The organism is Cellvibrio mixtus subsp. mixtus J3-8 (genome assembly GCF_000766945.1).
Lineage (GTDB): Bacteria > Pseudomonadota > Gammaproteobacteria > Pseudomonadales > Cellvibrionaceae > Cellvibrio > Cellvibrio mixtus_A.
In genome coordinates this window covers 36,604-94,274 of sequence record NZ_KN266208.1, presented here as the reverse complement: position 1 = coordinate 94,274, position 57,671 = coordinate 36,604, and the positions used below count along the sequence as shown (strand labels likewise).

Sequence of the window (57,671 nt, the reverse complement as noted above, 5' to 3'; positions counted from 1 at the left end):
CAGTTTTGATCCCGCTGTCGAAAGCTTCCGCAAATACTCAATCGCTGATGGCGCCGAAGGTTCCTGGGTTTGGACGCTGGTAAAAGACCAGCAGGGCCTGCTCTGGCTCGGACACCAGAATCTGGGCGTTACCCGTTTTAATCCGGCCACCGGTGAAATGCGTACCTATGGTAAAGCCCAGGGCCTGGGTTTTATGGATATCCGCGAACTCTATGTGGATTCGGCCAATAATCTCTGGGCCGGTAGTTACGGTGCGGGCCTGTTTATGCTGGATAACCAGCGTGAGCAATTCATATCGGTCAAACACGATAACCAGGAAAAAAGTGCGATTGTTTGGTCCGTGTTGGAGGATCGCGAAAATAACCTCTGGATTGGCGATGGTAGTGCGGTTTATGTACGCGCCCCCGGCAGCACACGATTTGTACGTTTTACTTACGATGAAACCGAACCCGCATCGCCGGGCAATTACGTGGTTAATGAATTATTTGAAGATGCGGCAGGCGATATCTGGTTGGGATATTTCCCATCCGGTGTGGATGTTGTGGATCGCCAGGCATCGATATTTAATAATTACCGCTACAGCGCCAGCAACCCTAATTCTGTTACCGAAGGTGGGGTGTTATCTGCAGCGAAAGATAAAGCTGGCAAACTCTGGATCGGCGCTGGATATGGCTTAAATTATTTTGATCCGGTACGACAAAAATTCACCCGTTACAAACATGATCCCACTAATCCAAACAGCTTGAGTGGCAACACAGTACTCTCGCTGTCCTTGAATGAACCTGCGCAGGAATTATGGCTAGGCATTTGGGCGGGCGGATTAAATCGGCTGGATTTGAGCAGCGGCCAATTTAAACACTACCTTCCTGATGCCAATAATCCCACAGCTATTCGTGGCCGCGAGCCCTGGTCGGTGGTACGTGATTCCCGCGGTTATTTGTGGATTGCTACAGAAGAAGGATTAAACCGTTACGATCCAGCCACTGATTCATTTCGTTATTTTATTCCAGCACCAGAACAACTCGATGGCGATAAAGTGCTTTATGCACGTGTTGTGTATGTCGATAAGGAAAATCGCATTTGGGTCGGCTCTATTCGCGGCTTGTATTTATTTGACCCGGCGAGTGAAACCTTTACGCGTTATCAACATACAGATGGTGATGCAAGCACACTTGCCGCTGATTTTGTATTCGCACTTTATGAAGACAGCCGCGGAAACTTTTGGGTAGGCACTGATGGTGGTGGTTTGAATTTAATGGATCGCACGACCGGAAAATTCACAGCGTACAGCAGTCGCGATGGTTTGGCTGATGATGTTGTAGCTGGAATTATTGAAGACGATCAAGGCTACCTTTGGCTGGGAACCCAAAAAGGGATAGCGCGGTTTGATACTGGCAAAAAAGAATTCAGAAATTTTGACAAGCGCTATGGCCTGAATGACAATTTATTTAATCGCAATACCCCGGTTAAATTAGCGTCCGGTGAGTTATTTTTTGGAAACAGTAAAGGTTTTGTATTGTTTAACCCAACGGCAATTACCACCAACCCACATCGCCCGCCAGTGGTATTAACCAATTTGTCCATTCTCAATAAACCGGCTGTTATCGGTGGTGAAAAATCTCCGCTTAGCCGCGCTATTAATCACACGGATGCCATTACGCTCACCGATAAGGATTCGGTATTTACGTTGGAGTTTGCTGCACTTAATTATCAAATGAGTGAAGAAAACCAATATGCCTATCGGTTATTGGGTTTTGATAATGACTGGATTTATGCCGACAATAAACGCGCAGCCACTTACACCAACCTCGATGCAGGAAATTATATTTTTGAAGTAAAGGCAAGCAATAATGATGGCATTTGGAGTGATCAGGTGACGCGCCTGGGTATTACTATTTTGCCACCCTTTTGGCGCACCTGGTGGGCGTACATTATTTATATCGCTATGGTTGCCGCACTTGTGGTTTGGTTTTTACGAATCCAATTAACCCGCTTGCAGTACGAGCAACAACAAGTAGAACAGGAACGTTCGCTGGTGCGGCGCTTGCAACAAGTGGATAAATTAAAGGATGAATTCCTGGCTAATACCTCCCATGAATTGCGCACGCCGTTGAATGGCATCATCGGGTTGGCCGAATCGCTGTTGGATGGTATTGGTGGAAAGTTGCCGGCGCAGGCGCAATACAGTTTGCGTTTGATTGCGGCGAGTGGCCAACGCCTTTCCGCATTGGTAAATGACATTCTCGATTTTTCCAAATTAAAAAACCAAAGCATTGCCTTACATAAAAAAGCGCTGGATTTACGGGTGTTGGTGGATATCGTTATCACACTTTCTCGCCCTTTAATTGGCGATAAAAAGTTGCAGCTATACAACCGGGTTCCCGCTGAGCTTCCGGCGATTTATGCCGATGAAGATCGCCTGTTACAAATACTGCACAATTTAATCGGCAATGCGGTGAAATTCACCCATGAGGGCAGCGTGAATGTGTATGCCGAGGTAAAAGATGATCAAATCCTGGTGCAAATTGCGGATACCGGAATAGGTATTCCCGCGGAGCAATTAACAGATATCTTCCAGGCATTTTATCAAGCCGATGGCCGCACCGAGCGCGCGTATGGCGGTACCGGACTGGGGCTCTCCATCACTAAGCAATTAGTAGAATTGCATGGAGGCAATATCACTGTTGAGTCCACACCAAACCACGGCTCCGTGTTTAGCGTGCATTTGCCTTTGTCTCTGGAGTTACCTGTTATCGCAGAAGATAATTATCTACCAATTGCCGACGTTGCGGAGCGAATAGCACTCGCGCCCGTACATAATAAACCTGCAACGGAAAACCAGGCCCATCAGGGCCACATTCTGGTAGTGGATGATGATTCGGTTAATCGCCTGGTATTAGTGAATCACCTGGCGCTGCGCAATTATCGCGTGACTGAAGCCTCCAGCGGCGAAGAAGCAATTGCAGTTATTGCGCAGCAGGGTGACGTGGACCTGGTATTGCTGGATATTATGATGCCGAAAATGTCCGGCTACGAAACCTGCAAGCGTTTGCGCGAAACCTATCGCGCTTATGAATTACCGATTATTTTCCTCACGGCGCGCAACCAGACCAACGATCTGGTAATGGGATTTGAAGTAGGCGCGAATGATTACTTAACCAAACCTATTTCCAAAGAAGAATTATTGGTGCGGGTAGATACCCATTTGCAACTTTACAGCGCGACCCAGTACCTGGATAAAAAAGTTGCCGAGCGCACGGAAGAGTTGCGCAAAAAAAATGAAGGCTTGCGTCAGGCACAACAAGAACTGCAAATCGCTTATCGAAAACTGGAGGAGGCAAGTTTGTCTGATCCACTCACCGGTTTGCATAATCGTCGCTTCCTCAGTAAATCAATCGGTGCCGATTTGTCGTTAGTCGATCGCGAATATAAAAACTGGTTGGATTCCAATAACGGGCGCACAGAGGATTCAATTTTCTGGCCGCCACCAAAAGATAGCGATTTAATTTTTTTGTTATTGGATGTCGATCATTTTAAAGCGGTTAATGACACTTATGGCCATAATGCGGGCGACAAGGTATTGGAGCAATTGAGTCGTTTGCTGGAAGAGGCGTTGCGCGATTCGGATTATCTGGTGCGCTGGGGCGGCGAAGAATTTTTAATTGTTGCACGATTTTGTTCGCGCGATGAGGCCGCTGAAATGGCCGAGCGTATTCGCCTGGCCGTTGCTAATTATTCCTTTGATGTGGGCGACGGAATGCATTTGCATAAAACTGCTTCCATTGGTTTCGCGAGCTATCCATTTTACCAACAGCATCCCGATGTATTGAGTTGGGAGCAGGTAGTGAATATTGCTGATCGCGCACTCTACGCGGCCAAAAAAGCCGGGCGCGATTGCTGGGTGGGTATTAACAGTGAATTGGGATGCTCCTTCCACGCCAATCCACTGCAAGATGACAAACTCATTGGTTCGCTTGAGCGCGGTGAGTTGCGCATCCAGGCATCGCGTCCGGTTGCGCCGGATAATTTATAACGCCTGTTTACTCTGTCTTGTCGCCCATCACTTTTTGAAACGTTTCCAGTTGCACGTTGCTCGCTTCTTTTTGGTATTGCGTTTTCCAATCCGAATAGGGAATGCCATACACGCGAGTGCGTGCGTCTTCATAATCCAGTGCGATATTCGCCTCTTCCGCCGCTGCCACATACCATTTGCTCAAACAGTTGCGGCAAAAGCCGGCGAGGTTCATCAGGTCGATATTTTGTACATCCTTACGGCTATCCAGATGAGCGAGCAAACGCCGGAATACGGCCGCTTCCAATGCTTGTTGATCGGCGGGTGAAAGTTCTTCAATTTTCATAATCTGGCTCCAAAACCACGCAGTAGTGCGAAGGGAAATTTAACGCCAGTAGTGTCGGTCATCCCTCGCTGCGGGTCAAATTTGTGAAATTCCCGATGGTTAAATTCCCCGTCACCTTGAACCTGTTTTCATCCTGCCTATACTCAAGTCGTGCCAGTTTAGCGGTACTTATTCCATTGTTTGATATTTAGACATTTTTGCCGCTTTTCGAAGCGTTTTCTGCGCCGGGGGTTTGCGTGAATATTATTTTGGGGATCATCGTCCTCTTCGCTTGTATGCTCGGCGGATACGTGCTGCACGGCGGTAACCTGCTGGCAATTTGGCAGCCGACCGAGATTCTGATTATTTGCGGTGCATCGCTAGGGGGAATGATTGTTGCCAACCCGCTTTCTGTGAGTATCGGGGTGGTGAAGTCGGCCGGTGCATTAATGACTCCGTCCAAATTTAACAAGTCCTTTTATCTGGAGATGCTGACGCTGCTGTATGACATCCTCAACAAAACCCGTCGCGAAGGATTGATGGCGATTGAAGGTGATATTGAAGAGCCTGATTCCAGCCCGATTTTCGCCAATTATCCTGACATCCTCAAAGATCATCATATTGTTGAATTTATCTGCGATTACCTGCGCATTATGGTGGCTGGCAATATGGCGCCGCACGAATTGGAATCCCTGATGGAACAAGAGCTGGATGGCCACCACCAGGAAGCATCGCTGGTTCCCGGCGCGATTCAAAACGCTGCTGATGGTTTGCCTGGTTTCGGTATCGTTGCTGCGGTACTCGGGGTGGTAATTACCATGGGCAAGATCGGTGGACCGCCGGCTGAACTGGGTCACTCGGTGGCTGCGGCATTGGTAGGTACACTTATGGGGATTTTATTTGCGTACGGCCTCATCGGCCCCTTTGCCAGTTACCTGAATCACAAATTGCGCGATGAGTCGCGCGCTTACGAATGCATTAAAGCTGTTTTAGTGGCGTCCATGAACGGCGTGCCGCCGCAAGTTGCGGTTGAGTTTGGCCGTAAAGTCTTGTTCCACAGTGTTCGCCCCAGCTTCAAAGAGTTGGAAGAACAATATCGCGCAAGCAAAAAATAAGGGCTTGAGTGATGGAAAAAGGCGCAACGCAACAACCCATTATCATCAAGAAAAAGAAGGGCCACGGCCATGGGCACCATGGTGGTTCCTGGAAGGTCGCACTCGCGGACTTTATGACGGCCATGATGGCTTTCTTTCTGTTGATGTGGTTATTGGGGAGTACTTCAACTGAAGAACAAAAAGCCATTGCCGGTTATTTCCAGGATCCGGGCAGCGAGTATGTGGTCGGTGAGGGCGGTGCGGATTTGGGGTTGATTAACCAGGATCAACCACTCAAGCAATCGCAATCCGACCAACCCGATAATGATATGGCGAGCGATAAGGAAGCGAATAAAGATCACGACCAGCAGATGACTGAAGATCAAGTTAAAAAAGAAATGGAAAAAATTGAAACCCAGCAATTGGAAGAATTAAAAAAACAACTGGAAACGGAAATCAATTCCCTCGATTCGGTATTTCAAAAAATCAAAGACCAGATCCTTATCGATTTCACCGCACTGGGTTTGCGCATCCAGATTGTAGATAAAGACCAGCGTCCGATGTTTGATGTGGGGAGCGCGAATTTGCAACCCTGGTCATCAGAGGTATTACATGCGTTGGGTCCGATTTTGAATAAAGTGCAAAACAAAATCAGCATCACTGGCCACACTGATTCCACACCTTACGGTGCGGGTGCAACCTACACAAACTGGGAGCTGTCTGCTGACCGGGCCAACGCCGCGCGTCGTGCATTATTAGAAGGCTCTTATCCGGAACCTAAAGTCGCGACAGTGCAAGGGATGGGATCTGCGGCGCCCTTGCTGGTTGATAAGCCCAATGAACCAATCAATCGCCGTATCGCTATTATTGTGTTGAAAAAAGCGGTGGCGGATGCTTTGGGTAGCGGTGCTGGCATTGATAGCAATAGCTTGATTAAAGGCAGTGGTGATCCGTTTAGCCCATCCGGCCCCGCCCCCAAAATACTGTCACCCTCGGAAGTCAATGATGCGATAGACGCGGAGAGTGCTCGCTAGCGTTGGAAAGGTTGCCGGGTTAGGAAGCATATTGAAATGAAAAGGGGCTGAATATTCAGCCCCTTTCTTTTTGCATCGAACGATTATTTCTAATGCGAATGGGCGTGTTGAGAATGCGTTGTGTGCGAATCGAGTTTACCCATACGCAACAACACATGATCAGCCATACCTGCGGCGAGTTCGCGCTCGCTTAAGAATATCTTGCCGATATTTTCCTTAACCCATAATTCCGCTTCATCTTCATTGTGAGTGCGAATCACTATTTCAATTTTGGGGTTAAGCAAGCGGGCGGTCTCAACCATTTTCCGTACATGGAATGTATTGGCGGTGGCGGCGACCAACATTCCTGCTTGCGCAATATGAGCCTGGATTAATACATTCGGATCTGCCGCATCGCCACACACAGCCGGGATATTTTTTGCACGTAGTTGCTCCACAAGTTCACGATTTGTATCGGCAACTACGTAAGGGATGTTATTGGAATTCAGAATCTTTGCGATGCGTCCGCCTACGCGGCCATAGCCAACCAATACCACTTGCCCGGCCAGATAAGATTCATGTGTGCTCATGGGTAATGTGGCTAATGGATCGACACTGGCTTCCAATTTACGCGCAAAGGAGGAGTGGGTGCGCGCCCAGCGTTGTAATGGCTCAAGGCCGCCAAACATTAATGAGTTCAGGGCGATGGAAATTAATGCTCCCGCCAGAATCAGGTTCTGGCCGGTGCTATCCATCAGCCCCAGGGTGATACAAAGTCCCGCGAGGATAAAGGAAAACTCCCCGATTTGCGCAAGGCTTACGCCAACGGTCAATGCCGTATTCAACGGGTAGCGGAACATCAACACCAACGCGACGGCCACAATGGTTTTGCCAAACATAATGATGGCCACCACGGTCAGCACTTTTAATGGCTCGTTTACGATGATATGGAAATCAAACAACATGCCAACGGACACAAAAAACAGTACCGCGAAAGCATCGCGCAATGGTAATGATTCATCGGCAGCGCGATGGCTGAATTCGGATTCGCGCAGCATCATGCCCGCAAAAAAGGCGCCCAACGCGAAGGAAACATCAAACAGGGCGGCTGATCCGTAAGCCACGCCAACGGCGGTGGCGATAACGCAGAGGCTGAATAATTCGCGTGAGCCTGTCCCGGCTACCCACCATAAAAATTTTGGCAACAAGCGTTTGCCCACAATCAGCATAAAGGCAATGAACGCGATTACTTTGCCAATAGTGATGGCAATCGTCAGCGGGATATTGCCACTGGCGGGTTCATGGCCGCCAGCCGTGTGGCCGCCTAATAAAACTGCAAAGGCCGGTAAAAGCACCAGCACCAGTACCATCACCAGATCTTCAACGACTAACCAGCCTACCGCGATTTTGCCGTTAATACTGTCGATAACCCCGCGTGCCTCCAGTGCTTTTAACAGCACCACTGTACTGGCGACGGAGAGCGCAAGGCCAAACACAACGGATTCACCCAGGTTCCAACCCCACCACAAGCCAGCGCCAGCGCCAAGGGCTGTGGCAACGGCGATTTGTACAATCGCGCCGGGAATGGCGATGCGTTTGACTGACATCAGATCGCCAATAGAGAAATGCAACCCCACGCCAAACATCAACAGCATCACGCCGATTTCTGCCAGTTGGGCAGTCAGTTCCAAATCGGCGACAAAACCGGGGGTATAAGGACCAATGATTACGCCTGCGATCAAATAGCCAACCAGGGGTGGCATACGCAGGCGTGTGACAAGGAAACCAAGCACCATGGCCAATCCGAGGCCGGCGGCAATAGTGGTTATCAAACTAATATTATGCGGCATAGCATCTTCTTTTTTCGTGAATGAGGGTCGACTATAAATGCTCAAAAGAAATTCGCGCAACCCGCAGTTTTTTTCAGGTGCCATTGAATAGCGCTACTCCTAGCCCCAAATCGCTTCAACCTTGGATAAATCGGGCGTTTTTCACTGTATGTTCACGAGCAATCGCTCTATGTAAATTTGCGTTAAGTTCTGGAGGCCTAACCATGTTTTACGATCTCACCGTTGTGCAATTCAGCAAAATCCTCAACAACCTCAATAACTTCCTGGATAAGGCCGCAGCCCATGCCGAAGCCAAAAAATATGATGTCTCGGTGTTGCTCAACTCGCGCCTGGCACCGGACCAGTTCAATTTGATTCGCCAGGTACAGATTGCTTGTGATACCGCCAAGCTGGGCGTGGCGCGCCTGACTGGAAAGGTAGAATTGGCACCGGTTCATGCAGATACCGAAACAACCTTGCCGGAATTAAAAGCGCGTATCCAGGCAGTACTTGATTACCTCGCTACCTTCACCCCGGCTGATTTTGCGGAGACCGCCGAGCGCCACATCAGCCAGCCGCGCTGGGAGGGTAAATACCTCACCGGTTATGAGTTTGCGATCCAACATGCGATACCGAATATTTATTTCCACGTCACCACTGCCTACGCAATTTTGCGTCATAACGGCGTGGATCTTGGCAAGAAAGATTATCTTGGAAGCCTGCCTTACAAAAGCTAATATGGCGCATTAACCAACACACAGTGCTGCCTTGGAAACCGGGCAGCACTGTCTGCAAAAAATGATAATAAGGATGCGCGCGATGTCAGATATCAAATGGGATGTTTATATATTGGGCGAGTCCCAATTGGGAGTAGAGCGGTCAACCCTGGTAAGCAACCTTGCTGCCACCTTCAAGAAAGATATTCCTGTCATTGAAAAAATGTTGCGCAAATCGCGCAGCTTGCTCAAGGCTAATGTGGATTTGGCCACGGCAAAAAAATACAAAATGGCGATTGATAAAGCCGGTGGCTTGTGCGAGTTAATTGAACACGCCGAACAATTATTTCCCAACGATGCACTAAGTCCGGCTGTAGCACGCCCGCTGCCGGCGGTAACGCCGCTTGGTGTTGTGCCTGTGGAAGCTGCTCCTACTGCGTCGGCTTCTGTTCATGCATCTACTTATACCGATCACTTTTCAATTACTTACTCATCGCCTTATGAATCACCCCGGGCCGAGGTTGAACAGCCAAGCCATTTTTGTTTCAAATGCGGCGCTGCGTTGCATGCAGGTATGATCCATTGCCCGAAATGCCGCACGGAACAGCCGCAATTCAACAGCAAAAATAAAGTGGCTGCGGGCGCACTCGCATTTTTTGTTGGCGGGTTTGGTGTGCACCGTTTTTATTTGGGGCAATGGTGGGGCGTGTTTTATTTGCTGTTCTGGGGCACATTAATTCCCAGCATTATTTCGCTGCTTGAGGCATTTGTTTTCTGGCTCACTCCGAAGGAGCGCTGGCAGCGCAAGTATGGGCAAGTTCCTTCACCCGGTCCCGGTATGATTGTTGCGATTATTATTGGGGCAATATTGTTTATAGCGATTATCGGCATCCTCGCTGCTATCGCGCTGCCGGCCTATCAGGATTACTCGATTCGTTCAAAAGTCCGTGCCTCTGCTGCGCTCGTTGATGAAACCCGTGCAAAAGTTGAAAAAGTTATCTTGGAAAAGAATTTTTTCCCCAGCGAAAATGTTCTGGCAGGGTTACCGGAAAATATCAGCACCCAACATGTGCGTTCTATCCGTCTGGATCAGGGGGCGAAATTGGTGGTGACCTATAACGCTGGAAATGCCCCAACGATTATTTGGACCCCCAAAAAATCCGGCACACAAATAGTGTGGGATTGCAAAGGTGGCACCATGCAAGACAAACAGCGCGACCCGGAATGTCGCGGTGGTGTAACGACACAACGTCCTGAATCAGGAAAGTCTGCGTCCGATATACGGATGTACAGCGATGATAAAAAAATATCGTTAGTGGTGCCGCGTAATTGGAGCGGTAATCGTCAGTTAAACGAGCATGCCCTGTTGGGGGTGGCGAATCTGGCGACTGAAAATTATGCGATTGTCATGGCAGAAGCAAAGCAGGATTTTAACCCACCTATTGATGCTGCTGCGTATCTCGGGTTTGTAGTGAAGACATTGGCATCATCCGGCAGCGGGCTGCGTGAACTGGAGCCGGTAAAATCGGTACAAATAAATGGTCGCCGTGCGCAACAACAAGAAATTGCTGTGGTATTGGATGGAGTAAAAATTGTTTACGTGCTGACGGTCACTGAAACGGATTCAGATTTTTACATCACTTACGCCTGGACCCTTGAATCCCTTTATGAGAAAAACCGAAAATTATTAAGGACCGTCAGCGAAAGTTTCACAATTCATAACAGCACCACGTCCCTACATAAATAACGTTCTGGTGTGATGGAAAAAGGCCCGGATAATTCCGGGCCTTCCTGTTTCGGGCCTTCCTGTTTCGGGCCTTTCTATTCCGGGCTTTTCTATTTAGCGCCTTTCTATTGCGGTGTTTATTGCTATTCCGGTGCTTATATAGTTACAGCGGCTTGGCAATTTTTGCCTTGCGCACCAGCTGGATAAATTCGGTGCGATAACCGTATTCATCCTTGCCTTTATTGGCTTGTGCTAATTCGATTACCTGGTCGTAATTAAAATCACCGGTGTAGTTACTGCCGCGTAACAGCTGCGCGAAACCGGCAACAGCAATTGAAAAATTAACCTCTTGTTGATAGTTGGCACTAGCATCGCGTGTATTTTTCGTAATGGGTGTTTCTATTAACATTGATTGGTTTTGTGTTGGTAATTTATAACGCAACCGCAAGAATGCCAGCTCACTGGATTTGCTATTCATCGTTGCTTGTTGTTGGTAGCGGCCAGGCTCCAACAATTTGCTGTCGGAATTTACGGGAGTGATTTCATAGATTGCAGTGACTTTATGGCCCGAGCCAATTTCGCCGGCATCCACTTTATCGTTATTGAAATCCTCGCGGTTAAGCGCGCGGGTTTCATAACCAATCAAACGATATTCCGCCACTGTCGCCGGGTTAAATTCCACCTGGATTTTCACATCTTTGGCAATGGGAAATAATGTCGACTTAGCTTCGTTCACCAGGACTTTTTGCGCTTCACTTAATGTATCGATATACGCTGCAGTACCGTTGCCGTTTTGCGCCAGGGTTTGCATCATTGCATCCTGATAGTTGCCTTGGCCAAAACCTAATACCGATAAATAAATACCTTTATCGCGTTTACGTTCAATCAAATCCTGCAATGCATCATCACTGGTTTGGCCTACATTAAAGTCACCATCGGTGGCGAGAATAATCCGGTTAACACCGTTGGAATTAAAATTCGCTTCCGCCAACTGGTAGGCGAGTGCGATACCTTCGGCGCCGGCGGTGCTGCCACCGGCTTGCAAATTATTTAATGCAGCAAGGATTTTGGTTTTTTCTTTGACTTTTGTCGGTTCCAAAACCGTCCCAGTAGCGCCAGCGTAAACAGCAATGGCGATGGTGTCGTCAGGTTTTAATGTATCCAGCAATAAACTCATGGATTGTTTTACCAGCGGCAATTTGCCGGGATCATCCATGGAGCCGGAAACATCTAACAAAAAAACCAGATTGGATTGTGGAATTTTAGCCATTGGCAATTGATAGCCCTGAATGCCGATATGGATTAACTGGTTGCCTTTTTTCCACGGTGAATCCATCACACTAACGTGTGTTGCAAACGGTGTTTTTTCATCGCGCGGCGCAGGGTAGGTGTAATCAAAATAATTGATCATCTCTTCAATGCGCACTGCATTTTTTGCGGGCAGTTGGCCATTATTTAATTGGCGGCGTACAAAACTGTACGAAGCCGTATCCACATCGATTGAAAATGTAGAGACGGGATTTTCACTCACAGCGGTTACTGCATTTTCTGTAAAGCCTTCAAAGCGGTCGCGATATTCTTGTGGTGGTGCCGTTGGTATATCGATTGCGCCGTTTGCACGTTTTAATTCCGGAGCGCTAACGATGTTTTCTCTCATCCCGGCAACCTGAGCCTCTTTAATCAAATCGGCCTGCCGCATAATTGGTTTGGCTAACGCAGGTACAGCGGCGGTAGTGCGGCTGGCAACTGGTGCTGGTGGAGGTGCGGCAACAGAGTATTCAGGTACTCGTTGCAACGCATCAGCAACACTGGCATCCGGTAATTGTCCGGTATCCCCAGCGCTAATAACGTTTCTTTCCTGCGGTATTTCTGCACGTACACCGGTCACTACAGCCTCTTCAACAACATCAGTGGCAATTTTCTTTTCTAGCAATCCATCATTGGCTCGTTCCGATTGTTTGCGCTGTTCATTGGCTTCAGCTGTTTGCTTTGCCAGTGTTGCTGACAGTTCATCATTCACCGGGTTGATTGCCAGATGTTGCATAAATGTGATTCCCGCCAGCACCGCCAGGCTGGATGCTGCAATGCTGGAAATAAGCGCCGGTTTTTGCCAAAGAGGACGGTTATCAAACGTTGGATTGTTCATTGAATCACTCCCGTGATGATTGGTGTCACGGGTAGGACGCAGGCGTTGTAAAAATCCTTGGAGCACATTGGATTTTTTTTGCGGACTATTTTGTTCCTCGTTAATGGACCGGCTTTCTTCATTTGCCGTTACTGTATGCTGTGCAGAAAACGCAGCCATAGCAGCGGCGATATGGCGCGCTTTGGCGTCGGCAGCAGGAGCGGGTGTGGGTTGCTGTAATTGCTGTTGCAGGTCATGTTCATTCATAGGGATACCTCCCAACTTCCGTCGCCCTGTTGCAGGGACTGGAGTTGTTTGCGAATTTCGTGGAGTCGCCAGGACACAGTGGATTCCTTTACTTGCAGGATGATGGCGGCCTCTGCATGGGTTAGCCCCTCGGCGTGGACCAACAGTGCGGTTTCTTTAAAGCCTTCGGCGAGCGAATCCAGTAGCTGCAATATTTGTTGCAGGTAGATGCCGTTTTCCGCGCGATCATCACGATGGATTTCACTTGCCAGTTGTTCCAGGTCACCATGCTGATGGCGTTGCTGGCTGCGATGCCAATCTTTTGCGCAGTTAATTACCAGCCGATACAACCAGCTGCTGAACGCTGCCTCAAACCGAAATTGGCCGATGCTTTGCGCCAGCTTGATACAGGTGAGTTGGGTGACATCCTCCGCATCAGCGTGATTACCGCACCAGCGGTATGCAAAACGATAAATCCGGTCATAGCTATCTATGAGTAGCTGTTCAAAGGCCGCGGCATTACCGGCCTGTGCAGTGCGGATTAACTGGTTCTCATCAATGGGCCGCATTGGTCTGCCCCATCTTCTATCCCTCTTGATCTGTCGACATTAATCAGACGCATCGAATAACCAAATCCTTGGTTGGTGGCTGCTTTCCGTCGGTTTTATTTACAAATCATGTTTTATTTTGTGATGTGGTTATCACTACATCGTTGTTTTACCTATGGATTTTTAATATGGCGCGTAAATTGCTGATTTTGACGACAATGGTGTCGGGATTTTGTCTCTCGACGCAGCTGATAATTCATAGCATTTTTTCAGGCGGTACCAGTATGGGCGTTAAATCTGTTTATACCCGCGTGTTGGGTGGCTTGGCTGTATTGATGTTAGCGTTGAATGCCCAGGCCAATCTTATTGTGAATGGCGGCTTTGAAGATAACGCTGTTGCATCAGGCAATTGGGCGTATTTCCCTTCATCCAGTGTTAATGGTTGGAAGGGCGATAACATCGAGATTTGGAACAACTTTGGCGGCGTGGTTGCACCGGAAGGCAAGCAACATGCGGAGCTGAATGCGCACCCTTTTGATGGCACTGTGTTTTCCATCTATCAAAATTTTGCCACGGTTGTTGGCCAGATTTACGACGTTTCGTTTTATTACAGTGCACGTGAGAGCAATAACGAACAATTTTCTTTTAGCGCAGGTGCTCTTTCGGCGTTGCTAAATGATCATGTGGTCGGTAGCTGGAAGCAATACACCGGTAGTTTTGTGGCAACCAGCACTCTTAGTACAATTACGTTTACCAGCTACGACAACTCTACTGTTGGTAATTTTCTGGATGACGTTGTGGTGACTACCCGCGCGCAGGTAATTGAATCAAGCCCGCTGATGATGTTTGCAATCGGTCTGATTGGTTTGTTTTACAGCAGAAAAAAATTAGCGAAATAATTCATTCTGCTGCACGCAGAAAATTCATTTCAATGATTAAAAAGCTCGTGTAAACGGGCTTTTTTTGTTTTCTATACGTTCCATTTTGATTACAAATAAACACAAAAAATGCACTGTTTTTTTAGAAAATAAGAGTGGTTTTTGGTGACGATTTTATTAAACTGCGCGCACCAGATTTTTTGGTGTTTCAGGAGTAACTGTGTGAATAAAAATGCGGTTGCTGATGTTAAAAATATTTAATTGACGGAATTTCTATGTATTTTCAATGGTTGAAAAAAATTGTTGCTGCCGCTGCGTTTTTAATGGTTGCAAATGCTCAAGCCGGTTTGATTACCGATGTTGAAACAGTAAATAAAACGGTGGGTTTCGGCGCTTCCAAAAGCTGGACCCACAATATTCTGGATCAAGGTTTTATATTGGGTAGTGCGCAAACTGCGACACTGACCATCGAATTCCGCGATGATAAAGACCCATGGTATGCTCCGTTCGAAACTGCGCTGGTGCAAATTGGCCTGTTTGATTTGCAAGACGGCGGTTTGGTATTGAACCCAACCGTAGACTGGACTGGCGGTTTGGGTTTGAGCTCATTGGTAAAGCTGAATGCTGATGGCACTTTGTTTGTGCAAGTGACCAGCGTGCTGGGCGATTTCATTATTGGCAAATCTACCTTGTCCGTAGTAACCAAAGATGCTCAAGTTCCCGAGCCGGGTACCATGATGTTGTTTGGTCTGGGCCTGTTAGGCCTGGCTGCCGCAAGAAGAAAAACAGCTGTTTAATTCTTGAATGTGTCAAAAAAGCCGTCGTATCTGAACTGCACCCTGAAAGTTAGCATTCTGTCTAACCAGGCAAGGCGCAGTTCATATCGGCGGTTTTTTTATTTGGGATGCTGGCACATTTTTATTTCGGGACGTACTGCTTTTTTATTTGGGGAATTGTTTTATTGCTTGCTCCAGGCGCTCTATCTGAATAGCCTGATTTTGATAGGCAATCTGCACAAAAAGCTGATGGATATTTTGCAGCGTTGCTCGATATTGCGGAGCACTTACTAAAATGCGCTGGAAGAAATCACCCAGCGTTTCGCCTTGCGCACGCCGATAGCCACATTGTTCTAATTTTTGTTCCAGCTTTTTAATTGCTTTAACTTCACGGCGTATTGCCAGCGATGGCCGGCGGCGCACGAGCATCCACGCAAAAATTCCTGCGCCGAGCAACCCCAATCCAATTAACCACAATGTTAATCGCCAGCTTTCCGTTCCACCGAGCAAGCGCGTTAACAATCCTTCCTGTGTTTTGGTGTCGTAATTAAGCACCCAGACTTGCCATACATAATTGGCCGCGTCCCAACGAATCTGTAATTGCTGCAAAATGGATGAGCTTTGCCAAGCGCTATTAACCAGCTCCAGGTCTGACGCATTGAGTGCCTCGCTCATTCCCTGCTCGATCCGATTGGGTGCTACGGCGGCGGTGGGGTCAATCATTTGCCAGCCTTTGCCTTCTATCCAGACTTCAGTCCAGGCATGGGCATCGGATTGCCGAACCAGTAAATAATTTTCTACCGGGTTCCAGGTCCCTCCCTGGTAGCCCACCACTACGCGCGCAGGAATACCCGCCGCGCGCAACAGGAAACTGAAACTGCTCGCGAAATGCTCGCAAAATCCCCGCTTGCTTTGGAACAGGAACTCATCCACGGAGTGAACACCTAGCAGGGGTGGTTGGAGAGTGTAAGTAAATTCGCGATTGAACAGTGCCAACGCCTTATCAATGATTTGTTGGTCACTCAATTGTTGCGCGCGCCAGGACTCACCTAACGCGCGAGTTTGCGGATTACTTGTCAGGGGCAGGCGCGTGTAACCATCCCGTTGTAATGGTTGAAGTTGGGGCGATTCTGGCCATTCCTGTTTCAATGCAGACGTCACTTCATAGCGGATGCGTTGGGCAACGGGAATACGATTCATCAACAGTGAGTCGGCAGTAATACGGATGCTGTCGGTTGCGCTTTTGGTTTCAATCGGGGTCATCAAACTAAACAGCCAGGGCTGGCCATGCGGCTCAAGGATAACGCTATAGTCGATCAATTCTTGTTTGATACTGGAGCCATTTTCCGATGCTCTGCCCCAGCTATCGCGCATTTTCCAGGCGCGGCCATCAAAGCCGTCCAGCACTATTCCACGCCAGTAAAGCTGGTTAGCAGGCGGTGGTGTCTGGTTAGTAAACGAAACTCGAAACGCGGGTGCTGGATTTAGCGCAAGGTTGCCCAAGTCGCCCGGCGACAGGCTATCGCTAAAACCGGTTTTGGCTGCCTGCTGATTGGGAATCGCCCACAGTGGTCCCAAGCGGGGCACCACCAGAAATAACACCAGCATCACTGGTAAGGCGTGCAAGATGATGGCGCCGCCGCGTTTCAGACGCAGCGTCGGTGATTGTTCATGGGTAAGGTGTAGTGATCGCCAACAGCTTAATAACAACAACATACTGAATAAGCAAAAGGCTGCTGCTTGCGGTGTTTGGCTAAAAAGTAATTGCGAGGCGGTGATGATGAAGCCGATAAAAATCAAAAATTGCGCGTCGCGTGTGGAGTTAACCTCAAGCAGTTTGAGTGAGAAAGTACAAACCAGTAATCCGACCATTGCCTCAGTACTGGTGTTACCGGAGTAGCTCGCGAACATGCCGGCCACACAAATTGCCGTGAGTAAACTCTTGGCCACTTTACCCGGGGCGCTCCAGCGGCCACGAAACATTTGGATTCTCCATGATGCAGAGATCGCCCAGGCTAGCCCTAACCAAGCTGGCAGGTTAAATAGCAACGGCAGTATCAATACTGTTTGCATTATCAATAGCCAGGCCAGTTTGTCGCGCACCAGATATTCTTCACGTACAGCGGGAGTGACTTTGGTGGTGCGTTGCCAGAAAGGTTTAATCATTGCGTCGCCACCTTTGGCAATACCGGTGCTGGCAAGTTGAACTGCGCCATTGCTGTAAGTACGGCCTGCAGGTGCGCCTCACCCAGGGCGGGTTCCAGGGTGATACCCGGCAAACGCAAGCCATAGGGAATTTGCCGCTGCTCGTATTCCAGTGCCCAGTAGCAGAAACCCGATAGACGCGCTTCTTGTGGCAGTGTCAGGCTATTCCAATCCAGCCATTTTTCGGCCGAATTAAAGGCTTCATATTCCTTGGTAAATAAGCCTTTCTCTTGTGCAAATTGCTTCCAGGCGATGTGTTTGATGGGATCGCCGGGCTGGTAATCGCGCAAGCCGGAAAAATCATCACCGCCGCGTTGGCGGCTGCCACCTTCTTGCTTGCCGTCGCTGGCCTGGTGTTTTGGCTCCTCACTGGCAATTGGCGCCGGGTAGATGAGCGCCTGCGCATCCAGGTTAAGCCAGGTCCAGCAGCGAATAATCCCGAGCGGGAAATGACTTTGCAGCAGTAATCGTCCCGGACGCAAATAGCCGCGCTCCTTGCTCTGTGCGTGCAGATTTATACGCACAGGCTCGTTGGCATTGAGCGTGACCAGTTGGGTATCGCCGCCCGGCCAGCGCAATTCCAGGTGATCACAGCCAAATTTGTGGATTGCTGTCAGTTCAAGCGTAAACGCCGCCGGTTCGCCGGCAAACGCTGGCTTTGCTCCTGCAAATGTCACCGTAATGCCTGCCATATTGGTAAAAGCGTGCAGTATGGCGACGATGAAAATACTGATCATCAAATACGCCAGTGCCAGAATCAGGTTGTTCTGGTAATTGGTGCCGAGCATCCAGATAACCACTATGATCACCAGATACATCAATCCGCTAACGTTGGGAAAGGTATAAAGGTTTTTACGATTCAGGGTGATGCTATGGGTATTTGGGCTGCGTTGGTCCAGCCAGCGATAAAACCGGTTTTCCCAGGCGATGCGCCAATTACTTAAAGGGTTGCCCATGGGTTAGCCCAAAACATTCACGCTATCGCGCAGGTGTTTGACTAATGGTTCAGTATCCTGGGTGTGGCCGCGACCACGCACGCGGTGACCAACAACCGCAAGCAACACGGCTTGTATATCCTCGGGGACCAAATACTCCCGATTATGGATCAGTGCCCAGGCTTTTGCGCCGCGCAATAACGCCAATGCTCCACGCGGTGAAAGGCCATAGGTGAATTGCACATCGCTACGGGTAAAAGCCACTAATCGTTGTACGTAATCCAGTAGTGAATCGCTTGCTTTCACGTTATGGACAGATTCCTGAATTGCTGCCAATTGCTCGGACGTAACTAACGGTTCCATTTGGCGAATACGTGCGCGCGGGTCTGCACCCTCAAATAGCATACGTTCAGAGGCGGGGCTTGGGTAACCCAATGAAATACGCATCAGGAACCGGTCAAGTTGGGATTCGGGCAGCGGGAAAGTACCGCTTTGGGATAAGGGATTTTGCGTCGCGATTACAAAAAACGGGGAGGGTAATAACCGGCTTTTGCCTTCGATTGTCACCTGGCCTTCTTCCATCGCTTCCAGCAACGCGCTCTGGGTTTTGGGCGAGCTGCGGTTGATTTCATCGGCCAATAACACCTGGGTGAATACCGGACCGGGATGAAATTTGAATACGCCTTGCTCGCGCTCAAAAATTGCCACGCCAAGGATATCGGCGGGCAGCAAATCGCTAGTGAATTGCACGCGCTCGAACTTCAGGCCCAATACTTTGGCAAGGCAGTGGGCGAGGGTGGTTTTGCCCATTCCGGGCAGGTCTTCAATTAACAAATGGCCTTCGGCGAATAAGCAAGCCAGCGCCAGCCGCACTTGCTGGTCTTTGCCTAATAACACTTGATCGACTTGCCCAATAATGCTGGATATCAGTGACTGCATGGGAATCCTTCAAACAATGTTGATAAGTGCGAGCATAGCGCAGGGGCATAACAGGCGGGAATAAAGAATCGCAAAGCTGGCGGCTGGTTCACGCCAGCCGCTGCTTCTTTCTGGTGGTGGCGTTAAAGGGGCGCCGCCGCAGCCACTACACAATTGCGGCCCTGTTGCTTGGCTTGGTAGACCGCTTTGTCGGCTCGATTAAACCAATCTTCCAGTTTCTCGCCGGGTTGCAGTTGCGCGAGTCCGAAAGAGGCTGTCAATGTGCCTTCGGGATCACGTAGTTCCAGTTCAATTTGCATACGCAGTTGCTCGGCAATAACCACTGCATCTTCCAGCCCGGTATTGCGTGCCAGCACCACAAATTCCTCGCCGCCGAAACGAAAAACCCGATCCGTTTTGCGCACGCGTTTGTTTAACAATCCGGCCAGGTCAACCAACACTTCATCGCCAACGCTGTGGCCATATTTATCGTTGACCATTTTGAAAAAATCCAGGTCAAGCACGATCAGGGTGACGGGAGATTCAGTGCGTGCAAAATCATCAATACTCATCCGCATTTCTTCATTCATCGCACGGCGGTTACCCAATTGGGTCAATGCATCCTGTACCGCATAACCCTGTAAGGATTCCTGTTGGCGTGTAGTCAGCAATGCAAACGAATAAGCCATGCTTCCGCAAATCAGCAGCGACGAAATCATGGCAAACATGTGGGTTGATGTTTCCAGTTTGGCGGCGATGGGTAATATCGCCAGAATTGCCAGGACATTTGCTATCAAACCCGCATTGGGTTTAAGCAAAAAGAAATTGGCGAGCAACGCCGGGAATAACCAAAACACAAAAATGGGCTCGTTCAAATGGGCAACGGCCACAGCCCCGGCTGAATAAAGCGCAGCGGTAATATTGGAAACCGTTTGGGTTGCCAGCCCGCGCCACCAGGTATAACCGGCACTCCCCAGGGCCACAGTTACTATCGCCAGGTCCACCATCGCGTTCACAACCTGGCCATTCAAATAACGAATCACCACAAACGGCGCAATCCCGAGGCTGGCCAGGATCGCAAATAAATAAACCAGCCCCCGTTGGAACTTGTTCGTTGAGTCGGTGAGTATGGGCACCGGCGATGTCTCCCGTTAAGTAGCAGTGATTTTTATATCCTGACAGGACAGGATTTTTATAGTTCACAGCATAGCTGGTGATGGGGAAATTGCCGCATTCGTTGGGTGGCAGTTGCACTGCAGTGAATGCAAAAGTTATTAGGTTACTACCCGAAATTTCGGTACATTACGCGGCGCAACCAGTTCGGTTGTGTTTAGCAAAATACAAAAGGAAAAAATATGATTAAAAAGTTGTTTTCTGGCTTGGTTTTTTTAGGGGTTTCACTGACTGCTAACGCAGGGATAGTCACCATTGAATATTCCGGTACTGTTTCCAGTCATTATAACGGTGGATGGGGTCCTGACATTGGAAGTAAAGTGGATGGTGCTTTTACAATCGACTTATCCAAATCATCAGGTAAGGTGTGGGAAAACGCTAATTCAGTTGGGCACTATGCGTTTTCTGCAAGTGGAATGGTAAGTAGTGACTACAACAGCGGGCTCGTAACGACCGGCACTGATTTTGTAGATGTTTACGATAATTCCTACGCAGATACCAACCAGGATTATCTATGGCTGAATGAAAATACCGCTTATGACAGTGCCTGGAGTTCGTCGGGCTATTCATGGAAATATACCGGTATTCAGCTGGGTATTTTATTTCGAGGTGTGAATTGGATTACTAATTTGTCGCTCGATAATTTAGATATCAATACTTCAGACTCCGCTATTTTGGGCAGCTCTTTTGGTGCATTCACCTATGGTTCCCATCGAACTGACGTGGATGGAAATGTGGTTTTTTCAGATACCCGTGCAACTTTTTTCAAATTTGATTCTTTGAAAATTATATCACCCTCTGTGAACGTTCCTGAGCCGGGTTCAATTGCATTGTTGTTGCTAGGGCTGTTTGGTTTGGTGTTGCGCCGCAGGTTAGTGTAACGCTCATTAACGGAAATAACTTGCTTGCGTCAGTGCGCAAGTTATTTCCGCTAAATCATTCAGGAAGTGGTGATACTTCCAGCCATTCCTCAATCTTCCTTTCCATATAACTATAAAACGGATTTGCATTCAGCCGTTGATTAGTGTCAGCCGCAATTGCCAGGGTATTTCTTTCGCCGCGAAAATTCAGGTTGCCTAAACGTATCCCGTAGAATTCGTTATCGTCCGGTTCGAGCCCATAAGTGGGATCGTTGACGGGGAAGGGAATGGCGATGTGCGAGAGGGAGAAAATTCCGTGTGGAAATTCCAACGGTAATAGGGTTTCTTGTTCTTGTGTGGTGCCCGCCGGGCGGCGCCATTCGCTGACGTAATGGGTGCTGGTATTGCTGTTGCCGATTCTGGTCAGATTGTAAGGTGCCGGGCCAGCGTTAAAAAGTGTGGCAAATAATTCAATGCTTGCCGTGCGTGTGATGGGAAAATAATTGTGGTTGCGGTTGATATCAAAAACCACCAGTTCATTGTTGTGCGAAGGTAATTCCTGTGCAAAAAAATGTTCAACGGCAGGTGTACTCACTGATGAATCCATGATCGATTGGAAGCCTAACATCGGTGGCAATGATTGCAGGCCATTTTTCCTTTTGGTGGAGGCTATTTTTTGGTGAAGGTGCATCGTCAGGCTGCGCGCTTGCCAGCCGGCATTTACTGTAAATGAATTATATTTAAAGGGATTATATTCATGTTGTTTGCTCAGCCAACGCTCGGAGCTTAACAAGGGAATATGGCCGATTAAATCCACACCTTTGCTCAGCACTGCAAATTTGCTTACACCAAACATAGGTGAAAGCAGAACCAGTTTTTTAGGGCGTGGTAATTTTTTATCGAGCTGCGCGCTCAACGTGTAATCCACAGCCAGTGCGGCACCGGTTGAATAACCAATAAAATAAATATTATCGTTGCCTGCCAGTTGCTTTTGTAACTCGCGCATTGCCAATTCGGTAACAGCAGCCCAATCTTCCCATTGCACATTCAATAAACCGCTGGGCAGTGTGCCGTGTCCGGGCAAGCGCGCGGCAATAACGTAAAATCCTTGCTGCTGGAAATGCAGTGCAAGGCTGCGCACTGAGTAAGGTGAATCGCTCAGTCCGTGCAGCATTACTATGCCACCGCGTATTTTTTTTGGTTTTAATACAAAACTGCGATTCCAGTTTTTAACCGTGTTTGCGTTGCCGGCGTTGAGTGCTTGATTATTCTGAATATGGTTGAGCGAGTTAAGCGGTGAATTTAATTGATAGCGATATGCATCTTCGCGCGGGTTTTCGGCAATCACGGTTTTCAATTGCGCAAATAATCGATCCTCTTGCGCGAGATAATCTGCCCAGGTGTAACCCGGTTTTAAATCAGCACGGGAAAATTCCTCATCGAGAATAATGCGATGCCATGGCTTTGCGCTTTTTAATGTGCTGCAACCAGCCAATACCAGGCAACAACTGGTTATTAATAAAATGCGTTGAATATATAAAGCAACCACTCCATCGCGCATAAGGAATTTCCATCAATTTATTTTGCTGTTAGTTTTTTTGCGGGGATTTTCTCACCCTGCTGTTCTTCACGAATATCTTCATCGTGAAGAAAATGGCCCTGCTGTAAATAATGCAAGCTTTGGCGAATGCTGGTTTTGTCTTTCATGATAAAAGGATGGGATATCGGCAGCGCGATAAAATCGTGCATGCCTTCCACCTTGGTATTTTCCACTGAAACTTTTCCATCATCCGGATTGGGCAAATACAGGGAAAGTATCCAATTAATACTGCGGGTACCGGCAATAATCCCCAGGTCAAACGTTACCGGTCCAAGTTGCAGGGGAACGCTTTGCAGATTGGTTCCCAGTTCTTGTCCGGCAGGGCCATTCATCCACATAAAACCGGGAACATTTTTTAATTTATCAACTACCTGGCTGCCTTTGTTGGGCGGAGCGAACATAACGACACGCCCTAACTCCGGAATGGTGTTTATGCTCAAATAATGCCGCAATAAAATACCCCCCAGTGAATGGGTAATAAAATGAATAGGCGCTAGTGATTGTTGCCTGCAAATACTGAGTGCTTGTGGAATTGCCAGCATAGCTAATTCGGCGATCGGAAATTTTCGGGAAGGGTAGTCCTGGTTTACAACAATGTAATTGGCAGATGTCAGCGCATCAGCGAGCGGCTGCATGGATTTACTGGTACGTGCCAATCCATGCAATAAAATCACACATTCCCTGTTTTGTGCCTGGGCGGCAGTATCCGCTTGCGCAAGTGGCGAGCAAAGCCCGGCAACCAGGGCTATAAATAACTGAACGCTGGCAAATAATTGCCACTGGGGAAAAAATCGATATATAAAGTGCATAATGACAATGTGCAGAAAGAAACCAGGACAGGGTAGCCGCAAATGCCATTTTTTGACAGCCATTGCCACTTCGACTTTACCGAATTTGATGCGGACCGCATGCAATTATGGCAACACGCAATGACGCTGGGGGTTCAGGGCTTGTTAATACCGGGTGTTGGACCGGTGCAATGGCCGGCAGCGCAGGCGTTGAGCCGGCAACTCTCCGGCTGCTATTTTGCGTTAGGCATCCATCCCTGGTGGATTGATAAAACTGCTACAGATCCATTGGCGCTACAGTTTTACGCATATCAGATGTCGTTATTATTGGATGAGGATAAAGCAAACGAACAACCGCGCTGCATTGCTATCGGTGAGGCGGGGTTGGATAAAAATATAGATGTCCCTATCTCCCGGCAATTGGATTTACTCGATTGGCATATTGACCTGGCCAATCAATTCCACCTTCCCTTGATTGTCCACAGTGTTAAAACCCATAACGAATTGATTGCCCATTGCAAAAAAAATCCGCCGTTGTATGGCGGTGTGGTACATGCATTTAGTGGCAGTTATGAAACAGCGATGCAATTAATTAATTTGGGATTTTATTTGGGGGCAGGCGGCACAATCAGCTATGGGCGCGCGCAAAAAACACGCAGCACATTTGCGCGCGTGCCACTTGAATCAGTGTTGTTGGAAACCGATGCGCCTGATATGCCGCTGAGTGGTGAGCAGGGGCAGCGCAATAGCCCGGAAAACTTACCGCGTATTGCGCAACTGTTTGCGGAATTGCGCAATGAAAGCCCGGAAACAATAACGGCGGTTGTTTGGGAGAACAACCGCCGCTTATTTGGCATTTTTTAATTATCGAAGGAATTATCAAGCAGGATTATTTCACGGCAATGAGTTGCGCTGGCGGTTGTTGCGAGCTGCGTACACAATTGCGCCCCTGGGCTTTGGCGACATAGAGTGCTTTATCGGCGCGACCAATAAAATCAGTGGGTGATTCACCTTCCATTTGTTGTGCAACACCAAAGCTGGCAGTGACTTTCAATCCCTTGGGCCATTCTGTTTCTTCAATACAACGACGTAATTTTTCAGCAAGCCCCAGTGCATTTTCAATATTGGTATCAGGGCAGGCAAGTACAAATTCTTCACCGCCCCAGCGTGCCAGTAAATCGTGCCCACGCGTATTGGCGCTAAGTGATTGGGCAAATACCAGCAGTACCTGGTCGCCAACATTGTGGCCATACTGATCATTGATTCGTTTAAAGTGATCGATGTCGATAAAAATTAACGACAGCAATGCCTGTGTGCCATCCGGGTTTAATTGCTGGAACACTGGTGCTAATCCTTCGCGGTTCAATACCCCGGTTAGCGGATCACGCGCCAGGCGCTCTTCCAGTTTTTGTTGTTCCTGATTCAATAATTTATTCAACGATTCCAACTGCATTTGGCGTTGCTTGTTGCTTTGTAATTCCAGTTTGGCTTTGCGCAAGGTGTTAACAAAATAAATCAATCCCAGGGCGGTCCAAATGCTCACCAGTACTAATAATAATTGATGGTCGCTAATATATTTTCCGCGAAACTCTACGTGTTCAATGATCATTTGGTATTTACCAGGAGTTACACGCTCGCCGGTCGCAATTTGCACTCCGCGTACATCATCAAATTCCGGCCCCCAATAATCAGGCGGGATTTTCCCCTGGCTTAACCACCAGGTGGGTACCTGCATATGGCTCAGTTCAATTAATTGCGGGTAGCGAATATGGGTATCGTAAAGTTCAATGGCGTTATATTTCTGTGAATTAGTATCGCCGGGATTAGCATACGCTGGATTGAAATTGACTAACTGAAAACGAATACCAAAGTCTTGTGGTTGGGAATAGTGGATGTGCAACTCCACCTCAGTAAAGGTACTCAGATCAATACCGCGGCCAGTAACATCATCGGTCAAAATAAAACTGATTTCGCAGTAAGGCCAGGTGTAACTGGAAGCAACAATATCGCAATCCAGAATAAAACGCTCACCGTCCCGGGTTAAATGGGCGATGGAAGCACCGCCGTTACCACGGTCATCAATGGTCTCTATGCGCACGCCGGCATCGGTTCCCAGTACCAGCGTTTTCTGTGGGCCATAGTATTGCAGTAGCAATAATAGGAGAGTGATAAGAATCAGTAATCCAAGCAGCCGCGCTTTTGTTATTTCTTGCTGGATGGCCATCGTCATTGATCAACCGCAGTAAGTATGTTGTGAACTAGTAAAGCATAGTTTTTTCCCTGCTCAAAGAGCGTCATGCAAGCAGTTAGAAATAATTAGCTTTTTATAACTTTTATCTGATGTTTCCAGGGGGATTGATGCAGGATTTGTGCAGTTGGTAGTAAGTTCAGGGAAGTTCGGGTAGTAAAAAGTAACACATCCGGGAGTGGACAAGCTGACTACCTGTTATCAAATAGTCAACTTGACCAACGTTGTCATCAGTGTTTTATGACATTTTCAGGATTTTTCAAATTTTGATGGATGCTATCCAGCAGACCATTGTTGTCGGTGTCATGCGGCAACTGCCAGAACATAATCCCACCCAATTTGTGTTTGCGCAGATAGCTAACTTTTTCACCCATTGATTTCCTGTCATCAAATGTGGCGAATATTTTCTGATGCGGATTGTAGGCGTAAGGTGCTTTAGCGACATCATCCCAATAATAGGTAAATCCCGCTGTCGGCGCATAGCGCTGGGGAAACTCTTTATAGTCAGCGCCATCAATATGAGTGCCGGCCTGGTAAAGGCCATTATTAGCCATGCTGACGTTTTTCCAGCTACGTGCGTAAAAGGCGGTACCAATCACGATTTTTTCCGGTGCCACACCCAGGCTCAGCAACTTTTGGACGGCGTTATCCGTGGAGTCTTTTTGTTGCGGGGTGGAGTAAAGCGCGGTGTGATGGCCAGTGTGCGGCGTAGCGCCGTTTACTATGTCGTAACTCATCAGGTTGACGTTATTCAGCAGCGGCATAATGGTTTGCCAATCCACTGCAGTTTCCAGGAACTTATCAAACCCGCCTGCTGCGAAACTTAATTCATATTTATCGCCCAGGGTATTGCGCAATTCGCGCACCAGCTCGCTGAAATTAACGCGGTCATGGGGCGCAAACTTATGGCCGGGGTAACCCTCAATGGTGGGATATTCCCAATCCAGGTCAATACCATCAGCGTTGTATTCCTGGATAATTTTCAACGTGGACTGCGCAAATACCTTGCGATTAGCGGCAGAATTAAAGGTGTCTGAACAGGTTTCGCAACCGCCCCAGCCGCCAAGTGACAACAATACTTTTAAATGGGGATAGGTTTTTTTCAGCGCGACTAACTTGCGCATGGCTTCCTGGTCTTTGGTGGAATCAAAACTTAATTGATTGCCGTTTAAATGCAGGAAACTGTAAATAATATGGGTAAGTTGGTTGAAGTTGTAGCGCCCCAGGTCCGAGCCATCCCCCATGTAATAGGCAATGACTTTTACCGAATCAGTTGTTGTTGCAGGTGCCGGAGTTTGTGCAATAACTGAATCTTTTGGCGGTGTCTGGCTACAGGCTGATAATAACCAACCACATGCAATCAATATTGCGCAGCGAAAAACTGGTTTCATAAATCCCTCGTCGGATGTTCAACGATTATTGGTTTTAGTAAAAAAACACGAGAGACCGGGTAGTGGCAAGTATGCCTGCAATTCTTGTTGTTGCAGATCTGTCTGTATTCTACTCGTTGATCCTTCTGCTGCCAGAGTGACAGCAGGTAAAGTTAAATAAAGATAAGCACCTATTCTGTTATTTTTTCGATTGCCAACCGGCTCGTAGCCGCGTTTAATGTCCGCATCCCGGCGCTATGAAACTGATGCAGAATCCACTATGCAAGACGATTTATCTTCCATCTCTATGACCCGGTTGCTCGCTGCAGACAATTGGCAACAACAATACAAATTAATTATCCAGTGGGGAAAGTTATTGTCACCCAAACCGGAAATTCGCACAGCGGATAATTTAATTCGCGGTTGTGAATTACCAGTATGGTTGACTTGCTCGCAACGTGCAGGAAAATTATCTTTTGCTTTCGACGCAGATAGCAGCGTCATCAAAGGCCTTGCTGCGTTGTTGCTGGTACAAGTGAACAATAAAACCCGGACAGAGTTGGCGGGACTGGATTTGGTCGCCAGTTTGCAATTACTGGGGTTGGAAAAACATTTAACCCCATCGCGCAATAATGGTTTGAATGGAATTATTGCGCGTATTTACGAGTTGCTCAAAGTCGATGGTGATTGGCAGGAATATTGAAAAAAAGAAAAGCAAGGCTTGTCGATGAAGTTTGCAGGGGCTTTTCCGTTCAAGCGGCTCGCGCGCAATCAGAGTTGATGAAAAAATATTAGAAGTATCTTTAATTGTTTCTATATTGCTCTGTTATTTTGAGAGCACGGCTTACTTAATAATTTGAATTTTATAGAAAATTCACAATCGTTTAAAAAATTGCCCCCGTTCGGGGGCAATTTTTATTTCACCTGGTAAAACCTAACCTTTACTATTGCGTTTATCACGTTCTATACGCCTTACTTTTACGTTATAGCCGTATTTGCCTTTGCATTTTCCTATCGACTGCGTAACGGTAATGGTCTCACCAAAAATCAAAGCGCGGTTTAACGCAATTACATTGCCGCTACCATCGCCCAGTTCAATATTACTGGAATCAAAAACGTGAATCCTTGCTCCGGCAACAGCCTCTGTTACGACTACGTAATTTTCACCTTCCAGTGGAATGCGTATCCTGGGGGCGGGAATATCTTCGCATCCTTTAGCTGGAGGCGTTTCAGTTGGCTTGCCCTTATCGCATAACGCCTGCTGTACGTTAAGGTGCTGGCCAGCGGCAAGTGGGCCTCCAAGTGGAGTCGCAAAATCATATTCGTTATGCCAGGAAATGGGAGTAGAAAATTGGCCAAAACCGCCAGTGCCGGATTCTCCAACTTCGAGCCAGCTCCCGTGCAGGATGTCAGTAATATTAATTAATTCCTGGCCAACATACGTTTGCGGCGGAGCAAACGTTGGTGCGTTGACTGTACCTGGTGCTGCAACTGCTGTTTGAATATCCGACAAGGGGCTTGAATCACCGCATAATTCGATGCTTGCCGTAAACTTGTCTCCAAGGTCAAACGGATATTTCCCGGGAAAAATTCCACTCCAACCGGTGCTGGTATTACGTGAACGTGGATCTGTTCCATTTACAAAAACAGTTAGTTTTGCTCCGGGCACATGTTTAACTGCAATCGTGTTTCCACATTGATAAATAAGTTTTGGATCAATATCGGGTTTCGGCAATCCAGTGGGGAAATCCACTTTGTGATCGCGAACAGTTGCGGGGTCTGATGGATCTGACAACGCGCCGTTAAATTCCTGTGTTGCTGTTACCACATCGCCAGGAACCAGTGCGGGCACATCGAATTCCAGCAAGCTTGGGCTGCGCGAAATTTTTGCATCGATAAAAGCACCATTGATAAACACCGAAACTTTTGCATCCAGCAGTGTGCCTTTCACCGCTAATTGCGTGGCGCAACCGTATAAGGGCTCGATAATAATCGGCGGCGATATGTGTTTCTCGTCATCGGGAATTGGATCTAACCCTACAGATTTGCCGTAACACAACGAAAGGAGTGCATCAATGTGATCGAAATAACCCCATATTGATCCAAGGCCTTGCGGCATAGTGCGCTTGGCTCCACCAAAAACCGATTGTTCTAAAACCACGGAGCAGTATTGCGCGATTCCTGCATCACTCACATCGGGAAAACGTCCGGCCCCACCTTGTTGATGGCAGGAATCGCAGCGATTTTGTGAATTGATTGTATTGAGAACGGAAGTCGGCCCGGGGTTTTGTGGCCAACTGGGGTGTACCAAAGGGTCGTGCCAATTGTCAGGCATTAATTTAAAACTTAAGCCTGCGAAGGGCGCTTTGTCTGGATGTACAACAAAAGGGTTTTCACCTGCATGACAAGCTGTACAGGTGCCTTGACCATTTGAAGCCAACGCTGCTCCGCCCAGAAATTTCTCGATGCTAACCGGAACATCGCGCACGAATTTCTCACTATTAGGGTTGTCCCAAAAACAGGCCTTGCTGGTTTTTTTTCCAACACAAATTAAGCCCAAAACATTTGCCGTTTTTGCACTGGCCGAGCTATAACGCGGCAATGCGAGGCAGGCACCTTCGGGATTGCGGCTTTCATAAAACCAAAGATCGGCAAAGCTTCCTTCGTCGATAAATTCGTTGCTAAAAACGCCTCGATTTTCCCACGGCTTGGCATACATCGGTGGTGGAATAGGAACGCCCGCGTCCTTGCACTCTTTGATATATTCATCGCCGGAAGCGTTGGTTTTTAAAAATACGGTGATGCCGCCTTCTTCCAGTTTGCGGGCAATATCCGGATGAATTCCTTTGCTAAAAATACCGGCCTCATTTCGGAAAGCGAGTTTGGCAAAATGTTCAATATAGTAGCGACGCAAACCATCAAGCGTCCCCAATAACACAACATCTTCCGTTTTTCCTGAAAGCGTAAGAAGTTCGTCCAGGTATAAAGCGTTAGCGAGAATTTTGTCACTGACCATTTCGTAAATGAGTGTTTTTTTCTTCTTTAGGGTAACCAGTGCTTTTTGGTTTTTGGATGCGCTTTTAGTCAGGTAATAATTCTGCACTTCGTAAATTGATTCAGGTGTTGGCTCGAAAGTCGTGCCATTTTTGCCAAAAAATCGGCCATGACCAAAACCCGTAAGCGGATCGTTCGATTTGCCGGATGTCGATGATGGTTTAAGGTCTTTTGCGGATAATACGGGCTTTTCCTGAATGGCATTAACGATTTCTCTGTTAGCAAACGCGGAAATCGACAAAGTGATTAAAAGGCATGAGAATAAAAATACAAACGTGGAACGGTGAGCGAAAAGATTCATCTTAGTATCCCTCTGAAGAATGCACTTATCAGCGTAAGAAGCTCGGAATGAGCGTTTTAGGATAATAAATGCATTCCCGTGGGGATTCCGTAAAAAATAGCCTTTCAGGCCCGGTAATTTTTCACAGACAAACGGGCGTGAAACTGAATTGCGATTGAAATGAAAAATGCAATAAAACCTGCCAGGGTTTCAACTGTGCCCGGGTACGCATTTTATTTTCCAGTAATCGACGCTTCCAACATTGTATCCATCCCTATTACATCCGTAGTGCAACTGTAAAACATCAAGTAAGCTTGAGGCCGGGATAGGGGTGATAGCTTATTTATTGCAGCAAATGATTGTTGAAAAATTTGCGTTGGTAAAGCGACAAAAAATGTGTTGTTGATCGGCGTGGAACTCAATCCATATCTTTGTGTTTTGCAAGATACCGTTCAATCGCTTTGGCTGCGGCTAAAAATCCAAATGTCCCCGTTACCATTACACTGGAACCAAAACCGCCAGTACAATCCAGCTTTACACCTTCCTGCAAATGTTGTTTGGTTTGGCAAACGGTGCCGTCAGGTTTTGGGTAAACCATTTGTTCATCGGAATAAACGGCATCGACACGGAATTTGCGATTAGTGTCGCGTGCGAAATTAAAATGGCGGTAGAGTTGCTGGCGGATTTTATGCAGCATTGGATCGTTTTTGGCGCGCGCCAAATCATCCACGGTAATGCGTTGCAGGTCGCGCTTGCCGCCCGATGAACCAATCATAATCAAACGAATTTTTACCGCCGAGCAATAGGCAACGAGGCGCGCCTTTAAATGCGCGGCATCAATTGCATCGATAATCACGTGATGCTGTTTGCCCAATAATTGGTGGATATTTTGATCGTCGATAAAATTTTCTACGGTGTGAACAATTATTTCCGGATTGATGTCGCGCAGGCGCTCGCTAATCACCTGGTTCTTGGATTTGCCGATAGCGGATTGCAGCGCATGGGATTGGCGATTGGTATTGGTAACGCAGACTTCATCCATTTCAATTAACGTAAGCTCGCCGACCCCGGAGCGTGCCAGTGCTTCCGCTGCCCAGGTGCCGACGCCGCCCAGGCCAATCACCGCAAAGTGGGCATTGGTCAGCGCATGCAGGGAATCTTGCCCATAAAGGCGGGCGATGCCGCCGAAACGTTGCAGGTAGGCATTGGTAACGGATCTGCTCATAGTGGTGTTTCTGTGCTTCAAAATGTGACCTGGGAAAAACTGGCGGCTTTTTAACGGAGAAAATGCCCGAATTCAAGCATCATGGCGGGTAAATTTACGGGTTGCTGCTACACTTTTTTACATGGCTATCTCGGTAAAGTTTTAACTTGCTGATATTGCTCTGGATTAACCCACGGACAATCGAGCGCTTCATGAGTAAAACGGCAATGGCAACCGCCTACCTGATCGACGACGACAGCATAACCCTGGAATTGATGAGCGGGATCATCGAACCCATCGGGGTAGAGCCCGTCTGTTTTGGTGACGCGGAAGCCTTCCTTTCCGCGTACACACCGCGCCCCTGCGAATGCGTGATTTCCGATATGCGCATGCCCGGTGTCAGCGGTTTGCAATTACACAAAGTGTTGCAGCAGCGCTACCCGGTACCCCCGCCATTGATTATCGTCACCGGCTATGCCGAAGTTACGGCGGCGGTAGAAGCGATGAAGCAGGGCGCTTTTGATTTTGTCGAGAAGCCGATTAATGGTCACCAATTCCTGGAAAAGTTGCAGGCGGCGTTATCCCTGAGCCGGCAATTGCACCAGAAACGCCTGGATCTTTCGGCCCGCGACGCGCGTATCGCACTCCTGACGCCCAAAGAACAAGAAGTGTTGCAAGCGGTGCTGGAAGGCTTGCCCAGTAAAGATATCGCCAGCAAATTAAACCTGAGTGTACGCACGGTGGAGAATCATCGCGCGCGCATTATGGAAAAACTGCGCGTAAATTCCGCGATGGAATTAATGCGCGATTTTATGGTTTCCCTCGCCCGCTAATCCGCAGGGATTAATCAACCATGAGCGGCCTCATTCCCTGTGCAAGGCCTGCTTTTTTCTGTACCCATCATTTTCATTACGCTTATTAACATAATCCTGATTTAGTTTTTCAGCCGCTTCTGTCGCTCTTCTGCTCCCTGCAAAGCAATATTTTCGGGCCTGTGCAGCAGGCCGGGTGTAAGAGGACACTGCAATGAAATGGTTTAACAAGCTCAATCTGGCAGCCAGGTTGCTGGCGACGTTTATCAGCCTGGCGTTGATCACCGCGGCGGTGGGGATTTATGGCCTGCAAAATATTGTGCGGGTCGGCCACCTGATGGGCGATATGTACAGCAATAACCTGGTGGCGATTGATAATCTCTCCAACTCCTACAGCCGTTTCCTGGTCTACACCCGCGCGGTAACTCGCTTGCCCTCCCAATTACCGGAAGATATCAAAACCACGCAAGAACGGATGCAAACCCATTGGACCAATTCCCATGAAAGTTTTAACCGCTACAGCCAAACAGATTTAAGCGCGGAGGAAAAAGAGCAGGTCGCGAAAATCAAGGATGCCAAAACCCGTTACCTGGTACTGGTCGATCAATTAGTAGAGTTATTGCTCGCCGGCAAGAAGGATGAGGCGAGCGAGCTGAGCGATAACGACCTGCGTTTTGCCAGTTATGAAATTGAAGAGGCCTACGCGGCATTGATTGAAAATAACAACCAGCAGGGCGCGAGCGCCGATGCTGCAGGCAAAGCCAGTGTCAGCGAAATGTATTCGGTGATGCTCACGGTAATTGTCATTGCCATTGCCCTGGCGATAGGTTTTGGCTTATGGGTCACACGCATGATTACCCGCCAGTTAGGCGGCGAGCCCGATTACGCCCGCGACATGGTACGCAAGATCGCGGAGGGTGATTTAAGCGTGAGTATCCAATTACGCAAAGGCGATACCAGCAGTTTATTAGCGGCGATGGGCGATATGGTGGTGCGCTTGAAAGATGTGATCGGTCAGGTAGTTTCTTCTGCCGATGCACTTGCCGCTGCCTCCGAGCAGGTTTCCGCATCCTCCAATACCCTCGCGCAAAATGCAGGGGCGCAGGCATCAAGCGTGGAGCAAACCAGTGCCTCCATGGAAGAGATTTCCGCGACGGTTGCGCAAAACGCCGATAACGCCAATATCACCGATGGCATAGCCACTGAATCCTCCCGCTACGCCAAAGAGGGTGGGGCGGCTGTACGCGAAACTGTGGATGCGATGAAGTCCATCGCGGACAAAATCGGGATCGTTGACGAAATTGCCTACCAGACCAATTTACTTGCGTTGAATGCTGCCATTGAAGCGGGCCGTGCCGGCGAACACGGACGTGGTTTTGCAGTGGTCGCCGCAGAAGTGCGCAAGCTGGCCGAGCGTTCGCAAGTGGCCGCGCAAGAGATCGGTACCTTGGCGATTGCGAGTGTGAAAACTGCCGAGGCTGCCGGTAAACAATTAGGCGATATGTTGCCTTCCATCGCGAAAACGGCGGATCTCGTCCGCGAAATTGCTGCGGCATCTGATGAACAGCGCACCGGGCTGGACCAAATTAATCTGGCGGTGGGCGAATTGTCCCGCACTACCCAAGCTAACGCTTCGGCGTCCGAGGAGTTGACTGCCACCGCGGAAGAACTCAGTAGCCAGGCGCTGCAGTTAAAAGCATCAATGGATTACTTTCGCACCTGATCAATCGCGGTATCCCCGCATTCTGCTCCCGTTCTAAGTGTTTTCCCCTACACCGGGTGAGTAATTTTACTCTCCCGGTTTTTTTGCCGAACCCCCACACTGTGAACCCATAGAGAAAGCATTTTCGGGTTCGTTAACTTACCACTGAGGAGATAGAGGAAATCGCCGTGAATACTGAAATCAGCACCATTGCACTCCACAAAATCCGCGATTATGTCCATCGCACCGCGGGTATTGTTATTGGAGCTGATAAAACAGCACTGGTGACTGGCCGTTTATGGCGCCGCCTGGAATTGACCGGCCACACGACTTACGAATCCTACTTTGCATTTGTCTCCAGCACTGCGGGCGAACAGGAACGCCACATCATGCTGGATCTACTCACCACTAACGAAACATATTTTTTCCGCGAACCTGCACACTTTAATTTCCTGCGGGACCACATTATCCCGCAGCAAGGCCCGCAAAAAATGCGCGTCTGGTGTGCAGCATCATCTACCGGAGAAGAGGCGCACAGCATCGCCATGGTATTGAGCGATGCGTTGGGAAAATGCGATTGGGATATCCTCGCGACCGATATTTCCGGCAAAGTATTGGAGCATGCGCGCACGGGTGTTTATCGCGCCGAACGTATTAACCATATTCCTCGCGATTATTTACAGCGTTTTTGTCGGCGCGGTATTGGTGAGTACGATGGAATGTTGGCGGTGGTTCCTTCCTTGCGCTCGCGTATTTGTTTCGAACAGCATAATCTGTTGCATGCGCGCACCGGTGATGAACAGTTTGATGTAGTGTTTTTGCGTAACGTACTTATTTATTTTGATCAACCGACCAAACAAAAAGTAGTGGAAAATATTTTGAAAAGCATGCGTCCCGGTGGCTGGTTAATTCTGGGGCACTGCGAAAGTTTGCAGGGGTTGGATCTCGACATAAAAGCCATGCGACCCTCTATTTATCGTAAACCCTTGGCTGCTGAATCCATGCTAAAGAAAGTGGCCAGTTAATCTCTTGTGCAGCAAATGATTGGCTGGCCAAATGAGGGGTTGCTTGATTTACAAATAAATTGATTTACCAATGAATTGGTTTGTAGATAGTTTGCTACGCAAGGCTATTGATTTGTAAAAAAGTGATTTACAAAAATTTAAATGAATTAAGCAGGAATTTGCTATCCTCCCAGCAAACGGAGCAATAGAGCAAGTTATGATTTCGCTAAATACGTCGGCCCAATTAACCCCGGTAAATAATCTGCATGCAGATCTATTGCAACGTGGCGTAATGGTGGTGGATGACAGCAGCATGCATAGGTACAGCGCGCATTTATGTTTGCGTGCATTTGGTATTAACCAGGTTTATGAGGCGGCTAATGGTAAATTGGCAATCGACCAATTAACCCAGTTATCTCATGTGCCGGCGGTTATGTTGCTGGATTTGGAAATGCCGGTGATGGATGGCATTGAAGTATTGCAACAGGTTGCGCTTTTACCTCAACGGCCGGCAGTTGTATTAGCCAGCAGTTCGGATGAAGTGTTAATCAGTGCGGTTGCCACTATGGCAGAAGCAATGGGAATTGCTTTGTTGGGCGCGTTTCGCAAACCGTTAAACCCTCAGGATCTGGCGGATGCACTGGCCAGTTATAATGCAGGTGCTTGTATGCTGGATGAAAAAATATCGCACAGTGTAGAAACCACCGTAGAGCAATTAAAGCTTGCGTTGGAGCGCACAAAAATCCAGGTGCATTATCAACCCAAAATTAATTTGGAAACCCTCAGCCTTGCCGGTGTTGAAGCGCTGGCGCGTTGGAAAAATCCACAGGGTGACTGGATTCCTCCCGGCATCTTTATTCCACTTGCCGAAGAACATGGTTTGATTGGCGATTTAACCCTCTCGGTGCTCGACCAAATTTTGCAAGATATGAATGAGTGGTGGGAGCAGGGTCATTATATTTCTGTTGCACTTAATCTCTCGGCCAAATCCCTCGCCGAATTTAACCTGGCGAATGAAATTATCCAGCGCGTTATTCGCCAGGGAATTCCCGCGCATTACATCACCTTTGAAATTACTGAAAGCGCATTGGTGGTGGATCTACCTTCGGCACTTGCTACTATCAGCCGCTTGCGGTTGAAAGGTTTTGGAATTTCTATCGATGATTACGGCACCGGTTTTTCATCCATGCAGCAATTATCGCGCTTTCCATTTTCTGAATTAAAAATTGATCGCTCGTTTGTTGGCGGCGCACCGGCGCGGCAATATATGCGTAACATTTTGAAATCTGCTATCGACATGGGACAGCGCCTGGGGATTACCACCGTTGCCGAAGGCGTGGAAACCGAAGCCGAGCTACACTTGCTGCAAAGCCTGGGTTGTAAACAGGCTCAAGGGTTCCTGCTGGCGCGGCCAATGCCCGGACGCGAGCTGTTAGGATGGGTCGAACGGGATTTGCAAAGTAAACTCGATATATGCCAAGCCTTACACGTCGGTTAGCACAACGATTTCAATTTCTCTCGCTGGTTAATCCCACTCTGGTCCTTGCAGCACTTGCGATAGCGCTGCTCTTTTTTTTCAGCGGTCTCGCGTTACGCCATATCCATGCCAGCCAGGAGCGAATTATTCGCGAGCACTTGCAGGCATCACTGGGTTCCTTTTCTGAATTAATTAATATCTGGCAGCAACAAAATATTGCTGCTATCCAGATGCTCGGTACGTCCACGCAAGGACAACAATTATTCAAACAAGTATTGCTTGAAGGTGGCAACAATCCGGCAACCCATGATGCCTTACAGGAATGGTTGTATCCGGTATTGATGGTGATGGGGCTTGACGGCTTTTCGGTGATTGACCACGAGCATTTAATTGTTGCCGCCAGTACCGCCTCGTATCGTAAACAGCATGCAGTATTACCGGAAACGCTTGAAGTATTAAATAAAGCATTGGAGCGGCGCCCGGCAATTTCACGTCCGGTCGTTGCGGCCCTGCCCCTCGAAGGGCCGCGTGGACAGCAGCCTGCGGGTAGCTTGATGCAGAATATGTGCATCATGCTGGAATTCGAGGGCATAGAGCCCGGTTTCTTTTGTTTGCGATTTAATACCCACTCAAGTTTTTTCCCCATTTTTCTGAAAGGTTGGACTGGTAGTTCTGGCGATATCTACGCAATTGATCAGAACGGACGTTTTATTACACCGGCACGTTTTGGTGCAACACAAAGCCAACAACTCTTAACCCTCGAACAACAACGTGCAGTGCGCCTAGGCAATCCTGTCAGCTTGCCAGCGGACGAAAACGGTAAGGCGCCACTCACGGAGATGGTGGATTTTTTAATTAATCACGAAGCAAGCCTGGTGCGTGTTAATTATAAAGATTATCGAGGGGTCGCAGTTGCCGGTGCAGGCCGCTGGATTCCGGAAATGGAATTGGGCATCGTTGTGGAACAAGATTTGAGTGAGGCAATGACTCCATACATTGCCTCGCGCAATATCATTCTCAGCTTAACTGCGGGTGCAGCCTTGCTGATTTTATTACTGACGTTTGGCGCGCTTGCCAATCGTCGCCGCTTGGCGATTCGCGAAGGGCGTTTTCGCTCGCTGTTAAATAATATCCCGTCACCGGTGCATATGGTCTCGATTGATCATCACCTGATCGTTTCCAACCCCGCGTTTTGCCAATTGATTGGTGCGGAAAAAACCGATGTGTTAGGTCGCGATCTTGGCAAGCTGGAAATTCCCTTATGGCTAAAGCCGCTAATTGATGAGGAGCTGCACAGCAGCCCTGAAATTTGCCATTCCGATAAAATTATTACGTTGACAACACCTGCCAATGAGCCCCGCTATTTTCGCGTTGTACGTTTTCCAGTGACGTATTTGCATAGCGACGCATTCCAGGGCTTTGCATCTGTCTGGTTTGATTACACCGAGCGTGTTGTAGCCAACCAGCAATTGGAAACCATCAATCAAAACCTGGAAGAATTGGTGAATGATCGCACCCGTGAATTAATTATCGCCAAAGACCAGGCGCTTGCAGCGTCGCACAGTAAAGCCGAATTCCTCGCTAATATGAGCCATGAAATTCGTACGCCATTAAATGCGATTATTGGTTTGGCCCATGTGGCGCTTACCAGCAACCCTGATTCCCGACAAAAAGTGTACCTGGAAAAAATACGCGGCTCCGGTGAGCACCTGCTGGAAATTATTAATGATATTTTGAACTTCTCGCGCATGGAAGCGGGCAAGCTGGAATTGGACCACAGTGAATTTTTTATTGATCAACTTATTGATAAGACGTTAGATCTGGTGTGGGAAAAAGCCTCCGCTAAAGGGCTTTTGGTAAATGTAAATGTAGATCCGCGCATTCCCAAAATGTTGATTGGCGACTCGTTACGGTTGGGGCAAATCCTTATTAATTTTTGTGCGAATGCGGTGAAGTTTACGGATTCCGGTTCAATTAGCATCGGCGTTACCCAGGTGCGCGATTGGGAAACACGTGTCGAATTATTGTTTGAAGTAAAAGATACCGGTATAGGGATAGCGCCGGAAAAAATCGAACAATTATTCCAGCCATTCCAACAAGTAGATGCCTCCAGCGCGCGCCGTTTTGAAGGCACTGGACTGGGGTTATCTATTTGTAAAAACCTGGCTGAATTAATGCAGGGACGCATCGATGTTAAAAGTACGCTCGGGCAGGGCAGTAATTTCCGGCTGCGTGTGCAATTGGAAAAAAACCTGGATGCATTAAAGGATGCTCCGTTTATTGTGTCGCCCTCTGAGCCTGCAAGTTTTGCAAAATTCGAACCTCTCGACTGCAAAATTCTAGTCGTGGAAGATAACCCGCTAAACCAGGAAATTATTATTTCCTTGTTAGAAACAATGGGGACCGAACCACGTTGCGTGGATTCAGGTTTGGCTGCGCTTCTTGCTGTGGAGCAAGATACATTTGATCTGGTGTTAATGGATATTCAGTTGCCAGGAATGGATGGAGTAGAAGCAACGACCCGTATACGCCAACTGGAAATTGGTAAACGCTTGCCCATTATCGCCGTCACTGCAAATGCATTGCCGGGCGATAAGGAATCCTATCTTGCTGCCGGTATGGATGATTACCTTTCCAAACCCATAGACCCGCTGCAACTCTATCGCTTGCTGGAAAAATGGGGGCACAGTGTTCGTGTTGTAGAAACCATAGTGCCGCCAGTAAGCCGGTTTGAATTTTTATTCAACGGTGGCATAGACACCGGTCGTGCGTTACATCACCTGATGGACAATGAGGCACTCTACCAACGCTTGCTCGAACGCTTCGCCCGCGAACGTGCCGATTTTCCCGCACAACTTGAACACCTGCTCCACACTGATCTTGCCAATGCGCTCAATCAGGTGCATTCGCTAAAATCCCTCGCTGGCAGTTTGGGCATGCTGCAACTGGAATCCATTGCCATGCATTTGGAAGAACAATTGCGCACAGGCGAACCGGAATTGCAACAAGTTGAAAAATTAAATAATGAATTATTGGCGATGGTAGAATTGGTAACCCTGGGGTTGGATATAAAACCCTCTGCCTAATGAGCCCGGAGGAGCGAAATGTATTACCGGGTTTTTAGTGTGGGATGTTCCTGTATTACGCAAGTCCCGAAAGCAGATAATTACCGTCTAAAAAGCAGCAGAAATGTATAGCGGGTTGTGGCGTCGGCGCTGATGTTCGTCGGGCTTTTTATCGATGTGCGTAATGCGTTGCTAAAATCACAATCTAAATCGGTAATATAGGCAGCCAATTTTTTACGCAGGGTGGCCTGTTGCTGAACCAGGTCAATAGCGCAATTTCTGCTTGGTGAATCCGCAATGCAGGCAAATTCTACCCAATCCCTTTCACAGATTATTAACATCAAACAATCTGTTTTGTTGTTATAAATATCCCTGTTCCAGTGCGCGCGAATATCACCCAGATCTGTCCGGTGATGTTTTCTGTCACCCAGATCGCTAAAGTCTTCTTTAAAAAGATCCAGTGGAAAATAGAATTTCACTTCTATAGAGTAAATAGGCTCTTTAGTATCAAAACGGCCGTCGTTAACGCCAAATAGCCCAATATCGCGTCGGCCCATATTCAAGGCTGCACCGTCGCTTGTCCTAACGTAACTTTTCGGGTGCTCGGCAATGGCTAAGGCATTAACAAGGGTGCTATTCAAACTTTTAAGCAGGAGATCCCTGATGTAGGTTTCCTGTTTCAAATAATAAAATTGCTCGTTAATCTCAAACAAGCCGCGTGCAAATTCCTGGCGCCTGATCAGATCGATAATAATTTTATCAAGGTTTTCCATAATGAAAATTTACGATTTATGGGGATAAGGTCTGAGGTTTATATTAATGTTCTTACCTGTCTGGAAACGGTTATTATCTATCTTTTACATCAGAAGCATTAGCTTAGCATGTACCCGGATGCTAGCCACCCGATTGTGGAATAAAGCAGGCTTTTTATTTGGCTTAATAGAAGAATTCCGTCATTACCAGACATGCCACCCACACTGGTGGGTAAAGCGAAAATAGTATCAGGAGATATTTCTGTGAACGGTAAATGTCTTTGTGGTTTAACGCGTTTCAAATTGAATATTCCACGCATTAAGGCTTATCAATGCCATTGCTCACTTTGCCGGATGCAAAGCGGTACCGCTTCAAATTTGGGAACTATTGTTGATGCTAAGGATTTTGAATGGCTTTCAGGGATACATCATATTAAAAGCTGGGTAAAAGACACTGGTTTTACTGCGGATTTTTGTACCAACTGCGGATCACCCGTGCCCAATAAATTGCGCGGCCTGGATTTTTATCGGGTTCCCGTCGGTGCGATGGAGGCTTCAGCGCAGGTTGAAGTGGTTGCCCACCTTTGTATCAATTCAAAAGTTAATTGGGTTCCTATCCCGCTTATCACTACCCGTTATGGTGATTTACCCAATATTGCCGAGTTTATTAAGAAGTTAAATACCTTTTAAATTTCTATAACTGCTTTAACCAATTATTTCCGGCCATTCTGATAACGTGAATCTGCGGCTTTGAATGGATTATATTTTACAGAGTTAAGTTGAATGAACCTTTTATCATTTGAAGATGCCTGGATTTTCCTGGGTATAAAATACGCCGAAAATGAAGCGCAAGATTATTATGCCGGTCTGGTTGGAAATTTTTATTATATTAATCACTCCATGCCAGGCTATGAGCAGTTTATAACGGCATACAATAAATTGTTGTATCTCAGTGTCATCAATAAAGCAGAGAACAGAATTCCGGTATCCGAATTTGGTAATGTTATCTATTTGAACGGATTGGCTAAAAGTACGCCTGCTACACAACCACGAGAAATGGCGGAAATAATTTTTGCAGAGCTAAAACCGTATAAATTGAAATCTGCTTGCCGTCAATCGCCGTTATCGGCTGAGGAATACGCAGTGGCTATTAAAATGTATTTGGAAAAAAATAATCACATCAACGCATAGGGAGTATTGTTGTTTTGGAATTGTTAATACCGATTATTATCTTTTGTTTTGCAACATCTATTTCTCCCGGACCGAATAATATTATGTTAATGACGTCGGGGGTAAATCATGGGGTTGTGAAAAGTATTCCACATTTGCTGGGGATAAATATCGGCTTTCCCGCAATGGTTGCTGCGATTGGTTTTGGATTGGGTAATCTGTTTATTGTGTTTCCGCAGATTTACCTGGTTATCAAAGTGTTAGGAATTACCTATTTATTATATTTGGCATGGAAGATTGCTCGCTCATCCATGCCGAATGTTCGCGTTGAATCGGAAAAACCGCTAACATTTATTCAAGCCGCTTTATTTCAATGGGTAAACCCGAAAGCCTGGGTAATGGCAGTAGGTGCTATCGCATCATTTACCACATCAGAAAAAATGGTAAGCCAGATTTTATTAATCGTCGCTACTTACCTGATCGTTGGAGGTATGTGCATTGCAGTATGGCTTTGTGCCGGTGCAGCGATGAAATAATTTCTACAAAATGAAAAGCAATTAAAGATCTTTAATATTGTTATGGCGCTGCTGTTGGTGGCTTCAGTGGTACCTATGGCATTAGTGGAAATTAATGTACATGCATAAGATCAATCATTAATTTTAATAAACGATGAAATAATATATTTGTCGTGCGACTCCGGCGTATGACCGCAATGCATATAGTTCCATCCTGCCGGAAAGAGTAAAAGATTGCCTGCCTTGGGTTCAATTTTTAAATTCTGATGGAAAAATTCGGTCTGTCCGCCTTGCTCTACATCGTTCAGGTACAACACCATGGCTGCCACGCGATTTCTGGCATTTCTTCCCAATGAATCAGCGTGCCAGCGGAAATAGCCTTCTTTTTTTGGGTACATCTGGATCTTGTAACCTGTGACTTGCAGCGGAAAAGATTTCAACACCGGGCTGCGGGATAAATAATCGGCCATGCACGCGTGGATTTGGGGATGTATTTGTTGGAAAAGATTTTTCCATTCACCATCATTGAGTATTTCCAGATCCCAGGAACTTTTGGTTTCCTCCTGGTAGATGGAATGATCTTCCTTGCGGCCTAGTTTCCCTCGCCATTTATATTGATCGCTATTAAATTGCGCAATCACTGCATTACATAACTCGCGTTCCAGGCCGCGATAAACAACAATAAAGTCTTCATCATGAACGATTTCCGGTGCAGGGTGGGTATGAGTATTTTTGTCATTAATCATGGCAGCTAATTGGTTTTCGTCCGGCTAATAAGAGATGATAATCGTAAAACAGTAAGCCAAAAATGTCCTCCGGCTATCGCCATCTAACGTTAACAACGGTATAACTTCATTAAGCGGGCAATAAAATGCGTATTGATTTTCATATAAATTTTTCTGGTCAATGCCAGGAAGTTTTTTTGCATTAGCCGAGGGGGGTGTTACTACTATAGTTATTGCAAAAAACATTCTGGTCGGAAGCGTATGGGATTGTTACTGACCGTTTTGGGGGGACGCAGGAAGTTAATTCGGATAATTAGGTAAAGGAATTTGCCTTCGTCATCTTGCTTGCGTAGAATTTGCGACAGGGCGCACGGGGCGCCCGCCTCGCGAAAGCGTAAGCACCCGAATCCAACGCAAGCCATGTGCTTGCATACCCTCCCGGCCATGAGCGAGCAAGCCGACTGTATATTGGAGTTGGTATGCATACCGAAATACAATCGCAAAATTCTCAACATCAAGACCTCAAATCCAATTCTGAATCCGCTGCCGATGTGGTGCTTCGCATCGCACGTAATCTTCATCGCGCGGCCTATTCGGAATCAAAGGTAGTTTCACTGCCAATATTGCGTCGGCTTCTTGCAACGGCGACGTTGACTGCGATATCCCTGCCTGAATTGCATCGTAACCGCGATATTATTCAACGCAAACATATATTGCGCATGCTCGCTGTGGAAACAGGATTTAAATGTTGGGAAGATTATCGCCATGAACTTGATAGTATGGATGCGGATCAGTTAGCCCATTTTGATCATTGGCGACGAACTGCCGGATACCCGAATTTGTGGTTTTCCAATTACGAGGATGCGCAAGAATATACCAGGGAAAATAGTGGCCACGCATTGCGCATTGGTACGCAAGCAGTAGTATTAGTCGGGTAATAAATACCCGCTGAAAATTAAATCTGGAATAGGCAGGATTTACTTCAAGCAGTCGCTTATTCCAGGTTTATCATTATCCCGACACGCCGGCAGATGTAATTATTTATGCTCCAGCATTCATTTACCTTAAGGAATTAATGATTATGAATATTTTTCCGAAAATCGGGATCGACAGTCTCAAATTGGGTATATCCAGAAATGATGTGCAAAGTAAGTTAGGTGCACCTGCTAATAAAGAGAATCATGCGGAAGAAGAAATCTGGGAGTATGACAGCGGCATTGAATTGTCGTTTCAGGAAGAGGATGGATATCGTTTAAGCTCGATAACCGTTTTCGCAGAGTCAGCATTGCTGGATTCAAAACCTATTATTGGTATTACCGAATCAGAACTTGAAGCCATTTTCCCGTCTTTCCAACTAGACGAAGATTTTAAACAGGATGGAAAAAGTTTCTATGCTGATGATCTGCAAATTATGGCATGGGTTTTTGAGGGTGAGGTTTTTAATATCATTATTTTCCCTGAATACGACGAAGCGAGTGAATTGCCGATCTGGCCGAAATAGCTTTGATTTACATGTTGATAGATTCAGTCCCGCTTGGCACGGGACCATCGTTTTTTTACCTGAGTTTTTTTAATCCCCCCTTAAGTTCTCCTTAAAAATAGTCGCCCTACCGCTTTAGCACAATTCCTAATCGGGCCCGATCACTATGCGCAACCAGAGCCGTTTGCAGTTTCGTTCTATTTTTCGAGTGAAAGTCAGTAATCCCAGGACCAATGCATTGATTGGTTACGTGGGCGATGTTTCGGAAACCGGGCTGAAGGTGTTAAGCGATACTGCTTTTGAACAAGGTGCAGAGGTGGTACTGCGGTTACGGATGCGGGTAAAGGATGATGAGGTATTGCAATTTGACCTGGATGTGGCTTGCAAATGGTCCGGGTCTAACGCTAAGACCGGTTATTATGAAGCGGGTTTTATTTTGCAAGAGCCCTCAGCTGAATTTGCATTGATGGTGGAAAAATTGCGTATCCAGCGTGGTGAAACGGAGAATGGGGATTATTCGCCGGTTTAATGATTAAATGGCGAATAAATATCGACACTATTACCGATATTTTTACCCCAAGCTCCCCAAAATATTCACGCCCACTTTCTCGGGAATTTCATTTTGCGATAGCACATGCAAGCCGGGGCTAAAGACGCGTGCATAACGCGCGAGCAACGGGCGCAATTGTGGCATTACGGCAAGGATTGGTGGGTGGCCTTCCTTGCGCAATTTTTCTTTTACGACCGGCATGGCATTTTGTAATTGATTGAGCAGGTTGGGTTCCACCGGAATATTATCCAGGCTTACCGGTCCCGCTTGTTTGGCGATACTTAATGCACTGAGCAGCGTATTTTCCAGATTATTATCCAGTACAAAAACGGAAAGCTCGCTGCGTTCACCAGCAATGCTGGTCACAATATTACGGCGCAATGCATAGCGAACATCCGCAGAAAGCAAAACTGGATCTTTAGTGCTTTCACTGCCTTCGACCAATGCAGTGGCGATGCTGACGATATCGCGCAATGACACTTCTTCTTGTAATAATTGGCGATACACGCGGTGTTGTTGTGTAAGGCTCAATTGGTTTTTTAATGCATCCGCCAGTTTTGGTGCTTGCTGGGTTAAACGTTGTAGCAAATGATCCACATCGTCGTGTTTAAAAACTTCCGGCAGGTTAGCGCGAATCACTTTATTTAAATGGGTGGCGATTACACTCGAACAATCAATGACCTGGTAACCCAGATTTAACGCGCGCGATTTTTCGCCCGGCAGAATCCACACCACAGGCATCCGATAAGCCGGATCAGTTCCCAAAATCCCGTCGATTTCACCGTATAGTTCTGGCGAGGGAATTGCCATCATGCGATCCGCATGGATTTCAGCCCCATCAATTTTTTCACCATTGATATAAATATTGTATTGCGCTGCTTTTAACCGCAGGCTATCGCGAATTTGTACTTCCGGTAATAAAAAGCCAAGGTTTTCTGATAGCGTTTGACGCACACCGCGTACGCGTTGCACGAGCGGTGCCCCCGCCGCTTGATTCACCAGGCCCACTAATTTATAGCCGAGCGAAATTGATAAAGTTTCTACCGCCGGAATATCATCCCATGCGAGATTCTGGCTTTGTTCCTGCGCCATTGCATTGGTCATGGCTTCAGCTTCATCGAGTGCATCGGCCGGTGCCGGCCTCTGTGATATTCGCCAGGCGATAAAACCAATTAATCCTGCAAAGGTGAAAAATGCCAGGTGCGGCATGCCGGGAATTGCACCCAGTAAAAATAAAATTCCGGCTACAGTGTAAAGCGTGGTTGGCGATGCTAATAATTGATTTCCAACTTGCTGGGTAATTTCAGAGGATTCGTTGATTCGCGTAACAATAATTGCTGCGGCGGTGGAAAGTAACAGCGCAGGAATTTGTGCCGCGAGGCCATCACCAATCGCGAGCAATGCGTATTGCTGGAAGGCCTGGCCGGCACTCAGGTCATACATAAACATGCCGATGGCAAAACCACCGAATAAATTAATTAACAGGATTAAAATCCCCGCGATAGCATCACCGCGCACAAATTTGGAGGCACCGTCCATTGCGCCGTAAAAATCGGCTTCCTTGGCAACTTGCTGGCGACGTTGCTTGGCTTCTTCCTGGGAAATCAACCCCGCATTTAAATCGGCATCAATTGCCATTTGCTTGCCGGGCAATGCATCCAATGTAAAGCGTGCAGTCACTTCGGAAATACGTTCGCCACCTTTGGTGATAACGATAAAGTTCACGATCATTAAAATCATGAACACCACCATACCCACAATAAAATTACCGCCGATAACCACTTCACCGAAAGCTTCAATTACTTTACCGGCGGCATCGGTGCCGGTGTGGCCTTCCAATAACACCACACGTGTCGATGCTACGTTTAAACATAAACGCATTAATGTAGTAATTAAAATTACCGTGGGAAACAATGAAAAATCCAGCGGGCTTTTTGCCGAGACACTGGTGAGCAACACCAGGATCGCTACTGCGATATTGAAAGTAAATAAAATATCCAGCAGCAGCGGTGGCAGCGGCAGGATAATCATCGCCAATATCGACAAAATCAGCAGTGGAATTCCGATACGGCCACTGCGGAAATTGGAGCTGAATTGTTGGAGTGGATTCATGGTTAAGTCCTGTTGGCCATGTTGGCCGGGATCGGAAGGTTGCTCGGCATAATCGGTTTATTACGGCGCCCCTGGCGATAGGCGCGCAAGTGCAGGATATACGTCAATACATGTGCAACCGCTGTGTAAAGCGGTGCAGGAATTTGCTGGTTGATGCGCGTGGTGTTGTAAATGGCGCGCGCCAGCGGCGGCAGTTCAATGATTTCCAGTTGATGGCTGGCCGCGAGTTTTTTCATGTAGAGCGCGAGCTCATCCACACCTTTGGCTAATACATACGGTGCTTTGGCTTTTTTTAAATCGTATTTCAGGGCGACGGCATAGTGTTCCGGGTTAACGATAACCACATCGGCGTCCTTGATGACTTTATTGATTTGCCGTTGCAACATTTGCCGTTGCAATTGCTTGATGCGCGCTTTTACTTCCGGGCGGCCTTCCTGGTTTTTGTGTTCTTCTTTTACTTCCTGTTTGCTCATACGCATTTTTTTGAGGAAAAAAAAGCGCTGCAATGGAATGTCGATAAAGGAGAAAATAATAAATACCACCAGTAAGGCGAGGGTGGTGTTAAACAATAAAGTAAATGCATTGCCGATAGCGCCGGGTAAATCGCTACGTTGCAGTTCAATTAAATGTGCGCTGGCTTCTATCACCAGCCACCAGGCTGCTAATAACAACACGGTAACTTTGAGCATGGATTTCAGCAGCTCGGTCCAGTTTTGTGCTGATACAATTTTACCCAAACCTTTAATTGGATTCATGCGACTGAATTGCGGCATAAAATTTTTGCTGGCGAAAACCCAGCCACCAGGCATCAATGACAAACTGACTACCAATATCGGTGTTATCAACAATGGCAATAACACTTTAATAAACAGGATGATATTTTCGGTTAACAATAATTGCAGGTCATCCAGCCGGATAGTGGATTCATGGAAGTTTACATAGGAAAGGCGAAAGCTCTCGCGCAAACTTTCCGAATAAAAACCGATGCTGTATTTCAATACCAATAATGTTGCCAGCAACGAAATAGTGGTCGCGAGATCTTTGGAGCGCGCGACTTGCCCTTCGTCTTTACTCTTTTTGAGCTTCTGGGCCGATGCCTCTTCCGTTTTTTCCTGGCTGCTGCTGTCATCTGCCATTTATCAGGCTCCTTTCAGTACCAGGCCAATAGTGTCCAAAAGCTCACGCGTTAAATGCAGGTAGCTTTGCGGCATATTGGGCAGGGTCAGGTAGATGCACAGTAATCCCACCAGGATAGTGATGGGAAAGCCCAGGGAAAATAAATTCATTGCCGGGGAAATTCGGTTCAGTAAACCGAAACAGAATTGCACCAGCGCCATGCAAAAAACGATGGGCAAACTGATTAATACCGCTGCGGAAAAGGTCCAGGCAATGCCACGCAAAAAAGCTTCAATACCGAGGTAATGTAATCCGCCACCTACCGGCCAATAGATAAAACTTTGGTAGAAAACGCTGATAATCAGTAAATGGCAATCGATGGAGAAAAACAAAAACACCAGCAAAATAAAATACAATTGGTAAACAATTGATGACGATGAAACCCCATTGGTTGGATCGTTATAGCGCGCCATGCTCATGCCCATTTGCGCGGAAATCACTTCGCCTACCAACATAAAAATCGTAAACACCAATTGCAACATCAACCCCAGGATGACACCGAAAATAATTTGCTCGAAGGTGGTCATAATGCCTTTGAGCGAAAGTGGTTCAATATCCGGCGGTACCGGTAGGATTTTTCCCAATGCAAATGTAAGCACCAGCGCGAGCAATATGCGTACACGCACAGAGACACTTTTGTGATTGAACAGCGGGGCCATACTTAGCAGTGCGAGCAAACGACAAAATGGCCACCAATAGGCTTGCGCATCGCGCAGCAATTGGCTGAGTTCAAATAAGGGTGCACTTGCCATGGTGAAGTTTGTTAACCAACCAGGGTGCCGGCTTGCCGGAAAATCTGCACAAATAAATCGCTTAAGGTTTGCAGTATCCAGTTGCCGGCAAACAACAACATACCGAGCGTGATTAACAAACGCGGTAAAAAACTCAGCATCTGCTCGTTAATTTGTGTCGCTGCCTGGAAAATACTGACGATCAACCCGCCGATCAAACTCGGCACAATCAACACGCATACCACCAGGCCGGTGATGTATACCGCGTTGGCAATTAACGTTGTTGCTGCTTCCGGAGTCATCATCTTTTTATCTCGCAAATACGGTTTGGAATTTCTTCGCTAAAAGGGTTGTATGCTGGTCGTCAGTGTGCCGACTAATAAGGTCCAGCCATCAACCAATACAAACACCATTAATTTGAAAGGCAGGGAGATCATCATGGGCGAGAGCATCATCATACCCATGGCCATTAATACGCTGGCGACGATAAGGTCGATCACTAAAAACGGCACAAAAATCATAAAGCCGATTTGAAATGCGGTTTTTAATTCGCTCAATACAAACGCGGGCAGGAGCACCAAAAAATCCAGGTCTTTTAAATCATCGGGACGCGCTTCACCGGAGAGGGCGATCATCGTATCCAATGAGCTGCTACTGGTTTGGGCGAGCATAAAACGGCTGAGGATTTGTTTCCCTTCGCCCAAACTTTGTTGCAAGGTTATTTGATCCATTTCAAACGGAGCATAGGCCTTGGTGTAAATTTCGTTGCCGACCGGGCGCATGACTAGCAGCGTTAAACACAAGGCAACACCGATTAGCACCGGGTTCGGCGGGCTTTGTTGCAAACCAATCGCCTGGCGCAAAATCGCCAGCACAATAATAAAACGGGTAAAACAGGTCATCATCATTAACATCGCCGGCAAAAAACCGAGCAGTGTCATCAGCACTAGTATTTGCAGTTTGACGCTCATCTCCTGGCCGTTTTCGGTGTCAGTGATATTCAGCAAACTGATATCGCCACCGGCGGCTAATGACAGCGACGGCAGTAATAAAAATGCTAATAAAAAAATGATGTGATTGCGCCGAATCATGAAGCCAATCCGTTCAAACCGGTTCCGGTTAATTCCAGGATGCGCAAACCATAATTGCCATTCATCACCACCACTTCGGCTTTAGCGAAGAGCGCGCCGTTGACTTTTACATCGAGTGGTTCGCCCGCGAGTTTGTCCAGCATGATCACGCTGCTGGTATCCACTTCCATTAATTCTTTCAGTGGAATTTCGGTCGATGCGACTTCCAGGGTGACATTCACCGGAATCTTGCCGAAGAAACTTAAATCCTGTTGCGGCGCCTGTGCTGTGGGCGCGGCGTCAAACGGATTGGTAAAGGGCGCTGATTCCTGCAAGGGCGGCAACCCGAGGTCACTGTTGTTCATCAGGTTGTCGAATTCGTTATCGGGGAATTGGTTATTCATGATGTTTTCACGCTCTCCAGAGAGGTTAAAAAGAGTGCTCCGTCGTCTTCAAACATGGCGCCGCGAAAGAGTTTTTCCTGGTTGATTTCCACATCGCAGCGCTCGCGCATACGCATCATCACTATGTCGCCCACGCGCAGGGCGAGCACCTGTGAGAGTGGCATTTGCAATGAGGCGATCACGCAATTGAGCCGCACTGGCAGGTGGATGATCTGGTTGATTGGATTGGCCCCGGTGGGCACCGGTGCCGGGCTTGCCATGCGATTGGTCAGCTCATCTACCAGTTGGGTATCCAGGTATATAAAGATGGATGACTGTTTGTTAGTGATATGGCTGTGGTATTGGAATTCAGCCACGTATTCCCATTGGGTTTCTTCGTAAGCGTTTTCCCAGGGCTGCAAATCACCAAAGGTTTCACCGGCGAGCAGGGCGCGGGCGAAGATCTGCGCAACATCGATCCCCAGGCGGCTGCGCATACGCTGTTCGGACATGCTAACCGGCGGATTCTCCTGCCCGGGCAAGCCAATACCACCGTAGTAGCACTCCAGCACTTCAGTGAGCAAGGTGCGATCCATCGCGAAGCCGACTTTGCCCAGCGCCGAGCGGTAAATGCATTCGGCATCCGCTTCGCGCTGCTCATGTACCTGCACGCGACGCATCTCCAGGTTGATCCGGTAATTGCGCAGGAAATAGTCGCTGATCACCCGCGGATATTTGTTGGATATCTCGTGTATGAACTGCGGAATCTTGTGGTAATGGCGCCCCAGTTTGTGCGGCTTTAACCGGGTGAACTGGTCGGCGGCTACCTTATGAAGAACTTTGGCGCTTATCGTCATGATGTTGGGCGTCATGGTATTCAGTGTCATGGTAGTGGGCATCTGCGGGTTGCCCTTCTATTTACCTGGCTGGCGCTTATCGCACTTGGCGAACGGGTAGCCAGTCAGCCCTGTCCTTGTACCAATCATCCGGCGTCGATCCGGCCTGTTGGTTTTCCATTGTTATTACGGCTTTAGTACTGCTCCAAAGAGCAGCTGTGATGGTTATCACGTGAGCGAGTATAGGAGCGGGGGCGGCAGGAGATTAAATCAATAGATATCAAAAGCTGTTTTTGAGCAGGTTTTAGGGCGTTTGATTTTATTTGAGACCAAATGATTTAGTGCTTTTGAGGCGAGTTGCTAATGTTCGAGGACATGAAGTGGCTCACATATCTTTTGGTCTTGTGTCACATGCACCTTTATTAGCGTTATGACTGGCTCAAGCGATAAAGGCGACCGGAAGACAGAAAAACTTTAACAGTAAATTAATGAAAGCCAATAAATTCATAGCCAAAGCCTAATAGATGTTTCTATTAGCTGATCCTAATCGACAGGAAAGGTGATGACGGTGATGTCCACAAACCAGGCAACAGCCAACCAGGTAATAAACAGACGCTTCGCTGGTCGCAATGATCGTTTGGCGGATGAACACTTGTTTGGAGATAGGCTGTTTGGCGAAAAGGCGCTTGGCCAGACGCTGTCTGGTGACAAAGCGCATGCGCGCAATGTTGTGATACTTGGCCGCTCGCGCGACGAAACCTTTAACCTGTTAACCACCAGCCTTGAACGCAATGGCTGCAAGCTAATGCACTGCATCGAATTTGGCGAATTAAGTGCAAGCCTGCTTGCCAGCGCCAGCATGGTATTTGTGTTTGTCAGCAGCTTCCCGAGCGCCGGCCTGTTTGCCCGGGTAGGTGCGATGATCGCTGAAGCACCTGCGCTCAGTATTATCCCGGTAGTGGAATACGCCGACCAGGAGAAAGCCGCCGCATTGCTCGAATTGGGTTGTGTGGATTATCTGCTGGCACCTTTTAGCGGTGCACAATTGAATGCCTTGTTGCAGCGCCAGGAATCGGCACTGGCGGCAGAAGAGTCTTTTGTTACCCGCTCACGCGCCGGTCGTCGCTTGCTGGCGATGGCGCAACGTGTTGCGTTAGCGAGCGCCCCTATTCTGATTACCGGTGAGACCGGTACCGGTAAAGAAATGATGGCGCGCTACATCCACCGTTTTTCAGCGGCGGAAGATGCGCCGTTTATCGCCGTTAACTGCGCGGCGATTCCCGAGCAGATGCTCGAGTCCCTGTTATTCGGTCACGAGAAAGGCGCCTTTACCGGCGCGACCGCCGCCCAGCCGGGCAAGTTTGAATTGGCCAATGGTGGCACGTTGCTGCTGGATGAAATTGGCGAGTTACCCCTCGGCTTGCAAGCCAAGTTACTGCGTGTACTGCAAGAGCAAAAAGTCGAGCGCCTGGGTGGCCATAAGGAAATTCCGTTGAATGTGCGCATCATTGCTGCGACTAACCGCGATTTGCAGGTGGAGGTAGCCGAAGGCCGTTTCCGCTCCGATTTGATGTTCCGCCTGGATGTTCTCCCTTTACACATCAGTCCGTTGCGCGAACGCAAAGACGATGTATTGCCACTGGCTAATCGCCTGATCCGTAAACATGCACCCCATGAACAGCGCGATGATTTATTAACCCAGGCCGCGTGCGATGCGCTGGTCGCCCACAATTGGCCGGGCAATGTGCGCGAACTGGAAAACATGCTGCAACGCGCCCTGGTGTTGCGCAATGGCTTGTTTATCCAGCCACAGGATCTGGGTTTAAGTGCGCCAGCTGTAGACACTTTTCAAGAAAATATGCCGATCAGCGGCGAAGTCAGCGGTAAGGCAGCACTTCGTGCCAGTGGGAAATGGGCTGAATACCAACACGTTATCGATACTATCCGCCGTTTTGGTGGCCATAAAACCAAGGCTGCTGAAAGTTTGGGGATGACTCCACGCGCGCTGCGCTATCGCCTGAACGCCATGCGTCAGGATGGTGTGCAGCTGACTTTTTGATCTTTTTTCCAACCCGCATCTGACCGATAGTCAACGAGGAATACACCATGAGTTCAATTGTGCAAGTTCAACAGGAATTGCTTGGCCGCATGGACCAGATCAAGCAGGCGGTGACCGGCCCGACTATAGCGCCGGCCAGTCACTTTGGCGTGGATGGCACCTCCGGTGTGGAAGGCACGGGCCGGGTGAGCAGCGTTGATATTGGAAACGGGGAAGGTTTCCGTACCGCCTTTGCGGATGTATTCAAGGCGGTTGACGCCCAGCAACACAAGGCGAGCGCCATGGCTGAAGCGGTAGATTCCGGCGCGAGTGATGACCTGGTTGGCGCTATGGTGGAAAGCCAAAAGGCGAGCGTTGCCTTCTCGGCATTGATGCAAGTACGCAACAAGGTAACCGGCGCGTTCGAAGAAGTTATGCGCATGCCGCTGTAATAACCGGTGAGATATCAACATGGTTCAATTTATTAAAAGCCGGTTCCCTACCGGGGCCTTCAACAGTGGCTTCAAGCTTGATCCGCGCATGTCACTCATGGCGCTGGCGGGAATCGCTGCCATTGTGGCAATTGGTGTGGTGTTCTATTTGTGGCGCGACCAAAGCTCTTATCGCCCGCTGTATGGTGCGGGTGAAACCTATTCTGCCGCTGATGTCATGCAGGTGCTGGATACCGAAGCCATCGCCTACAACCTGCATCCGCAAACCGGGCAAGTGCTGGTGCGTGAAGACCAAATTTCCCGTGCGCGTATGCTGCTCAGCGCCAAAGGCGTACAGGCAGAACGGCCGGATGGCTACGAATTATTTGATAAGGAAGAGCCGCTCGGCACCAGCCAGTTTGTACAGGACGTACGCTTGAAGCGCAGCATGGAAGGCGAGCTGGCGCGCAGCGTGATGACCATGAAAGGCGTGGAAATGGCACGCGTGCATCTCGCCTTGCAAGAGAATTCATCTTTTGTGGTAAGCAAACGCGATCCCGCCAAAGCCTCGGTAATCCTGCAAGTCGCGCCTGGCTACAAACTCAAACCCGAACAGGTCAGCGCCATTGTGAACCTGGTTGCCAGCAGTGTGCCGCAGCTTGCGGCGAAAGATGTGAGTGTGGTGGATCAACACGGCGTACTCTTATCGCGCGGCTTGAATGAAACCGCTGGCCCGGTGCAAAGCTGGGACCTGGTCAACGATTACCAAACCAAAGCCGTGACCAATGTGGAAGAAGTGCTGGCACCGGTATTGGGTGCAGGCAACTATCGTATTAGCGTGGCGGCGGATGTGGATTTCAGCCAGCGCGAGGAAACCCTCCAGTCATATGGCAACAACCCCCGTTTGCGCTCGGAAATCCTGCGCGATGAAAGCGTGCTTGACCAACTCGCCCTCGGCGTTCCCGGTTCATTGAGTAATCGCCCGGTGCCGCCGGCAACACAGGAAAACGCACCACCCGCCGATGGCGCTGCGCCGGAAGGCGAGCAGGCCGCAGAATCGAGTACCGAAAACAAAGCGGCGACTTCACTGCGTAAGGAATCCAATCGCCAGCTTGAGTACGACCAATCTGTTACCCACGTTAAGCACGCGCCTTTTGCCTTGCGTCGCCAAAGTGTGGCGGTGGTGATAAATGCGGCCACAGCACCCGAGGGTGGCTGGACGCCGGAAGCGCGCGCAGAGCTGGAAACCATGGTGAAAAGTGCGGTCGGCTTTGATGAGAAACGTGGTGACCTGCTGACCTTGAGCGTGTTCCCGTTCACCGCATCGCCTGAGCCGCTGGCGGCGTTGCCCTGGTGGGAGAGCAACCAGGTGTACGACCTGGCGAAGATGGGAATCCTCGGTCTGGTTTGTTTGTTGCTGATCTTTATGGTGGTGCGCCCGGCGTTGCGCGATTTGATCCGCTCCAATACGCAAGTCCTGATGCCGGCGCCGGACCATATGCCTGCACTTCACGCGGAGCGGAGCGAGCAGCGCCCCTTTGGTGAAGCGGGTCCGCGTATCCTGGGCGAATTTAGCCCGCTTGCTGAAATTACGCTACCGGCGCCCGGTTCGGGGCTGGAACTGCAAATCGAACACTTGCAAATGCTTGCGAAAAATGACCCTGAGCGTGTTTCCGAAGTCCTTAAACAATGGATAGGCCGAAATGAAAGAACCCTTAACCCAGCCAACTGATACAGCCGCGGCTAGCGCTGCGACAGCAATCCAACCCCGTTCTGCACTGCGTTCCATGAGTGCGATAGAACAGGCGGCGATCCTGTTATTGAGCATGGGCGATAGCGCCTCTGCCGGTGTCCTGCGCCATTTTTCGCGCGAGGAAATCGTCAGTGTCAGCCAGGCTATGGCGCGCCTGAGTAATGTTAAGCAGCCGATGGTTTCTGATGTAATTGGCCGCTTTTTTGAAGACTACAAAGAACAGAGCAGCATCAAGGGGGCCTCGCGCAATTACCTGTCGAGCATGCTCGGCAAGGCGTTGGGCAGCGACATCACCCGTAACCTGCTGGATAGCATTTACGGCGAAGAGATCCGCGCGAAAATGGCGAAGATGGAATGGATCGATCCCAAGCAATTTGCCGCCCTGATCGCAAAAGAGCACGCCCAGATGCAAGCCGTTTTCCTCGCATTCCTGCCGCCAGCGATGGCCAGTGAAGTATTGGAGTGCATGCCCGCCGCGAGCCAGGATGAGTTGCTCTATCGCATCGCCAACCTCAGTGAAGTGAACAGCGATGTAATTGCCGAACTGGAAGAATTGATCGACCGCAGCCTCTCCGTCCTCTCAACACAAGGTTCGCGCGTGCGCGGTGTGAAGCAGGCGGCGGACATCATGAACCGCTTCAAAGGTGACCGGAACCAGATGTTCGAATTGCTGCGTTCGCACAATAAAGACCTGGTCGGCAAGATCGAAGACGAAATGTACGACTTCTTTATCCTCTCGCGCCAAAACCAGGAAGTGCTGCAAATCCTGCTGGAGGCAATTCCATTGGAAGAGTGGGTGGTGGCATTGAAAGGTGCCGAACCGGCATTAGGCAAGGCGATTGCAGCAGCGATGCCCAAGCGCCAGGCGCAACAGATGGAATCCATCAACCGCCGCCAGGGCCCGGTGCCATTAAGCCGCATCGAACAAGTGCGCAAAGACATTATGGCAGTGGTGCGCGATATGGCCGCTAATGGCGAAATCCAGTTGCAACTGTTCCGCGAACAGACTGTGGAATAAGGTAGGTACGCATGACTGTCAAAATAATTAAAGGTGCAGGCAAAGGCTGGCGACCCTACCGTTTTCCACCGCGCGCCAGTTTTCACCAACACGGAACGGGTACTGATCACTGGGATGCTGATCCCGCTGCACTCCAGCGCGCCATCGCCGATGGTTTCCAGGAAGGTTCGGAAAAAGGTTATCAGCAGGGGCTAACGCAGGGCCAGGAAGAAGGCATGCGTGAAGGTTATAGCGCTGGCCGTAATGAGGGCCTGGCGCGTGGGCGCGAAGAGGGGAAAGTGGAAGGCCGGCAGATTTTTGAAACCGCGAGCCAACCGCTGGACCAGATCAGCCAGCACATGCAGGCATTTATGGAGGATTTTGATCGCAAACGCCGCCGCGAATTGCTGCAACTGGTGAAGAAGGTGGCGCAGCAGGTGATCCGCTGCGAACTCACCTTGCATCCCACCCAATTATTGAATCTGGCAGAAGAAGCGTTGGCCTCCATGCCGGCTGAGCAAAGCGATGTGCATATCCACCTCAATCCCGAGGAATACAACCGCATTAAAGATCTTGCCCCCGGTCGTGCCGCCAGCTGGCGCTTGGTGGCCGATGAAAAACTTGCACTGGGCGAATGCCGCATCGTAACCGCACAAAAGGAAGTGGATATTGGCTGCCAGCAGCGCCTGGATGCGTGTATCGATACGCTCGCCGAACATATGCATCTGGCTGAGGGCTAAGCCGTGGACGGCCCATCCTCCTTCAATTCGCTAACCGATTTCAAACTCGATGACGCACTGCGTTCGCTCGATAGCATCCAGCTCGCACGCGTGAGTGGTCGCCTGGTGCGCGTTTCCGGTCTGTTATTGGAAAGCCACGGCTGCCAGCGCATGACTGGCCAGCGCTGCTATGTAGAACAGGGCGATGGCAGCATGCTGGATGCACAGGTGGTGGGTTTTAACCGCGATA

The 57,671-nt window shown here is 48.4% G+C and carries 49 protein-coding genes and 1 pseudogene (1 of these 50 running past the window's edge); 27 read left to right on the top strand and 23 right to left on the bottom strand.

The window, feature by feature from the left end:
* A protein-coding gene (locus A596_RS11040) for a two-component regulator propeller domain-containing protein (RefSeq protein ID WP_084128248.1) crosses the window boundary here: on the top strand, positions 1-4,033 show its 3' portion. The gene continues 659 nt to the left of window position 1, outside the view; only the last 4,033 of its 4,692 coding nucleotides appear in the window; its start codon lies beyond the left edge, outside the window; it ends in the stop codon at positions 4,031-4,033.
* Between the two features lie 7 nt (positions 4,034-4,040).
* On the opposite strand, the gene A596_RS11035 is transcribed toward A596_RS11040, so the two are convergent.
* Positions 4,041-4,358 (bottom strand): DUF1244 domain-containing protein, encoded by a 318-nt coding sequence (locus tag A596_RS11035; protein ID WP_052417435.1) that lies wholly within the window; start codon positions 4,356-4,358, stop codon positions 4,041-4,043.
* A 236-nt stretch (positions 4,359-4,594) separates the two neighbouring features.
* Here A596_RS11035 and motA point away from each other — a divergent pair, with 236 nt between their 5' ends.
* A complete protein-coding gene (gene motA, locus A596_RS11030) occupies positions 4,595-5,452 on the top strand; it encodes a flagellar motor stator protein MotA (RefSeq protein WP_039914756.1) in 858 nt (285 codons plus the stop codon).
* 11 nt (positions 5,453-5,463) lie between these two features.
* Complete coding sequence (gene motB, locus A596_RS11025; RefSeq protein WP_039914755.1) at positions 5,464-6,465, top strand: flagellar motor protein MotB; 1,002 nt, start codon at positions 5,464-5,466, stop codon at positions 6,463-6,465.
* An 89-nt stretch (positions 6,466-6,554) separates the two neighbouring features.
* On the opposite strand, the gene A596_RS11020 is transcribed toward motB, so the two are convergent.
* Positions 6,555-8,294, bottom strand: a complete 1,740-nt coding sequence (locus A596_RS11020; protein ID WP_039915489.1) for a cation:proton antiporter domain-containing protein — start codon at positions 8,292-8,294, stop codon at positions 6,555-6,557.
* A 203-nt stretch (positions 8,295-8,497) separates the two neighbouring features.
* On the opposite strand from A596_RS11020, the gene A596_RS11015 reads away from it, so the two are divergent.
* Positions 8,498-9,010 (top strand): DUF1993 domain-containing protein, encoded by a 513-nt coding sequence (locus A596_RS11015; RefSeq protein ID WP_039914754.1) that lies wholly within the window; start codon positions 8,498-8,500, stop codon positions 9,008-9,010.
* A gap of 82 nt (positions 9,011-9,092) precedes the next feature.
* Entirely contained in the window at positions 9,093-10,736 is a 1,644-nt protein-coding gene (locus A596_RS22115; RefSeq protein ID WP_052417434.1) for an NINE protein, read from the top strand.
* Between the two features lie 142 nt (positions 10,737-10,878).
* Here the strand turns inward: A596_RS22115 and A596_RS11005 are convergent, their stop codons facing one another.
* Together A596_RS11005 and A596_RS11000 are read right to left on the bottom strand one after the other, a co-directional pair.
* A complete protein-coding gene (locus tag A596_RS11005; RefSeq protein WP_039914753.1) occupies positions 10,879-13,107 on the bottom strand; it encodes a vWA domain-containing protein in 2,229 nt (742 codons plus the stop codon).
* Positions 13,104-13,655 (bottom strand): RNA polymerase sigma factor, encoded by a 552-nt coding sequence (locus tag A596_RS11000; protein ID WP_039914752.1) that lies wholly within the window; start codon positions 13,653-13,655, stop codon positions 13,104-13,106. Before A596_RS11000 ends, A596_RS11005 begins: the two co-directional genes overlap by 4 nt.
* A gap of 263 nt (positions 13,656-13,918) precedes the next feature.
* On the opposite strand from A596_RS11000, the gene A596_RS10995 reads away from it, so the two are divergent.
* Together A596_RS10995 and A596_RS10990 are read left to right on the top strand one after the other, a co-directional pair.
* The gene (locus tag A596_RS10995; protein ID WP_052417486.1) at positions 13,919-14,533 is read left to right on the top strand and encodes a carbohydrate binding domain-containing protein; all 615 of its coding nucleotides are present in this window, start codon (positions 13,919-13,921) and stop codon (positions 14,531-14,533) included.
* 254 nt (positions 14,534-14,787) lie between these two features.
* Positions 14,788-15,309 carry a PEP-CTERM sorting domain-containing protein gene (locus A596_RS10990; RefSeq protein ID WP_039914750.1) on the top strand — a complete coding sequence of 174 codons (522 nt, stop codon included), beginning with the start codon at positions 14,788-14,790 and terminating at the stop codon, positions 15,307-15,309.
* Between the two features lie 144 nt (positions 15,310-15,453).
* Here A596_RS10990 and A596_RS10985 read toward each other — a convergent pair whose 3' ends face one another.
* The 4 genes from A596_RS10985 to A596_RS10970 form a co-directional block, all read right to left on the bottom strand.
* On the bottom strand, positions 15,454-17,454 hold the full coding sequence (locus A596_RS10985) for a transglutaminase TgpA family protein (RefSeq protein ID WP_052417433.1): 2,001 nt from the start codon (positions 17,452-17,454) through the stop codon (positions 15,454-15,456).
* Positions 17,451-18,449 (bottom strand): DUF58 domain-containing protein, encoded by a 999-nt coding sequence (locus A596_RS10980; RefSeq protein WP_039914749.1) that lies wholly within the window; start codon positions 18,447-18,449, stop codon positions 17,451-17,453. The genes A596_RS10985 and A596_RS10980 overlap by 4 nt, the downstream gene beginning before the upstream one ends.
* A gap of 3 nt (positions 18,450-18,452) precedes the next feature.
* Positions 18,453-19,367, bottom strand: a complete 915-nt coding sequence (locus A596_RS10975) for an AAA family ATPase (RefSeq protein ID WP_039914747.1) — start codon at positions 19,365-19,367, stop codon at positions 18,453-18,455.
* A gap of 122 nt (positions 19,368-19,489) precedes the next feature.
* Positions 19,490-20,482, bottom strand: coding sequence for a GGDEF domain-containing protein (locus A596_RS10970; RefSeq protein WP_235425692.1), 993 nt, complete (start codon positions 20,480-20,482; stop codon positions 19,490-19,492).
* 219 nt (positions 20,483-20,701) lie between these two features.
* Here A596_RS10970 and A596_RS10965 point away from each other — a divergent pair, with 219 nt between their 5' ends.
* Positions 20,702-21,400 carry a PEP-CTERM sorting domain-containing protein gene (locus tag A596_RS10965; RefSeq protein ID WP_039914745.1) on the top strand — a complete coding sequence of 233 codons (699 nt, stop codon included), beginning with the start codon at positions 20,702-20,704 and terminating at the stop codon, positions 21,398-21,400.
* A 55-nt stretch (positions 21,401-21,455) separates the two neighbouring features.
* Here A596_RS10965 and A596_RS10960 read toward each other — a convergent pair whose 3' ends face one another.
* Positions 21,456-22,940 (bottom strand): alpha/beta hydrolase, encoded by a 1,485-nt coding sequence (locus A596_RS10960; RefSeq protein ID WP_039914743.1) that lies wholly within the window; start codon positions 22,938-22,940, stop codon positions 21,456-21,458.
* A gap of 17 nt (positions 22,941-22,957) precedes the next feature.
* The gene (locus A596_RS10955) at positions 22,958-23,788 is read right to left on the bottom strand and encodes an esterase/lipase family protein (protein WP_235425690.1); all 831 of its coding nucleotides are present in this window, start codon (positions 23,786-23,788) and stop codon (positions 22,958-22,960) included.
* 42 nt (positions 23,789-23,830) lie between these two features.
* Here A596_RS10955 and A596_RS10950 point away from each other — a divergent pair, with 42 nt between their 5' ends.
* On the top strand, positions 23,831-24,631 hold the full coding sequence (locus A596_RS10950) for a TatD family hydrolase (RefSeq protein WP_039914742.1): 801 nt from the start codon (positions 23,831-23,833) through the stop codon (positions 24,629-24,631).
* 25 nt (positions 24,632-24,656) lie between these two features.
* Here A596_RS10950 and A596_RS10945 read toward each other — a convergent pair whose 3' ends face one another.
* Positions 24,657-25,997, bottom strand: a complete 1,341-nt coding sequence (locus tag A596_RS10945; RefSeq protein WP_039914740.1) for a GGDEF domain-containing protein — start codon at positions 25,995-25,997, stop codon at positions 24,657-24,659.
* Between the two features lie 248 nt (positions 25,998-26,245).
* The gene (locus tag A596_RS10940; RefSeq protein WP_084128244.1) at positions 26,246-27,406 is read right to left on the bottom strand and encodes a glycoside hydrolase family 18 protein; all 1,161 of its coding nucleotides are present in this window, start codon (positions 27,404-27,406) and stop codon (positions 26,246-26,248) included.
* 217 nt (positions 27,407-27,623) lie between these two features.
* Between A596_RS10940 and A596_RS10935 the strand changes: the two genes are divergently transcribed.
* Entirely contained in the window at positions 27,624-28,088 is a 465-nt protein-coding gene (locus A596_RS10935; protein ID WP_235425689.1) for a SufE family protein, read from the top strand.
* Positions 28,089-28,319: 231 nt separating this feature from the next.
* Here A596_RS10935 and A596_RS10930 read toward each other — a convergent pair whose 3' ends face one another.
* On the bottom strand, positions 28,320-30,740 hold the full coding sequence (locus A596_RS10930) for a hypothetical protein (RefSeq protein ID WP_039914739.1): 2,421 nt from the start codon (positions 30,738-30,740) through the stop codon (positions 28,320-28,322).
* Positions 30,741-31,137: 397 nt separating this feature from the next.
* Positions 31,138-31,944, bottom strand: a complete 807-nt coding sequence (gene tcdA / locus A596_RS10925) for a tRNA cyclic N6-threonylcarbamoyladenosine(37) synthase TcdA (RefSeq protein WP_039914738.1) — start codon at positions 31,942-31,944, stop codon at positions 31,138-31,140.
* A 191-nt stretch (positions 31,945-32,135) separates the two neighbouring features.
* Between tcdA and A596_RS10920 the strand changes: the two genes are divergently transcribed.
* The 5 genes from A596_RS10920 (at position 32,136) to A596_RS22110 (ending at position 40,004) form a co-directional block, all read left to right on the top strand.
* Positions 32,136-32,756, top strand: coding sequence for a response regulator transcription factor (locus tag A596_RS10920; protein ID WP_039914737.1), 621 nt, complete (start codon positions 32,136-32,138; stop codon positions 32,754-32,756).
* 193 nt (positions 32,757-32,949) lie between these two features.
* Positions 32,950-34,458: a methyl-accepting chemotaxis protein gene (locus tag A596_RS10915; RefSeq protein ID WP_039915477.1), complete on the top strand. Its 1,509-nt coding sequence runs from the start codon at positions 32,950-32,952 to the stop codon at positions 34,456-34,458.
* A 167-nt stretch (positions 34,459-34,625) separates the two neighbouring features.
* Complete coding sequence (locus tag A596_RS10910) at positions 34,626-35,462, top strand: CheR family methyltransferase (RefSeq protein ID WP_039914736.1); 837 nt, start codon at positions 34,626-34,628, stop codon at positions 35,460-35,462.
* A gap of 196 nt (positions 35,463-35,658) precedes the next feature.
* The gene (locus A596_RS10905; protein ID WP_039914735.1) at positions 35,659-36,939 is read left to right on the top strand and encodes an EAL domain-containing response regulator; all 1,281 of its coding nucleotides are present in this window, start codon (positions 35,659-35,661) and stop codon (positions 36,937-36,939) included.
* Positions 36,915-40,004, top strand: coding sequence for an ATP-binding protein (locus A596_RS22110; RefSeq protein ID WP_052417432.1), 3,090 nt, complete (start codon positions 36,915-36,917; stop codon positions 40,002-40,004). Before A596_RS10905 ends, A596_RS22110 begins: the two co-directional genes overlap by 25 nt.
* A gap of 80 nt (positions 40,005-40,084) precedes the next feature.
* On the opposite strand, the gene A596_RS10895 is transcribed toward A596_RS22110, so the two are convergent.
* Entirely contained in the window at positions 40,085-40,756 is a 672-nt protein-coding gene (locus A596_RS10895) for a hypothetical protein (protein WP_039914734.1), read from the bottom strand.
* A 243-nt stretch (positions 40,757-40,999) separates the two neighbouring features.
* Here A596_RS10895 and A596_RS10890 point away from each other — a divergent pair, with 243 nt between their 5' ends.
* The 3 genes from A596_RS10890 to A596_RS10880 all read left to right on the top strand — a co-directional run bounded on the left by A596_RS10890 (position 41,000) and on the right by A596_RS10880 (position 42,441).
* Positions 41,000-41,425, top strand: a complete 426-nt coding sequence (locus tag A596_RS10890) for a GFA family protein (RefSeq protein WP_039914732.1) — start codon at positions 41,000-41,002, stop codon at positions 41,423-41,425.
* Between the two features lie 93 nt (positions 41,426-41,518).
* The gene (locus A596_RS10885; protein WP_039914730.1) at positions 41,519-41,926 is read left to right on the top strand and encodes a hypothetical protein; all 408 of its coding nucleotides are present in this window, start codon (positions 41,519-41,521) and stop codon (positions 41,924-41,926) included.
* 14 nt (positions 41,927-41,940) lie between these two features.
* A complete protein-coding gene (locus A596_RS10880) occupies positions 41,941-42,441 on the top strand; it encodes a LysE family translocator (protein WP_326979700.1) in 501 nt (166 codons plus the stop codon).
* Between the two features lie 110 nt (positions 42,442-42,551).
* On the opposite strand, the gene A596_RS22105 is transcribed toward A596_RS10880, so the two are convergent.
* Complete coding sequence (locus A596_RS22105) at positions 42,552-43,166, bottom strand: 2OG-Fe(II) oxygenase family protein (protein ID WP_052417430.1); 615 nt, start codon at positions 43,164-43,166, stop codon at positions 42,552-42,554.
* Positions 43,167-43,624: 458 nt separating this feature from the next.
* On the opposite strand from A596_RS22105, the gene A596_RS10870 reads away from it, so the two are divergent.
* The 3 genes from A596_RS10870 to A596_RS10860 all read left to right on the top strand — a co-directional run bounded on the left by A596_RS10870 (position 43,625) and on the right by A596_RS10860 (position 45,154).
* Positions 43,625-44,083 (top strand): hypothetical protein, encoded by a 459-nt coding sequence (locus A596_RS10870; RefSeq protein WP_052417429.1) that lies wholly within the window; start codon positions 43,625-43,627, stop codon positions 44,081-44,083.
* Positions 44,084-44,226: 143 nt separating this feature from the next.
* A complete protein-coding gene (locus A596_RS22100) occupies positions 44,227-44,646 on the top strand; it encodes a hypothetical protein (RefSeq protein WP_052417428.1) in 420 nt (139 codons plus the stop codon).
* A gap of 145 nt (positions 44,647-44,791) precedes the next feature.
* Positions 44,792-45,154, top strand: coding sequence for a PilZ domain-containing protein (locus A596_RS10860; protein WP_039914728.1), 363 nt, complete (start codon positions 44,792-44,794; stop codon positions 45,152-45,154).
* 42 nt (positions 45,155-45,196) lie between these two features.
* On the opposite strand, the gene flhA is transcribed toward A596_RS10860, so the two are convergent.
* From flhA to A596_RS10825, 7 genes are read right to left on the bottom strand one after another with little or no spacing between them, the layout of a single operon-like run.
* The gene (gene flhA / locus A596_RS10855; RefSeq protein ID WP_039914726.1) at positions 45,197-47,287 is read right to left on the bottom strand and encodes a flagellar biosynthesis protein FlhA; all 2,091 of its coding nucleotides are present in this window, start codon (positions 47,285-47,287) and stop codon (positions 45,197-45,199) included.
* 2 nt (positions 47,288-47,289) lie between these two features.
* A complete protein-coding gene (gene flhB, locus A596_RS10850) occupies positions 47,290-48,423 on the bottom strand; it encodes a flagellar type III secretion system protein FlhB (protein WP_039914724.1) in 1,134 nt (377 codons plus the stop codon).
* 3 nt (positions 48,424-48,426) lie between these two features.
* On the bottom strand, positions 48,427-49,215 hold the full coding sequence (gene fliR, locus A596_RS10845) for a flagellar biosynthetic protein FliR (protein ID WP_039914722.1): 789 nt from the start codon (positions 49,213-49,215) through the stop codon (positions 48,427-48,429).
* Positions 49,216-49,226: 11 nt separating this feature from the next.
* The gene (locus A596_RS10840) at positions 49,227-49,499 is read right to left on the bottom strand and encodes a flagellar biosynthetic protein FliQ (protein ID WP_039914720.1); all 273 of its coding nucleotides are present in this window, start codon (positions 49,497-49,499) and stop codon (positions 49,227-49,229) included.
* Between the two features lie 36 nt (positions 49,500-49,535).
* Positions 49,536-50,285 (bottom strand): flagellar type III secretion system pore protein FliP, encoded by a 750-nt coding sequence (gene fliP, locus A596_RS10835; RefSeq protein ID WP_039914718.1) that lies wholly within the window; start codon positions 50,283-50,285, stop codon positions 49,536-49,538.
* The gene (fliN, locus tag A596_RS10830; protein WP_039914716.1) at positions 50,282-50,668 is read right to left on the bottom strand and encodes a flagellar motor switch protein FliN; all 387 of its coding nucleotides are present in this window, start codon (positions 50,666-50,668) and stop codon (positions 50,282-50,284) included. The genes fliP and fliN overlap by 4 nt, the downstream gene beginning before the upstream one ends.
* Positions 50,665-51,546: a FliM/FliN family flagellar motor switch protein gene (locus A596_RS10825; RefSeq protein ID WP_200882910.1), complete on the bottom strand. Its 882-nt coding sequence runs from the start codon at positions 51,544-51,546 to the stop codon at positions 50,665-50,667. Before A596_RS10825 ends, fliN begins: the two co-directional genes overlap by 4 nt.
* A gap of 508 nt (positions 51,547-52,054) precedes the next feature.
* Between A596_RS10825 and A596_RS10820 the strand changes: the two genes are divergently transcribed.
* The 6 genes and pseudogenes from A596_RS10820 to fliI form a co-directional block, all read left to right on the top strand.
* The gene (locus A596_RS10820; protein WP_084128311.1) at positions 52,055-53,542 is read left to right on the top strand and encodes a sigma-54 interaction domain-containing protein; all 1,488 of its coding nucleotides are present in this window, start codon (positions 52,055-52,057) and stop codon (positions 53,540-53,542) included.
* A 47-nt stretch (positions 53,543-53,589) separates the two neighbouring features.
* Complete coding sequence (locus A596_RS23740; protein ID WP_039914715.1) at positions 53,590-53,973, top strand: flagellar hook-basal body complex protein FliE; 384 nt, start codon at positions 53,590-53,592, stop codon at positions 53,971-53,973.
* A 19-nt stretch (positions 53,974-53,992) separates the two neighbouring features.
* Positions 53,993-55,684: a flagellar basal-body MS-ring/collar protein FliF gene (gene fliF, locus A596_RS10810; protein ID WP_039914714.1), complete on the top strand. Its 1,692-nt coding sequence runs from the start codon at positions 53,993-53,995 to the stop codon at positions 55,682-55,684.
* Positions 55,656-56,723 (top strand): FliG C-terminal domain-containing protein, encoded by a 1,068-nt coding sequence (locus tag A596_RS10805; protein WP_039914712.1) that lies wholly within the window; start codon positions 55,656-55,658, stop codon positions 56,721-56,723. The genes fliF and A596_RS10805 overlap by 29 nt, the downstream gene beginning before the upstream one ends.
* A gap of 11 nt (positions 56,724-56,734) precedes the next feature.
* Positions 56,735-57,442: a flagellar assembly protein FliH gene (gene fliH, locus A596_RS10800; RefSeq protein ID WP_039914710.1), complete on the top strand. Its 708-nt coding sequence runs from the start codon at positions 56,735-56,737 to the stop codon at positions 57,440-57,442.
* Between the two features lie 3 nt (positions 57,443-57,445).
* Positions 57,446-57,671, top strand: a pseudogene (fliI, locus tag A596_RS23525) (flagellum-specific ATP synthase FliI); the annotation flags it as partial.

What these genes read in the sequence shown, in the direction of transcription:
- fliP (WP_039914718.1), bottom strand. Translation starts at nt 50,285, where the DNA reads ATGATTCGGCGCAATCACATCATTTTTTTATTAGCATTTTTATTACTG.
- A596_RS10820 (WP_084128311.1), top strand. Translation starts at nt 52,055, where the DNA reads ATGTCCACAAACCAGGCAACAGCCAACCAGGTAATAAACAGACGCTTC.
- A596_RS10955 (WP_235425690.1), bottom strand. Translation starts at nt 23,788, where the DNA reads ATGCACTTTATATATCGATTTTTTCCCCAGTGGCAATTATTTGCCAGC.
- fliR (WP_039914722.1), bottom strand. Translation starts at nt 49,215, where the DNA reads ATGGCAAGTGCACCCTTATTTGAACTCAGCCAATTGCTGCGCGATGCG.
- motB (WP_039914755.1), top strand. Translation starts at nt 5,464, where the DNA reads ATGGAAAAAGGCGCAACGCAACAACCCATTATCATCAAGAAAAAGAAG.
- A596_RS11015 (WP_039914754.1), top strand. Translation starts at nt 8,498, where the DNA reads ATGTTTTACGATCTCACCGTTGTGCAATTCAGCAAAATCCTCAACAAC.
- A596_RS10935 (WP_235425689.1), top strand. Translation starts at nt 27,624, where the DNA reads ATGTCCGCATCCCGGCGCTATGAAACTGATGCAGAATCCACTATGCAA.
- A596_RS10995 (WP_052417486.1), top strand. Translation starts at nt 13,919, where the DNA reads ATGGGCGTTAAATCTGTTTATACCCGCGTGTTGGGTGGCTTGGCTGTA.
- A596_RS10940 (WP_084128244.1), bottom strand. Translation starts at nt 27,406, where the DNA reads ATGAAACCAGTTTTTCGCTGCGCAATATTGATTGCATGTGGTTGGTTA.
- A596_RS22115 (WP_052417434.1), top strand. Translation starts at nt 9,093, where the DNA reads ATGTCAGATATCAAATGGGATGTTTATATATTGGGCGAGTCCCAATTG.
- tcdA (WP_039914738.1), bottom strand. Translation starts at nt 31,944, where the DNA reads ATGAGCAGATCCGTTACCAATGCCTACCTGCAACGTTTCGGCGGCATC.
- A596_RS22105 (WP_052417430.1), bottom strand. Translation starts at nt 43,166, where the DNA reads ATGATTAATGACAAAAATACTCATACCCACCCTGCACCGGAAATCGTT.
- A596_RS10920 (WP_039914737.1), top strand. Translation starts at nt 32,136, where the DNA reads ATGAGTAAAACGGCAATGGCAACCGCCTACCTGATCGACGACGACAGC.
- A596_RS10860 (WP_039914728.1), top strand. Translation starts at nt 44,792, where the DNA reads ATGCGCAACCAGAGCCGTTTGCAGTTTCGTTCTATTTTTCGAGTGAAA.
- flhA (WP_039914726.1), bottom strand. Translation starts at nt 47,287, where the DNA reads ATGAATCCACTCCAACAATTCAGCTCCAATTTCCGCAGTGGCCGTATC.
- A596_RS10805 (WP_039914712.1), top strand. Translation starts at nt 55,656, where the DNA reads ATGAAAGAACCCTTAACCCAGCCAACTGATACAGCCGCGGCTAGCGCT.
- A596_RS22110 (WP_052417432.1), top strand. Translation starts at nt 36,915, where the DNA reads ATGCCAAGCCTTACACGTCGGTTAGCACAACGATTTCAATTTCTCTCG.
- A596_RS10945 (WP_039914740.1), bottom strand. Translation starts at nt 25,997, where the DNA reads ATGACGATGGCCATCCAGCAAGAAATAACAAAAGCGCGGCTGCTTGGA.
- A596_RS11035 (WP_052417435.1), bottom strand. Translation starts at nt 4,358, where the DNA reads ATGAAAATTGAAGAACTTTCACCCGCCGATCAACAAGCATTGGAAGCG.
- A596_RS10905 (WP_039914735.1), top strand. Translation starts at nt 35,659, where the DNA reads ATGATTTCGCTAAATACGTCGGCCCAATTAACCCCGGTAAATAATCTG.
- A596_RS10840 (WP_039914720.1), bottom strand. Translation starts at nt 49,499, where the DNA reads ATGATGACTCCGGAAGCAGCAACAACGTTAATTGCCAACGCGGTATAC.
- fliN (WP_039914716.1), bottom strand. Translation starts at nt 50,668, where the DNA reads ATGAATAACCAATTCCCCGATAACGAATTCGACAACCTGATGAACAAC.
- A596_RS10975 (WP_039914747.1), bottom strand. Translation starts at nt 19,367, where the DNA reads ATGCAGTCACTGATATCCAGCATTATTGGGCAAGTCGATCAAGTGTTA.
- fliF (WP_039914714.1), top strand. Translation starts at nt 53,993, where the DNA reads ATGGTTCAATTTATTAAAAGCCGGTTCCCTACCGGGGCCTTCAACAGT.
- fliH (WP_039914710.1), top strand. Translation starts at nt 56,735, where the DNA reads ATGACTGTCAAAATAATTAAAGGTGCAGGCAAAGGCTGGCGACCCTAC.
- A596_RS10885 (WP_039914730.1), top strand. Translation starts at nt 41,519, where the DNA reads ATGAACCTTTTATCATTTGAAGATGCCTGGATTTTCCTGGGTATAAAA.
- A596_RS10930 (WP_039914739.1), bottom strand. Translation starts at nt 30,740, where the DNA reads ATGAATCTTTTCGCTCACCGTTCCACGTTTGTATTTTTATTCTCATGC.
- A596_RS10915 (WP_039915477.1), top strand. Translation starts at nt 32,950, where the DNA reads ATGAAATGGTTTAACAAGCTCAATCTGGCAGCCAGGTTGCTGGCGACG.
- flhB (WP_039914724.1), bottom strand. Translation starts at nt 48,423, where the DNA reads ATGGCAGATGACAGCAGCAGCCAGGAAAAAACGGAAGAGGCATCGGCC.
- A596_RS10825 (WP_200882910.1), bottom strand. Translation starts at nt 51,546, where the DNA reads ATGCCCACTACCATGACACTGAATACCATGACGCCCAACATCATGACG.
- A596_RS11005 (WP_039914753.1), bottom strand. Translation starts at nt 13,107, where the DNA reads ATGAATGAACATGACCTGCAACAGCAATTACAGCAACCCACACCCGCT.
- A596_RS10990 (WP_039914750.1), top strand. Translation starts at nt 14,788, where the DNA reads ATGTATTTTCAATGGTTGAAAAAAATTGTTGCTGCCGCTGCGTTTTTA.
- A596_RS10985 (WP_052417433.1), bottom strand. Translation starts at nt 17,454, where the DNA reads ATGATTAAACCTTTCTGGCAACGCACCACCAAAGTCACTCCCGCTGTA.
- A596_RS10870 (WP_052417429.1), top strand. Translation starts at nt 43,625, where the DNA reads ATGCATACCGAAATACAATCGCAAAATTCTCAACATCAAGACCTCAAA.
- A596_RS10980 (WP_039914749.1), bottom strand. Translation starts at nt 18,449, where the DNA reads ATGGGCAACCCTTTAAGTAATTGGCGCATCGCCTGGGAAAACCGGTTT.
- A596_RS10895 (WP_039914734.1), bottom strand. Translation starts at nt 40,756, where the DNA reads ATGGAAAACCTTGATAAAATTATTATCGATCTGATCAGGCGCCAGGAA.
- A596_RS11020 (WP_039915489.1), bottom strand. Translation starts at nt 8,294, where the DNA reads ATGCCGCATAATATTAGTTTGATAACCACTATTGCCGCCGGCCTCGGA.
- A596_RS11000 (WP_039914752.1), bottom strand. Translation starts at nt 13,655, where the DNA reads ATGCGGCCCATTGATGAGAACCAGTTAATCCGCACTGCACAGGCCGGT.
- A596_RS23740 (WP_039914715.1), top strand. Translation starts at nt 53,590, where the DNA reads ATGAGTTCAATTGTGCAAGTTCAACAGGAATTGCTTGGCCGCATGGAC.
- A596_RS10950 (WP_039914742.1), top strand. Translation starts at nt 23,831, where the DNA reads ATGCCATTTTTTGACAGCCATTGCCACTTCGACTTTACCGAATTTGAT.
- A596_RS10965 (WP_039914745.1), top strand. Translation starts at nt 20,702, where the DNA reads ATGATTAAAAAGTTGTTTTCTGGCTTGGTTTTTTTAGGGGTTTCACTG.
- A596_RS10960 (WP_039914743.1), bottom strand. Translation starts at nt 22,940, where the DNA reads ATGCGCGATGGAGTGGTTGCTTTATATATTCAACGCATTTTATTAATA.
- A596_RS22100 (WP_052417428.1), top strand. Translation starts at nt 44,227, where the DNA reads ATGAATATTTTTCCGAAAATCGGGATCGACAGTCTCAAATTGGGTATA.